The sequence below is a fragment of the Streptomyces sp. NPDC014882 genome (assembly GCF_043081325.1).
Lineage (GTDB): Bacteria > Actinomycetota > Actinomycetes > Streptomycetales > Streptomycetaceae > Streptomyces.
In genome coordinates, this window is record NZ_JBIBWL010000007.1 from 172,615 (window position 1) to 227,038 (window position 54,424).

Below are 54,424 nucleotides of genomic sequence, written 5' to 3' on the forward strand. Positions count from 1 at the left end.
ACGACGACGTAGAGGAAGGGCGGCTTCTCGTCCTGGGGTGCGGTCACGCGCGCACCCTACTGAAGGGGGGAGGACGGTCCGCGTCCGGCCCCGCGCGCCGTCGGCCCGGACAGGACGCGGTGCCGGGCCGCCACCGGCACCGCAACCACAACCGGTGCCGGCACCGGCACCGTTACGCCGTACTCCCTTCGGAGCAGGCCGTGTTCGTGCCGGAGGCCCCTTCGCCGCGTCCGCGTGCCGGCGACCGCCGCCCGCCGGGAGCGGCGCCCTGCCGGGCCGGGTGCCGGCCGGCCACCGGGGCGGCTGCCGACCGCGCTCGGGTCGGGCGCGGTCATGACCGTAGCGGCTCCGCGCGGCGTGTCCGGATCGTGCCGGCCCGTCGCCCGGCGGGGCCGCGGTGCGTCGCGCGGCGGATGAAACGTGCCGGTGCCAGTGTTGACGGTGGTCGCCGGGGCACCGGGTCACCGGGTCACCGGGTCACCGGGTCGATCGCACCGGCGACATGACGGGACGACATGACGAAGGGACGGATGCCATGCCTCTCGAGGGCGAGTACGAACCGAGCCCGACCCAGTGGGTGCGCGAGCAGGTGGAGCTGTACGAGAGCTCCGGCGGCACCGAGGGGACCACGCTCCTGGACACCGGGAGGCCCGTGATCATCCTGACGACCGTGGGCTCGAAGAGCGGGAAGATCCGCAAGACGCCCCTGATGCGGGTGGAGCACGAGGGGCGCTACGCCGTGGTCGCCTCGCTGGGCGGGGCCCCCAAGCACCCGGTCTGGTACTTCAACGTCAAGGCCGACCCGCGCGTGGAACTCCAGGACGGTCTGGTGAAGCAGGACATGACGGCCCGTGAGGTGACCGGCGAGGAGAAGGCTCGGTGGTGGGAACGCGCGGTCGCCGCTTTCCCGCAGTACGCGGAGTACCAGGAGAAGACGGACCGGGAGATCCCCGTGTTCGTCCTGGAGCGGGCCGACCGGCCGCACTGACCCGCCGGCCCGCACCTGGGCGCCGGCCGGCGGAACGGCCGGCGCCCGCCGGAGGGATCGCGCGGGGAAATCCGCCGGCGGAGGGCATGGACGCCCGCGTGCCGGGCAGTCGACGGTCAGGCCCCGCCGCGCTCCCCCGTCGCGGCGGGGCTTTCGTCGTGCTCGCGGCAGGCGCGGTCGGTCACGTCGAGGAAGATCTGGTCGGCCTCGGGGACGACACCGGCGAGGGAGCGCTTGATGCGCACCGCGACCTCCTCGACGTGCTCGCTGTCCATCCCCGGCACCAGGTCGACGCGGGCGGCCACCAGGGCCGAGTCCACGCCCGTGCGCATCGTGAACAGTCCCTCCACGCTGTCGATCTCCGGCTGCGCGTCCAGCAGGGCGCGGATCCGGCCGGCGGTCGCGGGGTCGGCGGCCTCGCCGATCAGCTGGTCGCGGGCCTCCCGGCCGAGGCCGTAGGCGACGCAGACGAGGAGCGCGCCGATCGCGAGCGAGGCGGACGCCTCCCACACCACCTGGCCGGTCACCATGTGCAGGGCCATGCCGGCCGCGGCCAGGAGGACGCCGAGCACGGCGGTGCCGTCCTCGGCGAGGACCGTGCGCAGGGCCGGGTCGCGCAGGTTCGCGGTGCCGCCCTGACGGCGCGCCTGGTGCAGGGCCCGCAGCAGCGAGGCCCCTTCCGCGAGGAAGGCCACGCCGAGCACCGCCAGGCCGGCCACGTAGCCGCTGAACTTCTCCTCGGTCTCCGCGTGCAGGGCCTCGACGCCCTGGAAGAAGGAGAAGCAGCCGCCCATGACGAAGATGCCCACGGCCGCGAGGAGCGACCAGAAGAAGCGTTCCTTGCCGTAGCCGAAGGGGTGCCGGCGGTCGGCGGGGCGGCGGCTGCGGCGCAGCGCGGCGAGCAGGAAGACCTCGTTGAGGCTGTCGGCGACGGAGTGCGCCGCCTCGGAGAGCAGCGCGGGCGAGCCCGCGAGCAGGCCCCCGACGAGTTTGGCGACCGCGATGACCAGGTTGGCCACGAGCGCCACCAGCACGGTGAGGCGGGTACTGCGGTCGGCGGCGGGTCCGGCGGTGCTTTTCCCGGTCGTCCCCCGGGCCGTCACGCCGTCCGGGGCCGCGTCCCGCGCGCCCGCGCGGTCGGGGGCCGCCGTCCGCGAGGTGGCGCCGTTCACGGTCGTGGCTTTCGATGAAGTTCCCGTCACTTCCGCCGGTTGCCCCGGCGGATCGGACTCATACCGTGCGGTCGGCGGAAAACGGGGAAGGCGGTGGACGACGCACGTACGCACCACGACCGGGAGGAACCATGGCGGGCCGGGCCGACGGCGACAGCGCCCACGGGCACCAGGCGTCCGAGCGGGCCGGGGGCCGCTTCGCCGACCGGGTCACCGCGGACGGCCGCGACGGCCGCGACGGGTGGCCGGTGGCGTCCGGCCGGCACCGCCCGGTCGTCGGCCGGCACCGCCCGTCGGTGGGCCGCGCCGTGCCCTCCCGGCGGCTGCCCGGGCCGGAGGACGCCCTGCCGGCGGACGGCGGGACGCCGCCGGGTCCGGCGCTGCCGGGCGGGGAGGTCCCGGCGCGGGGCCGGCCCCGACCGCCCGTACACCCCTTTTCCGTTCCTGCCCTTCGTCGTTTTCGTCCCTGAGCACCAGGAGGTACACGTGGGAAAGAAGCAGAAGCTCCCGCTCGTCTACCAGCCCGTCGGATTCGTCTTCGGCTGGGCCGGCGGCGCGCTGGCGGGGATGGCCTTCCGCAAGATCTGGAAGGTCGTCCGTCACGAGGACGACGCCCCGGACGCCCTGGACCGGGACCGCGGCTGGGGGGAGGTCCTCCTCGCCGCGGCGATCCAGGGGGCGATCTTCGCCGCGGTCCGCAGCGCGGCGGACCGTACGGGCGCGAAGGCCATCGAACGGTCGACCGGCGTGTGGCCGGCGAAGGACAAGGGCGGCCGGGACTGACGGGAGCGGCCGGCGCCGCCCCCGCGCGGGGGCGGCGCCGCCCTCAGTTCTGCTTGGGCGCGGTGGACGGCCGCAGGCGCAGGGTGAAGGAGTGCCCGGCCGGATCGGCGTACTGGCGCTCCTCGTGCGCGCCGGCGGCGCCCTTCGTCTCCACCGGGCGCCCGGTCAGGCCCACGATCCGGCGTTCCGCCTCGTCGAGGTCCTCCACCAGGAACTCGAGGTGGGCCTGGAGGGAGGCCTCGGGGCGGGGCCAGCTGGGCGGGGTCGCGTTGACGTCGCGCCGGAAACCCAGCCGGGTGCCGGCGGCGCCCGTGATCTCCACGAGGTTGGCGGACGCGTGGGTCACCTCGGCGTCCAGCAGGCCGGCGTAGAACTCGGCGAGTTTCTCGGGCTCGGCGCAGTCGAGCACCACGATGCCCGCTTTCACCAGTGACATGTCTCCTCCGCGAGGTCGGCAGGCGGGGCGGACCCGCGCCGCCCCCGAACCCTGCGGTTACCCCGGATTCAGTCGGGCACCAGCCACTCGCCGTCCCGCATCAGCTCCCGTCCCGCGGGGTCGTCGGTCTCCCGCCACGCCTGGATCCGGCGCGGCCGGACGTAGAAGTACAGGTGGGGCACGGCCAGTTCGCGCGGGTCGAAGCCGGTCTTGGCCGCGAAGATCTCGGCGTCCTCCTCCGGCAGGTCGGCGGGGTCCACCGCCAGGACGGAGCCGTCGACGAGCACGACGTCCCGGGTGGGGCCGATCCCGAGGCGGGCGACGCCGGTGGCGCGCAGGTTCCGCCCGGTGCGGCTCGCGGCCGGGGTGGCGATCAGCAGGGTCGCGCCGTCCCAGACGTAGGAGAGCGGGATCAGGTGGGGGGCCGCGCCGTCCTCGGCGGCGGTGGCGACCCAGGCGTCGACGTCGTGTTCCAGCCGGTGCAGGGTGTCGTGCCTGCGCTGCCGCGGGGAGCGTGCGGGTGCTGAGGTCATGATCCCAGTGTGGCCGCGGGCGGCTGTCCGCGCAGGGCGCCCCGCCCACCGGCTTTCCTGGACACTCGTCCAGCTATGATGGACACCTGTCCAAGAAATGGGGAATCCGATGGAAGCCGTCGCCGACGTTCTCGTGGGGCTGGTAGCCGCCCTGCACGTCTACATCCTGGTGCTGGAGATGTTCCTGTGGCAGGGGAGGCGGGGGCGCGCCTTCCACGGCTTCGACGCGGAGATGGCCCGGGCGACCGCCCCGCTGGCCGCCAACCAGGGCCTGTACAACGGGTTCCTGGCGGCAGGCCTGGTCTGGGGGCTGGTCGCCGGTGACCCGACCGGCTTCCGGGCGCAGGTGTTCTTCCTGTGCTGCGTGGTCGTCGCGGGTGTGTACGGCGCGGCCACGGCGAACCGCCGGATCCTGGTGGCGCAGGCGCTGCCCGGCGCCCTCGCCCTGGCCGCCGTGCTGATCGCGCGGTGACCCGCGGCGAGCCCGGGGACCCGCGGGCGGCCCGCACCCGGGCGAGGCTGCGCGCCGCGCTCCTCGACGAGTGCGCGGAGCGGCCGCTGGCGGAGGTCGGCGTCGCCGCGCTGGTGCGCCGCGCCGGCGTCGGCCGGGCCACCTTCTACGTCCACTACGAGGACCTCGAGGCCCTCGCCGTCGACGCCTGCGCGGACGTCGTGGGCGAGGCGGTGGAGGCGCTGCACGCCTGGCGGGGGCGGCCCGACCCGGTGCGCGCCCCCGCGGCGCTCGTGGAGTTCTTCGCCTCGCTGGCCCCCCACGCGGCCCTGTACCGGGCCCTGTTGACCCCGGGCGGCGGGGGCCCGCTGGGCCGGGTGCTGCACCGGGACCTGCGGGCGTACAGCCTGCGGGAGCGCGAGCGGGCGGGCGCGGCCGACGCGCCGCTCGTCGCCTCGGCCGTCGCCGCGACCTTCGCCGGGGTGCTCGCGGACTGGCTGCACGGCCTGCTGGACGCGGGGCCCGCCGAGATCGCCGACCAGGTGTGGCAGTTGCTGGTCGCCCTGCACGCGAGCCGCTGAGCCCTCACATGCAGGCCGGCGCGTCCGTCGCCGCGGGCCAGGCCTCGACGCCGTCGGGGGTGCGGACGTACGCCGTCCTGCGGTCGTCCGTCAGCCACAACTGCCCTTCTCCGTAGCGGTATCCCGTGTCGCGGGCGTCGGCGGGAAGCGTCGCGTCGGGGTCGTAGGGGGCGGTCGGCAGGTCGGTTCCAAGGACGCCGTCGGGGTCGCGGACGTACGTCGTGGCCGCCTGCCCGCGGCCGAGCGTCAGGAAGCGCGCGGACTGCCAGTCGCAGTGCTCCGGGCCGGGAGAGCTGTGGATGCGGGCGACGGGCTGCCGCTCGCCCCGGGCGTCCGTCCAGAACTCGTACCGCCGCGAGCCGACGAAGTCGGCGGGGAGTTCGACCGGGTCGCAGGAGGCGCTGGTCTCGGGGCCCCAGCCGGGCCGGTCCGGCTGGTCGTGGGCGACGACGACGGCCACCTTGGTGCGGCCGCCGACGTCGAGGGAGTACAGCACCCGGTCGCCCTCGCGGCGCTCCACGCGGTAGCCGGAGCCGGGCACTTCGGGGGCGAGAAGGGTGAAGAAGAGCCGCAGTCCGTCCTCCGGGGTGTCGCCCGCGTCGCCGCCGCTCCAGCCGTCGGGCCCGTTGCCCTCGAAGATCTCGCCCTCGCACTCCAGGGCCCGGCCCGCGGCGCCGGTGGCGGCGCGCAGGGCTTGCGGGGAGCTCCCGTCCACGTCGCGGGCGGGGACGTCGAGCGGGCCGCCGTAGGGGGCGGCCGGCGCGGCCCCCTCGACGACCAGGCCCTCGCCCCCCGCGCCGCATCCCACCACTGCCGCCACCAGCGCCACAACCGTCGCCGCCGTCAGCCCTCTTCTGCGCATGTCCGCTCCCGTCCCTCCGGCCGACCTCCGGCCGGCCTCGCGCTCCTGCGACGCGGCGGGGGCCCGGAACGTTCAGCGGGCCGCCTGGAACGTCCTGCGGTACGCCTGGGGCGAGACGCCGATCGCCGCGTGCAGGTGCCGGCGCAGCGAGGCGCCGGTGGCGAAGCCGACCCGGCCGGCGATCTGGTCCACGCCGAGGTCGCTGGACTCCAGCAGGTGCCGGGCGTGCGCCACGCGCTGCTGGATCAGCCAGCGGCCGGGGCTGAGGCCGACCTCGTCGTGGAAGCGGCGGGCGAAGGTGCGCAGGCTCATCCGGGCGTGTGCCGCGAGGTCGGCGAGGGTGAGGGGTTCGCCGAGGCGCCGCAGGGCCCAGGCGCGGGTGGCCGCCGTGCTCGCGGCGCCGGCCTCGGGCACCGGGCGCTCGATGTACTGGGCCTGCCCGCCGTCCCGGAAGGGCGGGACGACGCAGCGGCGGGCCACCGTGTTGGCGAGGTCGCTGCCGTGGTCCTTGCGGACGAGGTGGAGGCAGACGTCGACGCCCGAGGCGGCTCCGGCGGAGGTGAGCACCGGGCCGTCGTCGACGAACAGGACGTCCGGGTCCAGGTCGACGTGCGGGAACAGCCGGCGGAACTCGTCGGCGAGTCGCCAGTGGGTGGTGGCCCGGCGGCCGTCGAGGAGGCCGGCGGCGGCGAGCACGAAGGCGCCGGTGCAGATGGACAGGACGCGCGCGCCGGGAGGGATGCGGGCGAGGGCGGCGGCGACCCCGTCGGGGAGGTCGGCGCCGACCCGCGAGGGCGACACGGGGGCGACGACGACGGTGCCGGCGGTCTCGAGCACCTCGGGGCCGTGCTCGACGCCGATCGTGAAGTCCGCGTCGGTGCGCACCGGGCGGCCGTCGACCGTGCAGGTCAGGACCTCGTAACGGCCGTCCGCCGCGCCGAGGACGCGGCTCGGGATGCCGAGTTCGAAGGGGTAGACGCCGTCGAGGGCGAGGACGACCACGCGTTCCGGATGCCGCTGACTGCCGTGCATGGCACGATCGTATCGAAGAGTGGCAATCATGCCATGTACGGGGTGCGCGGCCCCTGGCAGGCTGGGGCCTCATGAGTACTGAGCGCACGATGCGCGTCATCACGCAGGACGTCCTCGGCGGACCCGAGGTCCTGAGGACGGAGACGGTGGAGCGGCCCGCACCGCGGCCCAACGAGGTACTGGTGCGGGTGCGCGCGGCCGGGGTGAACCCCACCGACTGGAAGCACCGCGACTCGGGCGGCTTCCTCGGCGAGCCGCCGTTCACGCTCGGCTGGGACCTCTCCGGCACGGTGGAGGAGGTCGGCATCGGCGTCGCCGCCTTCGCGCCCGGCGACGACGTGTTCGGCATGCTGCCCTATCCGTACGGCCACGGCTCGCACGCCGAGTACGCGATCGCCCCGGTGCGCGCCCTCTGGCACAAGCCCGCCTCCGTCGACCACGTGCAGGCGGCCGCGCTGCCGCTGGTGTCGCTGACCGCCCTCCAGGCGCTCGACGAGGTCGCCGGCCTCCGGGCGGGGCAGCGGGTGCTGGTCCACGCGGCGGCCGGCGGCGTCGGCCACGTGGCCGTGCAGATCGCCAAGGAGCGCGGCGCCCACGTCATCGGCACGGCGAGCGCGGCCAAGCACGACTTCCTGCGGGACCTGGGCGCCGACGAGGTGATCGACTACCGGGAGACGGACTTCACCGAGGCGGTGAAGGACGTCGACGTGGTGCTGGACACCATCGGCGGGAGCACCGCGACGGGGTCGCTGCGGGTGCTGCGGCCGGGCGGCGTCGTGGTGTCGATCCTGCCGGTGGGGTCGCCGGAGTTCTTCGACGAGGCCGAGGCGCTCGGCGTGCGCGCGGTGCGGATGCTCGTGGACGCCGACCGGGCCGGAATGCGCCGGATCGCCGAACTGGTCGAGGCGGGCAGCCTGCGGGCCACGATCGCCGGGACGTTCCCGCTGGCCGACGCCGCCGAGGCGCACCGGCTCGGCGACACCGGCCGGACCACCGGCAAGCTGGTCCTGACCGTCGACTGACGGTCCGTCACTCCCCGGCGGCGGACGCGGGCCCTTTCGTGGGCGCGCGTACGCCCGCCGTAGGGGTATTCTTCACCACTTCGTTCACGGCGCGAAAAAACCCGGTCGAGACACGCCCTTATTTCGAAGACATATGTCAATCGAACATGCTGGAATTCACTCGATCGGGGGTAGCTTGCTGGGTGGGGAACTGCCGTGCGCTCCCCCGCCGTTAGAGGCTCCCGACCGGTGGAGCTGTGTGGGAGGCGATGTCGTCGTGCAGCAGGAACCCGCCGCGGACACCCCGCATCTGCGCGTCCGCGAGGACCGGGGGTACACGGTGCTGGAGTTCCGCGGCGAGATCGACCTCGTCGCCGCGGCGGAGATCGGCTCCCGTCTGGACGGCGCCACGGCCGGCCCCGCGCCGCGCGTCGTGCTCGACCTGAGCGGGATCGAGTTCTTCGACTGCTCGGGGCTGCGCCTGCTCTACCGCGCCCGCGCCCGGGTCCGCGACCACGGCGGCGAGCTGCACCTCGTCTGCACCCACCCGCTGACGCTGCGCGTCCTGCGGGCCACCGGCCTGTCCCGGCTGCTGCCGCCCGCGGCCAGCCTGGAGTCGGCCCTGGAACGGCCGGGGGCCGCGTACGGCTCGTTATGACCCCGTCCGGGCCCCTCAGGCACGGTCCGCGTCGAAGAGGGCGCTGACCGACTCCCCGTTGTGAATACGCCGTACGGCCTCGGCGAGGGCCGGGGCGATGGACAGCACGCGCAGCTTGTCCGTGTGCTCCTCCGCGGCCACGGGCACGGTGTTGGTGCACACGATCTCCAGCACGTCCGGCTGCCCGCTGAGCCGTTTGAGGGCGCCGCCCGCGAAGAGTCCGTGCGTGCAGGCCACCCGGATCGACCGGGGCCCCGACTCCCTGAGCCGGTCCAGGAGTTCGAGGACGGTGCTGCCCTTGGCGATCTCGTCGTCCAGCACGATGACGTCCCGTCCGGCGACCTCGCCGATCACCGTGTTGATGCTGACCCGGTCGTCGGCGTACCGCTGTTTGGCGCCGGCCGCCACCTGCGCGCCGAGCATCCGGGCGAACGCGGCGGCCTCCTTGGCGTTGCCGAGGTCGGGTGAGACGACGGTCGTCCGGGTGAGGTCGTGGCGGCGGAAGTGGGCGGCGAGTTCCCGGCGGGCGTGCAGATGGTCGACGGGGACCGAGAAGAAGCCGTGCACCTGGGGGGAGTGCAGCGTCATGGTCAGGACGCGGTGCACCCCCGCCGCCGCCATCAGGTCGGCGACCAGCCGTCCGCCGAGCGAGATGCGGGGCGCGTCCTTCTTGTCGGAGCGGGCGTAGGAGTAGTGCGGCATGACGACGGTGATCCGGCCCGCGGACGCCCCGCGGGCCGCGTCGCACATCAGCAGCAGTTCCACCAGGTGCTCCTGCACGGGCCGGACCAGGGGCTGCACGAGGAAGACGTCGCGCTCCCGGCAGTTCGCCAGGAGCTGGACCTCCAGGCAGTCGTTGGCGAACCTGCTGAGCCGCGACGGGCTGAGGGGCACGCCGAGGTGGGCGCAGACCTCGGCGGCCAGGTCGGGGTGGGCACTGCCGCTGAACACGGAGATGTCACGCACTGGGGCTCCTCGGCTGAACCGGGTCCGGCGGGATCTCCCATGCTGGCCGATGTCACCCTCCCCGTCACCCTCACCGGTACGCCGTCCGGCCCGCTCCCCCGCCCGCGGCCGGCCCGGACGCCCGTGTCACAGCTCCTCAACAGGCGGGCCTGCCAAGGCGTTCGACGGGCATCAGGGGAGCAGGAAGGAGGGAGCGCCGACATGACGACTTCCATCAAGCGCCTCCCCGGACGCATGCCCGGCTGGGCCAAGGTGCTCACCGCCGTCGTGGTCGTGCTCGTCGTGATGTTCGCCGGGATCCGGTTCAGCCTGCTGCCGGGACTGCGCGACGTCTTCGGTACCGAGACCCACGACCGTTCGGGGCCCGCGCTGCTCAGATCCATCCAGGACATGAGCCGCTACGAGGCCGCCTCCGGCAACTTCCAGGTCGTCGTCGACCTGGAGAAGGACGCCAAGTACCTCCCCGACGCGCTCCGCGGCACCCGGACCCTGTACGTCGGGGCGGGCACCGTGGACGCCTACGTCGACCTCGGCGAGGTCGGCGACAAGGACGTGACGGTCGACGGCGACCGCACGTCGGCCACCCTGCGGCTGCCGCACGCACGGCTCGGCACACCGGCCCTCGACCCCGACCGCTCCTACGCCGTCTCCAAGCAGCGCGGCCTGCTGGACCGGCTCGGCGACCTCTTCTCGGACAACCCCAACGGCGAGCAGGCCGTGCAGAAGCTCGCGGTCCGGCACATCGGCGACGCGGCGAAGGACAGCGAGCTGACCGCGCGCGCCGAGAGCAACACCACCGGCATGCTCCAGGGCCTGCTGCGCTCCCTCGGCTTCAAGGAGGTGCGCGTGACCTACGGCTCGTGACCCACGGCTCGTGATCTACGGCTCGTGACCCACGGGGCGTGACCCACGGGGGCGGCCCACGGGGCGTGACCTGATGCGCCGACCGGCCCGCGGGGCGGCCTGGCGGGGCGGGAACGCCCGGGCCCGTACGGGGACCGGCGAGCCCCGTCGGCGGTGCGGCCCGCCGGAGCGGGGCGGCGGGGCTCCGGCCCCGCCGCGGTGCCGGGCGGCGGACCCACCCCGAGCCTCCTCGCGGCCGGCCGGGACGGGGGCACGCGGCCGGGACGAGCGACGCGCGCGAGCGGGGGCGGCGGAGGTGGGGAGCCCGCCGCGAGCCCTCGCATCCTCCGGATGTTCGGGGGTAACAGCCTTACCACGCTGGGAAGTTGAAGACTGGAGGACCGCATGGACCGTGCAGCCCTACGTCCGCGTGCCGCCGTGCTGCGCGCACGCACCGCGTTTCGTCCGCGCGCCCCGAAACCCGAACCGCCGGCGAAGACCGCGCCGCCCGCGACGACCGGGCCGGCCGAGCGCGGCAGGAAGGCGAAGTCCACCGGGCGGGCGAAGTCCGCGAGTACCGAGCAGGGCGAGCGCCGGCCGTTGCCGCTCCCCCTGCGGCTGCTGGCGATGCTGATCGCCTTCGCGTTCATGGTGGCGTTCGCCGTCGTGCTGGCCCGGCTCACCCTGCAGCCGTCCCCCGCCTCCGAGGCGCTCGTGCACGCGAACCTGCGGCCCGGCCAGTCGCTGAAGGCGTACCTGAACCAGCCGGAGCTGCGCGACGCGGTGAAGCAGATCGGCGGGAACCTGCTGCTCGGCGTGCCGTTCGGCGTGCTGGTGCCGGTCGTCGCGCCCCGGGCGCGCGGACTGGTGCGGGTCCTGCTGCTGACCGCGAGCGTGATGCTGCTGGTGGAGTTCGCCCAGGGCGCGCTGGTCACCGGGCGCGCCTTCGACGTCGACGACGTCATCCTCAACACGACGGGGGCGCTCATCGGGTACGTGCTGCTGGGCCGGCGGATGAGCCGGGCCGTGCACGCGCGGGAGCGCCGGGTGCGACGGCGCGGGGTGCCCGAGCAGGGGTGACGGCGCGGGTGCCGAGGCGGACGGCCGACGCGGGCGCGGGCGGCCGGAACATCCTCAGTGGTGCCGGAAACGGTACCGGGGTTTCCAGGTGTACCGGTCCCCGCCCACCCAGCGCACCACCTCCGGGTCGTCGAGGTCGTGGATGACGATGCCGTGCGAGGCGGCCGTCTCGAGGACGTCGGTGACGGCCCTGGCCTCACCGACCACCTCGCCGTCGATTTCCACGATGCGGAACGGTGACTCGCACGGCTGTACCCCGAGCACCGTGATCCGCGGTTGGGAGATGTAAGGGCTCATGCTTTCGGTCATGTCATAGAGCGTAAATCGCGATGGACCGGTATGAATCACCCAATTTCACCCGCGTTCCCTCCTCCCCGTCGGTCCGGCATCGCCGCCTCGGCGGCACCCCGGGTGGCGGCGGGCGTGGCGGGCGGCTGACGTGGTACCCGGTACGGGCCGCGCGAGGAGGCGGAACCGTTCCCCGCGCGCGTGACGCCCCGCACGACGAAAGGAACCCCGGATGGAACGCGCCGCCGTCTTCGACGTCGACGGCACCCTCGTCGACACCAATCACCTGCACGTCGTGACCTGGTGGGAGGCGTTCCGCCAGGCGGGCCACCGGGTGCCCATGCACGCCGTGCACCGGGCGATCGGGCTCGGTTCCGACGATCTGATCGCCCACGTGCTGGGCGAGGACCGCGACGAGGACCGGGACGCCGGGCTGAGCGCCGCCCACAAGGCCCTGTACGGCCAGTACTTCGACCGGCTGCCCCCGCTGCGGGACGCCGGGGCGCTGCTGCGGCGGCTGCACGAGGACGGCTGGAAGGTGGTGCTCGCCACCTCGGCGAGCGGTACGGAGCTGGCCGCGCTGCGGCGCGCCCTCGACGCCGACGAGGCGATCACCGCCACGGCGAGCGCGGACGACGTCGAGGAGGGCAAGCCCGCGCCCGAGCCCGTCGAGCACGCCCTGGAGCTGGCCGGGGTGCCCGCCGAGCGGGCCGTGTTCGTCGGCGACACCGTGTGGGACATGCGGGCGGGCACCCGGGCCGGGGTCCGCTGCGTCGGCGTGCTGTGCGGCGGCATCGCGCGCTCCGACCTGGAGGAGGCGGGCGCCCAGGTGGTCTACGACGGCCCGGCCCACCTGCTGGCGACCCTGGAGGACAGCCCGCTGGCATGAGCGTCCGCGGTGGAGCAGGGATGAGGGAGGCGTCCTGGGGGCGGCGTCTGACGGAGACGGTACGACGGGAGGCGAGTGGCGTCGGCCGGGCCGCGCGGGCGGCCTGCGGCGGGCCCGGCCGGGAACGGGACCTGGTCGTCCAGTCGTGGAAGGCGGCGGGGGCGGCCCTGCTGGCCTGGCTGGTGGCGGGCAGCTGGCTGGGCGACCCGATGGCACTCATGGCGCCCTGGGCGGCGCTGGTCCTGGTGCAGGCCACGGTGTACGGCTCGCTGCGGCAGGCCGCCCAGCAGTGGACGGCGATCTGCGCGGGCACGCTGTGCGCCTCGGCGGCGCAGGCCGTCACCGCGGACACCCTGGGCGCGCTCACCCTGTCGCTGCCGGTGCTGATGCTGCTGGCCAACTGGCCCCGGTTCGGCGACCAGGGCGTCTACGCGGCCACCACGGCGGTGTTCACGCTCGCCTCCGGCGCGGTGTCGGCGCCGGCGGTCGGACACCGGGTGGGGCAGGCCGCGCTCGGCGCGGTGATCGGGGTCGCCGTCAACGCGCTGGTGCTGCCGCCGGTCCATCTGCGGGACGTGCGGGAGAACCTGGCCGCGCTGGCCCGGGAGGCCGGCGCGGTGCTGGACGCGGTCGCGGGCGGGCTGCGGGACGGCGGGTGGGACACGGGGACGGCCGCCGAGTGGTCACGGGCGGCCGCCCGCCTGGAACGGCGGCGCGAGGGCCTGCGGTCGGCGCGCGGCTGGAGCCGGGAGAGCCTGCGGCTGACCTCCAAACCGCTGCGCGCGCTGCGCCGGCTCCCCCTGGACGTGCCGCCGGAGAGCGAGGACGCCCGCTGGGGCCGGGTCACCGACCACGTCGTGGCCCTCACCCGCACGCTGGCGGTGGCGGCCGACGGCGAACGCGCGCCCGCCCCGCCCGGGACGGCGGCCCTGCGGACGTACGCCCGGCTGCTGGAACTGCTCGGCGACGCCTGCCGGGCCGAGGCGGAGCGGGCCGCGACCACCGGAGCGGAGCGGGCCGCGACCACCGGGGCGGACGGCGCGGAGGAAACGGCCGGGCCGACCGGACCGGCTGTGCTGGAGGAACTGGACGAGCTGCGGCTCCGTCTGCAGGACGGTCTGCGCGACCAGGCCACGCGGGGCGCGGCGCACACGGCGGTCCTGGGGGCGCTGCTGCTCCAGGCGGAGAACCTCCGGGCCGAGGTCCTCCCGGCCGCCCGGGAGGCGGAGCGGAGCCGGTGACGCACGTCACCGGAGGGGCCGTGGGCGGCGGGAACACCCGACGGCGGTCCGCCGTTGAACAGAGCGTGGGTGCGGACGGAACAGTGTCCCCGGGCCTCACCTTTCGCCCACAGGGAAGATCGTTCGGCTGAAGCCCTGTGGAGCCTTTCGCCGAGAGGCGACCGCCGTCCGTGCCCACACCTCGATCGCCCCGGCCGTGATTCCCCCGTCACGGTCGGGGCTCTTCGCTGCCCGCTCCCTGTCCCGGTACCGGCCCCGGTCCCGTGCGGCCCCGGCATCGGCATCGGCCCCGTGCGACCCCCGCGGCCGTGCCCGGCTCCGGAAGGAGCGGGCGCCGTCCTCCCGGGCCGCTCCGGGCGTTCGCGTGCCCCGCGCGGAACGGGGGTACTCGTCGCGCTCGACCGACGGCAACGAGAGGAGTCGAAGGTGAGCAGCGGGTCGGGCAAGAGGGTCGTGGTCACCGGGGCGACCGGCAATGTCGGCACGAGCGTGGTGCGGCTGCTGGCGGAGGATCCCGAGGTGGAGTCGGTGGTGGGGCTGGCCCGGCGGCTGCCGGACTTCAGGCCACCGGGCACGCGGTGGTCGATGGTCGACCTGGGCACCGAGGAGACCAGTCTCACCGGGGTGTTCGAGGGCGCGGACGCGGTGGTGCACCTGGCGTGGGCGTTCCAGCCGACGCACGACCCCGCGGCGACGTGGCGGACCAACGTGCTGGGCAGCCTGCGGGTGTTCGAGGCGGTGGCGGCGGCGGACGTGCCGGTGCTGGTGCACGCCTCGTCGGTGGGCGCGTACTCACCGGGGCCCAAGGAGCGCGCGGTGGGCGAGTCGTGGCCCACGCACGGCTGGCCGGACGCCGCGTACTGCCGGGAGAAGGCGTATCTGGAGCGGGCCCTGGACACCTTCGAGCGCGATCATCCGGGCATCCGGGTGGTGCGGATGCGGCCGGCGTTCCTGTTCAAGCGGGAGGCCGCGAGCGAGCAGCGCCGCATCTTCGGCGGCCGGTTCCTGCCGGGGCCGCTCCTGCGTCCTGAGCTGCTGCCCTTCCTGCCGGACGTGCCGGGGCTGCGGATGCAGGCACTGCACACCGACGACGCCGCGGAGGCGTACCGGCTCGCCGTGCGCACGGACGTGGGCGGACCGTTCAACCTGGCGGCCGATCCGCCGCTGGACGCGGCGCTGCTCGCCGAGATGTTCGACGCCCGCCTCGTGCGGCTGCCCCGGCCGGCGGCCCGCGCGGCGATCGCCGCCGCGTGGGGCCTGCGGCTGCTGCCCGCCTCCCCGCACCTGTTCGACGCGGTCCTGCGGCTGCCCCTGATGGACTGCACCCGCGCGCGCGTCGAACTGGGCTGGCGTCCGCAGCGTACGGCGACGGAGGTGCTGGAGGAGTTCCTGCACGGAGTCCGCGCCGGCGCGGGCGCGCCGACGGAGCCGCTGCGGGGCCGCAAGGTGGGCTGACCGCCCGGCCGGTGCGACCGGCGGTCGGCGCCGCCCGGCCGCCTTCGGCGCCAGGAGACGGAGGCCGCCCGGTCGGCCGTGCGGAGGATCGTCGCACGGGACCGGGCGGCAGGGCTGGTGCGGACGCCGGCGGCAGGCGTCGTACGGGTGCCGGGGCGTCCGTCTCAGCCGGACGACTCGTCGGGGGTGGGGTGGTCGGGGTTGACGGTGGCCGGGCGGGGGGCGCCCTGACGTCCGGTGCCCGCCTCGTCCGTGTCGGGGACGTCCGCGTCGGGGTCGAGGCCGGGGTCGGCGCCGTCGCCCTCCCCGGGCTTCCCGGAGTTCTCGTCCGACCGGACGGGGGCGGCGTCCCAGCGGTCCTCGCCCCCGTCGGCCTGCTGGTCGGGCAGGTCGCGCGGGACGGGGGTGCCGTTCTCTCCGGGTCCTTCGAGGCGGTGATCGGCCACGACGTCCTCCCTTCGGGCTCGTGTCGTGCGGAGCGGGACGCGAGTACCTTCCGGACGACCGGCGAAACCTCAGTGCGGGGCGCGTTCCTCCAGTGCGGTGCGCCAGGCGGGCGCCGGTCCGCTCGGCAGGGGCTCGGGGCGCCGGCCGCCGCGGGAGAAGAAGTCGGCGAGCGGCAGGATCGCGGCGCCCACGGTCACCGCGTCGGGCCCGAGCCGGCCCAGTTCGACGGACACCTTCTCCGCCGGGTGGCGCAGCGCGTACGCCGTGGCGTGGCGGCGTACGGCGGGCAGGAAGCGGGTGCCGAGCTGGAGGCCGGCCCAGCCGCCGATGAGGATGCGCTCGGGCTGGAAGAGGTTGATCAGGTCGGAGAGTCCGGCGCCCAGGTACTCGGCGGTCTCCTCCAGCACGGCGAGCGCGACCGGGTCGGGTGCGGTGTCGTCGGCCGGGTAGGCGGCGGCGAGCATCGCGGTGAGCGCGGTCTCCTCGTCGGCGCCCCGCGGGGGCCTGCCGCCCTCCTCGCGCCAGCGGTCGAGCAGCGCCTCGGCGCCCGCGTACGCCTCCAGGCAGCCGAGCGCCCCGCAACGGCAGCGGCGGCCGCGCACCCGCACGGTCAGGTGCCCCCACTCGACGGCCCGGCCGTTCTCCACGTCGGGGGTGACCAGGCAGGCGCCGACGCCCGAGCCGAACAGGACGACGCAGGCGTTGCGGGCCCCGCGACCGCCGCCGAACCACATCTCGGCCTGGCCGAGGGTCCTGGCGCCGTTGTCGATGAAGTACGGGACGCTCCCGGGGAGCGGGGAGCCCGCCCGCAGCAGTTCCTCCAGCGGGACGGCGTCCCAGCCGATCGTCTGTCCGTGCACGACGGCGCCGTGCTCGGGGCCGCGCTCGACGATGCCGGGAACGCCGATGCCGACGCCGAGCAGGCGCTCGGGAGCGAGGTCCGCGGCGGCGAGCACCTCGGCCACGCCGTCGCGGACGTGCCCGACGATGCCCTCGACCTCGTACCGCCGCTGTTCCAGCGGTCTTTCGGCGCGTGCGAGTTCGGTGAGGGTGAGGTCGAACAGCTCGACGCGCACGCGGGTCTCGCCGACGTCCACGCCGATCATGTGGCCGCTGGCGGGCGCCACGCGCAGCAGGGTGCGGGGCCGGCCGCCGTCGGAGTCGACGCTGCCGGCCTCCTCCACGAGCCCGTCGGCGACCAGGTCGGCGACGACGTTGCTGACGGATCCGGAGCTGAGACCGGTGGCCGGACCCAGCTCGAAGCGGCTGAGGGGACCGTCGAAGTAGAGCCGCTGCAGGACGGCCGTGCGGTTGGCCCGCCTGAGATCGCGTACCGTACGCCCGCTGCGCCCCGCCATGTCGGCCCCCTTCGAACCCTGCCCGACCTGCAACATACCTGTGGGGACGGGGCCGGCGCGACATTCCCCCAACCCTTAGTTCATGTGGTGAGCTAAGAGACTGCCGTGTTCTCGATCCGGGACGATGCGCCCTGATGGAAAAACATTGGCTCCCTCTCGCGAAAGACCTTTACGCTTAGGCCATAACCTAGAGCCCCAAGGAAACGGCAGCCCGGTCCGGCGGTCGTCGCGGGCCGCGCGATTCAGGAGACTTCCGATGAGGACACTCACCGAGCACGACATCCGCAACTCCTTCGTGAACTGCTCCAAGGGGGAGGCCGGGCGGCTGGCGGTGCCGCGGGACCTCGACTCGCGGCCCTGGGACGACCTGGACTTCCTGGGATGGCGCGATCCCGGCGCTCCCGACCGCAGCTACCTGGTGACCGAACGGGACGGGCGTCCGGTGGGCGTGACCCTGCGGTTCCCGGCCTCGCGGCGCGGTTTCCTGCACCGCAGCATGTGCTCGCTGTGCCTGACCACCCACCCCGGCGGCGGGGTGTCGCTGATGACCGCCCGCAAGGCGGGCGCCGCGGGGCGCGAGGGCAACTCCGTGGGCCTCTACATGTGCACCGACCTGGCCTGTTCGCTCTACGTGCGCGGGAGGAAGGTCCCGGAGCCGGGGGGCCGGTTCGAGGAAAGCCTCACCCTGGAGGAGCAGATCGCGCGGACGGTCGGCAACCTGACGGCCTTCCTCGACAAGTTGTTCGACTGATCCGCTCGGCCACTCCCCTCGGCCGCTCCCCGGGCCGCCGGCCCCGTTCCGCACCGCCGTTCGAGGTGGGTGACGGAAGAGACGTTCGAGGCAGGTGAGGAACGGGAACTGGCCAAGGGATGCTTGATGTACGTGAACGCGCCGCACCGCTCGTGCGGTTCGTGCGGCGCCGCCGGGAACCCGCGGTCGTCCAGGCCCTGCGGTCCTCCGCGGCCGCGACGATCGCCTACGTCATCGCGCTGCACCTGAGTCCCGAGGCCGCCCCCCTCACCGCGCCGCTGACCGCGCTGCTGGTCGTCCAGGTCACCCTGTACGCCACGCTCACCAACGGGGTGCGGCGCGTCAACGCGGTGGTGGCGGGCGTGCTCGTCGCCATCGCGTTCAGCCTGCTCGTGGGGCTGACCTGGTGGAGTCTCGGGCTGCTGATCGTGGCCGCGCTGGCCGTCGGCCACCTGGTGCGGGTCGACGAGTACGTGCCCGAGGTGGCGATCAGCGCCATGCTGGTGCTGGGCGTGACCACGGTCGGGAACACCGCCTGGGCGCGGGTGCTGGAGACCTTGATCGGGGCCGTGGTCGGCCTGGGCATCAACCTGCTGCTGCCGCCCCCGGTGTGGGTGGAGGAGGCGGGCGAGTCCATCGAGGGCCTGGCCCGCCGGGTGCGGCAGCTGATGCTGCGGATCGGCGAGGAGGCCGCCGGCCGCATGCCCCCCGAGCAGGCCGCCGCCCGGCTGCACGAGGCGCGCCGCCTGGACCACGACATCATCGAGGTGGACGCCGCCCTGCGGCAGGCGGAGGACAGTCTGCGGCTCAATCCCCGGGTCCGGGAGGGCGTGCTGCACCGGGTGGTGCTGCGCACCGGCCTGGACACGCTGGAGATCTGCACGGTCGTCCTGCGGGTGCTCGCCCGCACGCTCACGGACCTCACGAAGGAGCGCGAGCCGGGGACGCTGTTCCCGGCGGAGACCGGCGCCACCCTGGAACGGCTGCTGTCGGAGATCGCGGACGCGGTGGTCAGCTTCGCGGTGCTGGTCACCACGGACGTCAGCGAGAACGCCGAGTCCGCCGAGGAGCGCCTCACCTCGCAGCTGCGGGAGGCCGCGGCCACCCGCGACAAGCTCGCCCAGCTGCTGCTGGAGCAGCTCCAGCACGACGCCCGGCAGTGGCAGCTGCACGGCGCGGTGCTGACCGAGGTCAACCGCATGATCGACGAACTCGACACCGAGCACCGCTCGCACCGCCTCCTGGAGGAGCTGGACCGTGCCACGCGGGAGCAGGACGGGCGGCTGCCCTGGCTGTCCCGGCTGCGTGAGCAGGTCCACCGGCGGCTGCGGGTTCCCGACCGGCTGCGGCGGAAGCGGCGGGGGGACTCGCGCCGTTCCAGGTGAGGACGCCTCCCGGCCGCTCCTCCCGGCCGCTTTTCCCGGCCGGTCTTCCTGTCCCGTCCTCCTGTCCGGTCCTCCTGTCCGCTCCTCCCGGCCGGCGAGGACGCCGTGGGACAGTGCACGGCGGGCGGGAGCCCGTGACCCGTGCGGCGTCCGTCAGCGGGCGATGACGCCGAGCAGCGCCCGCGCGCACACCTCGCGGACCTGCTCCCGCGACAGCGCGTCGTCGGGACCGCGCAGCCACTCCAGGCACACCGCCGTGGTGAACGCCAGCCAGCCGCGCACCGCGAGGCGCACGTCGGCGCGCTCCCCGAAGAGCGGCCCGAACTCGGGGTCGGCGGCGAGGGCCGCGAGGATCTGCCGCTCCTGGGCGGCCAGCGCCCGCCGGTAGACACGGCGCACGGCCCGGTCGCCGGCCGCGTCCGCCCGGTGGAAGGCGCGGTAGCCGTGCGCGTGGGTGCGGACGTACTCCAGGTAGGCGTCCAGGCCGGCGGTGAGCTGTTCGCGGACGGGGACGCCGGGCACCGCCGCCGTCATGCGCAGCATCCGTTCGCTCTCCCGCTCGACGACCGCCGCGAAGAAGTCCCGCTTGGCCGGGAAGTAGTGGTAGAGCAGCCCCCGCGAGACGCCCGCGATCTCGGCGACCCGCTCGATCCGCACCTCGTCGTACGGGCTCTCCGAGAACAGGCGCGCGCCCACCGACAGAAGCTGTTCGCGGCGCTCTCCGGTACTGAGGCGGCGCCGCGCGCGCTCCCCCTGGTTGGCGGCCATGCCGGCACTTTACTTGACGCCGGTTCAGCGGCGGGACGAGACTGGGCACGCTATTGAACCCACGTACAACACGCTCGACCTGCCGTTGTGTCAAGGGAGATCGCGTCATGGCGGAGACGACGTCCGGGACGGAGGCGGGGCCGGGGCCGGGGGCCGCGCTGCCGAAGGGGTTCCGCAGTGCCGAGCTGGGGTGGCCCGGGCTGCGGCGCATTCCGCATCCGCCGTACCGGCTGCCGCTGCTCGGGGACGTGCTCGGCGCGAGCCGGCGGACACCGGTGCAGGACTCCCTGAAGTACGCGCGCCGGCTCGGGCCGGTCTTCCGGCGGCGGGTCTTCGGCCGGGAGTTCGTGTTCGTCTGGGGTGCGCGGCTCGCTGCCGACCTGGCGGACGAGGCCCGGTTCGCCAAGCACGTGGGGCTCGGGGTCGCCAACCTGCGGCCGGTGGTCGGGGACGCCCTGTTCACGGCGTACAACCACGAGCCCAACTGGCGGTTGGCGCACGACGTGCTGGCGCCGGGGTTCAGCCGGGAGGCCATGGCGGCCTACCACCCGATGATGCTGGACGTGGCGGACCGGCTGACCGGTCAGTGGGACCGGGCGGCTGCCTCGGGGGACGCCGTGGACGTGCCCGCGGACATGACGAAGCTGACGCTGGAGACGATCGCGCGCACCGGGTTCGGGCACGACTTCGGCTCGTTCGAACGGTCCCGGCCGCATCCCTTCGTCACGGCGATGGTCGGCACGCTGAGCCACGCGCAGCGGCTCAACACCGTGCCGACGCCCCGGCTGCTGTGGCGGGCCGGCCGCCGCAACGAGGCCGACATCGCCTTCCTCGACCGCACGGTCGACGCGCTGGTGCGGGCCCGTCGGGCGGGACCCTCCGGTGACGGCGACCTCCTCGACCGGATGCTGGAGACGGCCCACCCGGAGACCGGGGAGCGGCTGTCCGCGGAGAACGTGCGGCGCCAGGTCGTCACCTTCCTGGTCGCCGGTCACGAGACCACCTCGGGCGCGCTCTCCTTCGCCCTGCACTACCTCTCCCGGCACCCGGAGGTCGCCGCCCGCGCCCGCGCCGAGGTGGACCGGGTGTGGGGGGACGCGCCGGTGCCGGGGTACGACCAGGTGGCCAGGCTGCGCCACGTGCGCCGGGTCCTCGACGAGTCGCTGCGGCTGTGGCCCACGGCGCCCGCGTTCGCCCGCGAGGCCCGCGAGGACACCGTCCTGGCCGGGGAGCATCCGATGCGGCGGGGCGCGTGGGCACTCGTGCTGACGGCGATGCTGCACCGCGACCCCGAGGTGTGGGGCGCCGACGCCGAGGAGTTCGACCCGGACCGCTTCGAGGCGGCGGCGGTGCGCGCGCGGGCCCCGCACGCCTTCAAGCCGTTCGGCACCGGGGCGCGGGCCTGCATCGGCCGGCAGTTCGCGCTGCACGAGGCCACGCTGGTGCTCGGCCTGCTGCTGCGCCGCTACGAGCTGGTGCCCGACCCCGGCTACCGGCTGCGGGTGGCCGAACGGCTGACCCTGATGCCGGAGGGCCTGCGGCTGCGGCTGGAGCGGCGCCCGCCGACGGCCTCGGCGGCGACGGGCGCGGCGACGGCGGCGGGCGCGGCGACAGGCGTGCGGAGAGCCGACGCGCCGGAGCCCGCCTCAGCGCCCCGCTGTCCAGTGCGCGGGCCGGTCGACTGACCCCGGCAGCCTGGTCCCGGCGCTCCCCCGGGCCGCGGTGAGCTGCGGCTGGGTCAGGAAGATCGCGTCGGTCAGGTCGGCGTCGGTGAGGTCGGCCCCGCGCAGGTCGGCCCCGATGAGGTCGGCGCCGCGCAGGTCGGCCCCGCGCAGGTCGGCCCCGATGAGCAGGGCCCCGCGCAGGTTGGCGGCGCGCAGGTCGGCGCCCCTGAGGCGGGCGCCCATCAGGTCGGCGCCCCGGTGTTCGCGCCGGCGGCCGGGCCGGCCCGCGCGGGCCAGTTCGCTGGCGCGCAGGAGCAGGGCGCCGACGGTCTCGCGGTGCGCGGGCACGTCCAGCGCGGCGAGTTCCTCCGGGGTGCCCAGGGTCAGTTCCTCGGTGCGTTCCAGCGCCCGGCGCAGCTCGGGGCGGAGCGGGCCGGCCGCGGGGAGGGCGAGGGCCTCGGTGAGGTACCGGAGCAGCTCGTGCAGGTGCCGGACCACCGGGAAGACCTCGGTCATGCGGCGGACGTGGTCGCGGGGTCCCGTACGCCAGTCCCGGCCGCCGAAGGTGATCTGGGAGACCTTCTGGCCGGCGCCGAAGCAGTCGTAGACCGTGCAGCCGCTGAAGCCCTGCTGCCGCAGCCGGGCGTGGATGCCGCAGCGGTGGTCCTCGCCCAGGTTGGGGCAGGGCGTGCCGGCGTCCTTGTCGAGCGCGAAGTCCGCGGAGCGGGCGAAGGGCAGCGCCACGCAGCACAGTCCGAAGCAGTTGCCGCAGTCGCCGCGCAGGTCTTCCCGGTCCACCGTCTGGTCTCGCATTCCGCCCACCCTACTGATCACGGGGAGGCGGCGCGGCCGGGGGTGTTCCGGGCCGCCCCGCCCCGGATGCCGGGGTGCCGGGGGTGACCGGCGGTGCGGGGAGGGGCGGCGGACGGCGGACGGCGGGCGGCGGGCGCACGGGGCTCCGCCGGCCCGGGCCGGACCTCGACCCGGGCCGGACCTGGTCGCCGGCCGGACCTCGTCGCGGGCCGGACCTCGTCGCGGGTCAGACCTCGTCGCGGGTCAGGGCCAGCAGCCGGTCCAGGACGCGGGGGCCGCCCGCGCGGACGCCGTCGTGCTCGAACTCGTCGGTGACCCAGGTGCGCAGACCGCGGACGGCGCGGGCGGTCCGCAGCGAGTGCGCGGTGTCGACGTAGAGGTCGTCGTGGTAGACCGCCGCGGCGACCGGGACCTCGTTGGCGGCGAGGCGGGCCGGGTCGTAGAGGGGGGTCCAGTCGGTGCGGGCGGCGAGGAGTTCGGCGGTCTCGCGCAGCGGGCGCAGCGCCGGGTCGCGGTCGAACGTCCAGGGGTGGACGGTCTCGCCGGTCAGCGGCAGGGGTCCGTCGCCCGCCAGTGCCTTCGCCGCGTCGAACTGCGGGAACTCGGCGCGCACCCGCTCGGCCGACCAGGCGGTGGGCCGCTCGTCCTGGCCGTAGATCGACTCGTGGACGAGGGCGTAGAGGGGGTGCGAGGCGTACGACAGGAGCCCTTGGACCTCCTCCTGGAAGGCGTCGGACAGGGCGGGGCCGGCCGGGGTGGGCACGAAGGCGTCCTCGAGGAGGAAGTGCAGCCGGTGGCTGCCCTCGCTGCCGCCGAGGAGGATGCCGAGGCTCTGGAAGGCCTCGACGCCGAGGCGGTAGCCGTTCGGGAGGGTCACCTCGTGCGCGAGCAGGTGCTCGGCGATCCGGCGGGCGCGGGCGACGTCCTGCGGGTAGCGGGCGTAGTGCGCGGCCGTCTTGCGTTCCATGCGCGGGTAGGCGGCCCGGTAGACGTCGTCGGCGTGGGCGTCCAGGGAGGGCAGCCCGCCGGTGATCAGGGCCGCGGCGAGCCCTTCGGGGGCGAGGGAGAGGTAGGTGAGCGTGCAGAAGCCGCCGAAGCTCTGGCCGAGGACGGTCCAGGGGGCGCCGCCGGTGACCTCGCGGCGCACCAGCTCGCAGTCGCGGACGATGGAGTCGGCGCGGAAGCGGGTCAGGTACGCGGCCTGCTCGGCGGGGCCGCCGCGCAGCGGGAGCGTCTGCCGGTTGGCGGGCGTGGAGCTGCCGGTGCCGCGCTGGTCGAGGAGGAGGACGCGGAACTCCTTCAGGGCGCGGTCGAGCCAGGCCTGCCGGCCGACGAACCGGTGGGCGCCGAAGCCGGGTCCGCCCTGGAGGTAGACCAGCCAGGGGAGGTCCTGCCCCGCCTTGTCGCTCGCGACGACCTCGCGGGCGTACAGCTCGATCGTCTCCCCGGCGGGGTCGGCGTGGTCGAGGGGGACGGTGAAGCGGCGGTCGGTGAGGACGACGCCGGGCTGACGGTAGCTGTCGGACAACGTGAGGCTCCCGTGGCGATCGAGGTGCGGGCCGCGTCCCAGTTCAGCACACGTCCCGGCGCCGGCGGAGGCCGGGGATCACGAACCGCTACTGAACGACGGGTCAAACCGCCGGAAGAAGAACCGTCACGACCGGGCACCACGACCGGGTACCACTGCCGGACACCACCACCGGGCATCACCGCTGAACGGCCGGTCAGCGCGACGACAGGCTGGAGCGGCGCACCACCAGCTCCGGCTGGAGCACGACCCGCCGGTGCTCGTGCGGACGGGGCCCGCCGCCGGGCCCCTCCTCGGTCTCCTCCAGGAGCATGCCGGCGGCCAGGGCGCCCATGGTGACGGCCGGCTGGCGGACGGACGTCAGGGGTACGGCCGCCGCGGCGGCGAACTCGATGTCGTCGTAGCCGACGATCGCGAGGTCGTCGGGGACGTTGACGCCGGCCGCGTACATGGCCTGCAGGACGCCGAGGGCGAGCAGGTCGTTGGCGCAGAACACGGCGGTCGGACGGTCGGTCAGACCGAGGAGACGGGCGCCCGCGTCCCGTCCGGCGGCCACGTCGAGCCGCTCGGTGGGCAGTTCGCGCAGGCACTCGGGGCCCAGGCCCGCCTCGGCGAGGGCGTTCAGGGCGCCGGTGCGGCGGTCGCGGATCTGGGTGAGGCCGGGCGGGCCGCTGACGTAGGCGACGGAGCGGTGCCCGGCGTCGACGAGGTGGCGTACGGCGAGCGCGCCGCCGGCCACGTCGTCGACGGAGACCGAGCACTCGGTGGTGCCCTCGGAGACCCGGTCGACCAGCACGAACGGGATGCCGTGCCGGCGGAACGCGGCGATGTTGCGGCCGGTGGCGTCGGCCGGGGTGAGCAGGACGCCCCGCACGCGCTGCTCGGCGAAGAGGGACAGGTACTCGGCCTCCTCGCCGGCGCTCTCGGCGCTGTTGCAGACCATCACGCCGAGGCCCGCCTGCCGGGCGGCCCGTTCGGCGCCGCGGGCGACGTCCACGAAGAAGGGGTTGCCCATGTCGAGGACGAGCAGCCCCATGATCCGGCTGCGGCCCGCGCGCAGTTGGCGGGCGGACTCGCTGCGGACGTAGCCGAGCCGGTCGATCGCGGAGAGCACGCGGGCACGGGTCTCCGTGGCCACGGTGTCCGGGCGGTTGATGACGTTGGACACCGTGCCGACCGAGACGCCGGCGGCGCGGGCGACGTCCTTGATTCCCACCGACTGGGCCATCGGGCAGAAACCTCCAGAGAGTCGGGGACGAGGGGCGGCGGGGAGGGCGGTGGGGGACCTTCACATTACCGCCATCCCCGCCGCGCACCGGACCGGTCGGGCGGGGGGCCGGAAGCCGGTGACGTGGAGCGCCGGGGGGAACGCGGGAGGGGTCAGGCCAGGTGGAAGACCTCGGTGAGCGGTTTCATGGCCTCGTCGGGCCGGGCGCCGTCCGACGACTCGAAGAACGGCGCCATCTCCGCCTGCCAGCGGGCGTTGACGTCGGTGGCCTCCATGCCGGCCCGGGCCGCGTCGAAGTCCTCGGTCTCCAGGTAGCCGACGAGCAGTCCGTCCTCGCGCAGGAAGAGCGAGTAGTTGTGCCAGCCGGTGGCCGAGAGCGCGTCGAGCATCTCCGGCCAGACGGCGGCGTGCCGCTCGCGGTACTCGTCGAGGCGGTCCGCCCGGACCTTCAGCAGGAAGCACACGCGTTGCATCAACACCCCTTGTGTGATCAGAAGTTGAACTGGTCGATGTTCTTGGCGTCGAAGACGGTCGGCTTGCCGAGGCTGATCACGCCGTCCTTGCCGATGGTGTGGCTGGTGCCGCCGGCGGTGAAGGTCTCGCCCTCCTTGCCGGTGATCTGGCCGGACACCAGGGCGACCGCCGTCTGCGCGGCGAGCGCGCCGAGCTTCGCCGGGTCCCACAGCTCGAAGGCCTCGACGGTGCCGTTCTTGACGTACTTGCGCATGTCGTTGGGGGTGCCGAGGCCGGTCAGCTTGACCTTGCCCTTGTACTTGGAGCCGGACAGGTACTGGGCGGCGGCCTTGATGCCGACGGTGGTCGGGGAGATGATCCCCTTCAGGTTCGGGTACTCCTGGAGCAGGCCCTGGGTCTGCTGGAAGGACTTCTGGGCGTCGTCGTCGCCGTAGGCGACCTTGACCAGCTTGATGTCCTTGTACTTGGGGTCCTCGAGTTCGTCCTTCATGAACTCGATCCAGGCGTTCTGGTTGGTCGCGGTCTGCGCGGCGGACAGGATCGCGATCTCGCCCTTGTAGCCGATCTGCTCGGCGAGCAGCTGGACCTCGGTGCGGCCCAGGTCCTCGCCACTGGCCTGCGAGACGAAGGCGTTGCGGCACTCGGGGTTGGTGTCGGAGTCGTAGGTGACGACCTTGATGTCGTTGCTCATGGCCTGCTTGAGCGCGGTGCACAGCGCCCCCGGGTCCTGCGCGGACACGGCGATCGCGTCGACCTGCTGCTGGGTGAGCGTGTTGACGTAGGACACCTGGCCGGAGGTGTCGGTGCCGCTGCTGGTGCCGACCTCCTTGTAGCTGGAACCCAGTTCCTTCAGGGCCGCCTCGCCGCCCTTGTCGGAGGTGGTGAAGTACGGGTTGTTGACCTGCTTGGGCAGGAAGCCGACGGTGAGGCCCTTCTTGGTGGCCGCGTTCGGGTCGGCCTTGCCGCCGGAGGCCGCGGCGCCGGTGCTCTCGTTCTTCACGTCCTCCTTGGTGGTGCCGCCGCAGGCGGTGGCGGCGAGCGCGAGGGAGGTGACGGCGGCGAGGGCCGCGCAGGCACGGCGGAGGGATGACTTGCGCATGGGAGAGGGTCCTTTGTGAGTACGGGAGGACGCGGGGGGGGGGCGGCTGGGGGGTCACGGGGCCGGGGCGGGTGCGCCGGCCGGTCACGGGGCCGGGGCGGGTGCGCCGGCCGGTCACGGGGCCGGGGCGGGTGCGCCGGCCGGTGGTGGTGCCGACGCGGCTCGCCGGCCGGCCCGCGCCACGGCGATCCGGCGGGCGACGCGGGGGCCGAGCACGGACAGGACGAGCAGGACGCCGGTGACGACGATCTGCGACTGGGCGGAGACGTCCTGCAGGCTCATCACGTTCTGCAGGGCGCCGAGCAGGAAGACACCGGCTATGGCTCCGCCCAGGGTTCCCTTGCCGCCGTCGAAGTCGATGCCGCCGAGCAGCACCGCGGCGACGACGGAGAGTTCGAGGCCGGTGGCGTTGTCGTAGCGGGCGCTGGCGTAGTGCAGGGCCCAGAAGACGCCGGTGAGGGAGGCCATCAGGCCGGTCACGGTGAACAGGATCAGCTTCTGCCGCCTGACCCGGATGCCGGCGAACCGGGCGGCCTCCTCGCCGGCGCCGGTCGCGAACAGCGACCGGCCGAACGGGGTGGCGTGCAGGGCGACCACGGCGATCGCGAGGAGCACCACGAAGGGCAGGAGTGCCTGCGGGACGAAGGTGTCGCCGATGCGTCCGGCCGCGAAGTCCAGGTACGGGGCGGGGAAGTCGGTGACCGCGTCGGAGCCGAGCACGATCTGCGCGATGCCCCGGTAGGCGGCCATGGTGCCGATGGTGACGGCGAGCGAGGGCAGTCCGAGGCGGGTCACCAGCAGCCCGTTGACCAGGCCGCAGACCACGCCGAGCAGCAGGCAGACCGGGATGATCGCCTCGATGGTCATGCCCTGGTTCCACAGGGCGCCCATCACCGCGCCGGACAGGCCGGCCGTGGAGGCGACGGACAGGTCGATCTCGCCGGAGACGACCAGCAGGGTCATCGGCAGGGCGATCAGCGCGATGGGGAGCGTGTTGCCGATCAGGAAGGACAGGTTGAGGGCGTTGCCGAAGCCGTCCACGAACGAGAAGGACAGCAGGAGCAGGACGATCAGGAGGGCGCCGACGACCGTGTCCCACCGGATGGCGCGGGCCAGCGACTCAGGCATGGCGGGCGTTCCTCTTCTTCAGGGCCGACGCCACCCGCAGCGCGACCACGCGGTCGACGGCGATGGCGAGCAGGAGCAGGATGCCGTTGATGGCGAGCACCCAGACGGAGCTGACGCCGAGGGCGGGCAGCACGCTGTTGACGGAGGTCAGCAGCAGGGCGCCGAGGGCGGCGCCGTAGACGCTGCCGGAGCCGCCGGTGAAGACCACGCCGCCGACGACGACCGCGCTGACGACGGTGAGTTCGTAGCCGTTGCCGGTGCCGGAGTCGACGTTGCCGAACCGGGCGAGGTACAGGGCTCCGGCGAGGCCGGCGAGGGCGCCGCAGAAGGTGTAGGCGACCAGGATCCGCTTCCTGACCGGGATGCCGGCGAGGCGGGCGGCCTCCGGGTTGGAGCCGAGCGCGTACAGCTCGCGGCCGCTGCCGAAGTGCTTGAGCCAGTAGGCGGTGGCGACCAGGACGACGAGGGCGATGACCGCCAGGTACGGCACGGCGGAGACGCCGCCGGAGCCGAAGTCGACGAAGGAGCCGGGCAGGTCGGCCGCGGTGATCTGCCGGGAGCCGACCCAGATGGAGTCGATGCCGCGGATGATGTACAGCGTGCCGAGGGTGACGACCAGGGCCGGCACCTGGCCGAGGCTGACCAGGAGGCCGTTCAGCAGGCCGAAGCCGATGCCGAGCAGGACCGCCAGCACGACCGCGACGAGCGGGTCGCCGCCGTCCTGGAGGTACACGCCGGCGGCGAAGGCGCTGATGCCGAGCGTGGAGCCGACGGACAGGTCGACGTTGCGGGTGATGACGACCAGGGACTGGCCGGTGGCGACCAGGACCAGGATGGTCGCGTTGAGCAGCAGGTCCTTGATGCCCTGTTCCGACAGGAACTCGCTGTTGCCGGCCTGGGTGACGGCGATCATCACCAGGAAGACCAGCAGGATGGCCAGTTCGCGCATCTTGAAGACGCGGTCCACCAGGCGGGCGCCGCCGGACCCGGCGACCTCGGCGGCGGGGGCTTCGGGAGTGGTCACCGTCATGCGGCTGCCCTCCCGGTGGCTGCGGCCATCACGGTTTCCTCGGTGGCGTCGGAGCGGGGGATCTCGGCGGTGAGGCGGCCCTCGTGCATCACCAGCACGCGGTCGGCCATGCCGAGGATCTCGGGCAGGTCGGAGGAGATCATCAGGACGGCGACCCCGTCGGCGGCCAGTTCGGACAGCAGCCGGTGCACCTCGGCCTTGGTGCCGACGTCGATGCCGCGGGTGGGCTCGTCGACGATGAGCACCTTCGGCCCGGTGGCCAGCCACTTCGCCAGCACGACCTTCTGCTGGTTGCCGCCGGAGAGCGTGTTGACGGTGTCGGCGATGCGGGCGTACTTCACCTGGAGCCGGACCGCCCAGTCGAGCGAGCGGCTGCGCTCGGCGCCGCGGTCCATCAGGCCGGCCTTCACGGTGGTGCGGAGTCCGGTCAGGCCGATGTTGCGCTCGATGGACATGTCCATCACCAGGCCCTGGGCGCGCCGGTCCTCGGGGACCAGGGCGAGGCCCGCGGCCATGGCGGTGGACGGGGCGCCGTTGGTGAGCGCGCGGCCGGCCACCTCCACCTCGCCGGCGTCCCAGCGGTCGATGCCGAAGACCGCGCGGGCGACCTCGGTGCGCCCGGCGCCGACCAGTCCGGCGAGGCCGACGATCTCGCCGCGCCGGACCTCGAAGGAGACGTCGGTGAAGACGCCCTCGCGGGTCAGCCGGCGCACGCTGAGGGCGACCTCGCCCGGGTCGACGTGCTGCTTCGGGTACAGCTCGTCGAGGTCGCGGCCGACCATCCGGCGCACGAGGTCGTCCTCGGTCATGCCGTCGAGGGGTTCGCTCGCGATCCAGGCGCCGTCCCGCAGGGTCGTCACCCTCTGGCAGATCGCGAAGATCTCCTCCAGCCGGTGCGAGATGAACAGCACGGCGGCGCCCTCCTCGCGCAGGGTGCGCACGACGCCGAAGAGGCGGGCGACCTCGCTGCCGGTGAGGGCGGCGGTCGGTTCGTCCATGATCAGGACACGGGCGTCGAAGGAGAGCGCCTTGGCGATCTCGACGATCTGCTGGTCGGCGATGGACAGGCCGCGCGCCGGGCGGTCCGGGTCCAGGTCGACGCCGAGGCGCCGCATCAGGGCCGCGGTGGCCTCGCGGGTGGCCTTGTGGTCGATGCGGCCGAGGCTCCGCCGGGGCCGGCGGCCCATGAAGATGTTCTCGGCGATCGAGAGGTCGGGGAAGAGCGTGGGCTCCTGGTAGATCACGGCGATGCCGGCGTCGCGGGCGTCGCCGGGGCCGTGGAAGACGACGGGCCCGCCGTCGAGCAGCACCTGGCCGGCGTCCGGCCGGTGCACTCCGGCGAGCGTCTTGATGAGGGTCGACTTGCCCGCGCCGTTCTCCCCGGCGAGGGCGTGGACCTCGCCGGGGAACAGCTCCAGGGAGACGCCCCGCAGGGCGCGTACGGCGCCGAAGGACTTGGAGACGTCCCTGAGCGCCAGCACCGGGGCTTGTCCCGTGTCGGACGGGTGGGTCATGGATGGCTCCTCGACGACGTCCGCCGACAGTCCCCGGGGGGGCCGCCACGACGTCGTGAAAGGTTTCAACTGGATGGCCGGGACGTTAGGCACGACGGACATGTCACGTCAATGGGTCCGCCTCGAAAAGTTTTCGATAAGCGAAGGTCACACAACGGTCACGGAGACCGGACCTGGGCGGAGGGGTTGACACACCCCCGACGGCCTCATAGCTTCCCGTTCTGAATCGTTTCATCCAGGCGCCTTTCAAGAAGCCTTTCCGGAAGCCGATCAGGATGTCTTTCCGGACCGATGTCACAGGAGCACTGAGTGACCGACCTCGCCGCGGTGAAGGCCGCGCTGAAGACCCAGGCCGTAGAGACGCCGTCGTGGGCGTACGGGAACTCGGGGACCCGCTTCAAGGTGTTCGCCCAGGAGGGCGTGCCCCGCGACCCGCGGGAGAAGCTCGACGACGCGGCGAAGGTGCACGAGTTCACCGGCGTCGCCCCGACCGTGGCCCTGCACATCCCCTGGGACAAGGTGGAGGACTACTCCGCACTTGCGAAACACGCCGAGGACCGGGGGGTGAGGCTGGGGACGATCAACTCCAACACCTTCCAGGACGACGCGTACCGGCTGGGCAGCGTCTGCCACCCGGAGGCCTCGGTCCGGCGCAAGGCCGTCGACCACCTCCTGGAGTGCGTCGACATCATGGACGCGACCGGCTCCGCCGATCTCAAGCTGTGGTTCGCCGACGGTACGAACTACCCCGGCCAGGACGACATCCGGGCCCGGCAGGACCGGCTGGCCGAGGCCCTGGCCGAGGTCTACGGGCGGCTCGGGGACGGGCAGCGGATGCTGCTGGAGTACAAGTTCTTCGAGCCCGCGTTCTACGCGACCGACGTGCCGGACTGGGGCACCGCGTACGCCCACTGCCTCAAGCTCGGCCCCAAGGCCCAGGTCGTCGTCGACACCGGGCACCACGCGCCGGGCACCAACATCGAGTTCATCGTGGCCACGCTGCTGCGCGAGGGCAAGCTCGGCGGGTTCGACTTCAACTCGCGGTTCTACGCCGACGACGACCTGATGGTGGGAGCGGCCGACCCGTTCCAGCTGTTCCGGATCATGTACGAGGTCGTCCGCGGCGGGGGCCTCGGTTCCGAGGTGGCGTTCATGCTCGACCAGTGCCACAACATCGAGGCGAAGATCCCGGCGATCATCCGGTCCGTGATGAACGTCCAGGAGGCCACGGCGAAGGCGCTGCTGGTCGACCGGTCGGCGCTGGCCGCCGCGCAGGCCGCCGGGGACGTCCTGGAGGCGAACGCGGTGCTGATGGACGCGTACAACACCGATGTGCGGCCGCTGCTGCGCGAGGTGCGGGAGGAGACGGGGCTGGACCCCGACCCCGTCGCCGCGTACCGCGCGAGCGGGTGGGCCGAGAAGATCGTCGCCGAGCGGGTCGGCGGGGAGCAGGCCGGCTGGGGCGCGTGAGCGTCCGCCGCGTCCCGGCCGTCGCGGGTGCGGGCCCTGCGGGGCCGGTCGCGCCCACGCGGCGGGGCCGCGCACCGGCACGGCCCCGCGCCCCCTTCGTCACCCCGTCTCCTGTGAACCCGTCTTCTGTGAAAAGGACTGGAAGTCATGGCACCGCATCCCGAAGCCGCCGCACTCCTCGCCCGGTCGCACCGGCTCGGCGCTGACCCCCGCAACACCAACTACGCCGGCGGGAACACCTCCGCCAAGGGCACCGGCACCGACCCCGTCACCGGCACCGACGTCGAGCTGATGTGGGTGAAGGGCTCCGGCGGCGACCTCGGCACCCTGACCGAGGCGGGACTGGCCGTGCTGCGGCTGGACCGGCTGCGGGGGCTCGCCGACGTCTACCCGGGCGTCGAGCGCGAGGACGAGATGGTCGCCGCGTTCGACTACTGCCTGCACGGCAAGGGCGGTGCCGCCCCGTCCATCGACACCGCGATGCACGGTCTGGTCGACGCGGCCCACGTGGACCACCTGCACCCCGACTCGGGCATCGCGCTCGCCTGCGCCGCCGACGGGGAGAAGCTGACCGCCGAGTGCTTCGGCGACACGGTCGTCTGGGTGCCGTGGCGGCGCCCCGGCTTCCAGCTCGGCCTGGACATCGCGGCGGTGAAGAAGGCCAACCCGCGGGCCGTCGGCTGTGTGCTCGGCGGCCACGGCATCACCGCGTGGGGCGACACCGCCGAGGAGTGCGAGCGCAACTCGCTCCACATCATCCGCACCGCCGAGGCCTTCCTCGAGGAGCGCGGCAGGGCGGAGCCCTTCGGCCCGGTGCTCGACGGCTACGGGCCGCTGCCCGAGGCGGAGCGCCGCGAGCGGGCCGCCGCCCTCGCGCCGTACGTCCGGGCGATCGCCTCCCAGGACCGCCCGCAGGTCGGTCACTTCACCGACTCCGAGGTCGTCCTCGACTTCACCGCCCGCGCCGGGCACCCCCGCCTCGCCGCCCTCGGCACCTCCTGCCCGGACCACTTCCTGCGCACCAAGGTCCGCCCGCTGGTCCTCGACCTGCCGCCCGCCGCGCCCCTCGACGAGGCGATCGCGCGGCTGAAGGAGCTGCACACCGCCTACCGCGAGGAGTACGCCGCCTACTACGCCCGGCACGCGCTGGCGGACTCCCCCGCCATGCGCGGCGCCGACCCGGCGATCGTGCTCGTGCCCGGGGTGGGCATGTTCTCCTTCGGCAAGGACAAGCAGACCGCCCGGGTGGCCGGCGAGTTCTACGTCAACGCGATCAACGTGATGCGCGGCGCCGAGTCGGTGTCGGCGTACGCGCCGATCGAGGAGTCGGAGAAGTTCCGCATCGAGTACTGGGCGCTGGAGGAGGCCAAGCTCCAGCGGATGCCGAAGCCGAAGGCGCTGGCCACGCGGGTGGCGCTGGTGACGGGCGCGGGCAGCGGGATCGGCAAGGCGATCGCGCACCGGCTGGTCGCCGAGGGCGCGTGCGTCGTGGTCGCCGACCTGGACGGGGACAACGCGGCCGCCGTCGCCGAGGAGCTGGGCGGGCCGGACAGGGCCGTCGCCGTGACCGTCGACGTCACCTCCGAGGAGCAGATCGCCGACGCCTTCCGGTCCGCGGCGCTCGCCTTCGGCGGGGTCGACCTGGTGGTCAACAACGCCGGCATCTCCGTCTCCAAGCCGCTGCTGGAGACCTCCGCGAAGGACTGGGACCTCCAGCACGACATCATGGCCCGCGGCTCCTTCCTCGTCTCGCGCGAGGCGGCCCGCGTGATGATCGCGCAGGAACTGGGCGGCGACATCGTCTACATCGCGTCGAAGAACGCCGTCTTCGCCGGTCCGAACAACATCGCCTACTCGGCGACCAAGGCCGACCAGGCCCACCAGGTGCGGCTGCTGGCCGCCGAGCTGGGCGAGCACGGGATCCGCGTCAACGGCGTCAACCCCGACGGCGTGGTGCGCGGCTCGGGCATCTTCGCGGGCGGCTGGGGCGCCCAGCGCGCGGCCGTCTACGGGGTGGCGGAGGAGAAGCTGGGCGAGTTCTACGCGCAGCGCACCATCCTCAAGCGGGAGGTGCTGCCCGAGCACGTGGCGAACGCCGTCTTCGCCCTCACCGGCGGCGAGCTCACCCACACCACCGGTCTGCACATCCCCGTCGACGCGGGTGTGGCGGCCGCCTTCCTCCGGTGACGGCCGTGAAGTCGTACGCCGCGGTCGACCTCGGCGCCTCCAGCGGGCGCGTGATGGCCGGCCGCGTCGGCCCGGACACGCTGGAGCTGACCGAGGCGCACCGCTTCCCCAACCGGCCCGTGCGCGTGCCGGAGGGCCTGCGCTGGGACGTCCTCGGGCTGTACGCCGGGGTGCTGGAGGGGCTGCGGGCCGCCGGTGCGGCGACGGGGGGCCGGCTCGACTCCGTCGGCATCGACAGCTGGGCCGTGGACTACGGCCTGCTCGACGCCGACGGGGCCCTGCTGGGCAACCCGGTGCACTACCGCGACGCCCGCACCGAGGGCGTCCCGGAGAAGGTGTGGGCGAGCGTCCCGGCCGCCGAGCTGTACGCGGCTACCGGACTGCAGTACGCGCCGTTCAACACGCTGTACCAGCTCACGGCGGCCCGCGGGAGCCGTCAACTGGCCTGTGCGAGCAGGCTGCTGATGATCCCCGACCTGCTGTCGTACTGGCTGACCGGCGAGCAGGGCACCGAGCTGACCAACGCCTCCACCACCCAGCTCGTCGATCCCCGGACCGGCGACTGGGCGTACGGCCTCGCCGCGCGGCTGGGCGTCGACCTCTCCCTGTTCGCACCGCTGCGGCGGCCCGGGGACGCGGCGGGCGCGCTGCGGGCGGAGGTGCTGGAGGAGACCGGGCTGACCGGGCCCGTGCCGGTGACGGCCGTCGGGTCGCACGACACGGCGTCCGCGGTGGCCGCCGTACCGGCGACGGGCGGGCGCTTCGCCTACATCTGCACCGGCACCTGGTCCCTGGCCGGCCTGGAGCTCGACGCGCCCGTGCTCACCGAGGACAGCCGCGCCGCCAACTTCACCAACGAGCTGGGGCTCGACGGCACGGTCCGCTACCTGCGCAACATCATGGGGCTGTGGCTGCTCCAGGAGTGCGTCCGGGCCTGGGGGGACCCGAACCTGAGCGGGCTGCTGCGGGACGCCGCCGGGGTGCCGGCGCTGCGGTCGGTGGTGGACGCGGGGGACGCCGCGTTCCTCGCCCCGGGCCGGATGCCGGAGCGGATCGCCGAGGCGTGCCGTGCCTCCGGGCAGCCGGTGCCGGGCACCCCCGCCGAGGTCACCCGCTGCATCCTGGACTCGCTCGCGCTCGCCCACCGGCGGGCGGTCGAGGACGCCCAGCGGCTGGCCGGCCATCCCGTCGACGTCGTGCACGTCGTGGGCGGCGGCACCCGCAACTCGCTGCTGTGCCAGCTCACCGCCGACGCCTGCGGGCTGCCGGTGGTGGCCGGTCCGACGGAGGCCGCCGCGCTCGGCAACGTCCTCGTCCAGGCCAGGGCGCACGGGCTGGTGGGCGACCGGCAGGACATGCGCGGGCTGCTCGCCAGGACCCAGCACCTGACGCGCTACGAACCGCGGGGCGGCACCGGCCGCTGGCGGGACGCGCAGGCCCGGCTCACCGCACGGTGAGCCGGGCCCCGCGCCCGGACCGGGCCCGCCGCACATGAGCCGGCACCCGGACCCGGCCCGCCGCGCGTGAACCGGAGTCCGGGCCCGGTCCGGCCGCCGGACTACCCTGCACCCACCCGACGAACGACCCCGAGGAGCCGCGATGCGTGTCGCACTGTTCCTGACCTGTGTCAACGACACGCTGTATCCCGACACCGGCCGCGCCGTGGTGAGACTGCTGACCAGACTGGGCGTCGAGGTCGACTTCCCGATGGCCCAGACCTGCTGCGGCCAGGCCCACTACAACACCGGCTACCGCCACGAGGCCGAGCCCCTCGCCCGCCGCTTCTCGGACGTCTTCGGGGAGTACGAGGCGATCGTGACGCCGTCGGGGTCGTGCGGGGCGATGGTGCGCGAGCTGTATCCGCGGATGGGTGAGCGGGCGCGGGCCGAGGGCCGCGGCGACACCCTCGCCGCGGCCCTGGCGCCGGTGGTGCCGAAGACGTACGAGCTGACCGAGTTCCTTGTCGACGTGCTCGGCGTGACGGACGTCGGGGCGTACTACCCGCACACCGTGACCTACCACCCGACCTGTCACGGGCTGCGCGGTCTCGGTCTCGGCGAGCGGCCCCGGCGGCTGCTGGAGGCGGTGAAGGGGCTGGAGCTGGTCGAACTGCCCGGCGCCGAGGAGTGCTGCGGCTTCGGCGGGACCTTCGCGCTGAAGAACGCCGACGTCTCCGCGGCGATGGGCACGGACAAGGTCCGCAACGCCGAGTCGACGGGCGCCGAGGTGCTGTGCGCGGCCGACAACTCGTGCCTGATGCACCTCGGCGGCACGATGACCCGGCTCCGCTCCGGTCTGCGGCCGGTGCACATCGCGGAGATCCTGGCGAGCACGGAGGAGGAACCGGCCGTATGAGCGGAACGTATCTCGGGATGCCGGCGTTCCCGGAGGCCGCCCGCGAGGCGGTCGGCGACACGACGCTGCGGGGCAACCTGCGGCACGCCACGCACACCATCCGCGCCAAGCGCGCGGCGGCGGTCGCCGAGGTGTCCGACTGGGCCGCGCTGCGGGAGGCCGGCAAGCGGATCAAGGACCACACGCTCCGTCACCTCGACCGCTACCTGGAGCAGTTGGAGGCGTCCGTCACGGCGGCGGGCGGCACCGTCCACTGGGCGGCCGACGCCGACGAGGCCAACCGGATCGTCACCCGGCTGGTCCAGGAGACCGGCGAGTCGGAGGTCGTGAAGGTCAAGTCCATGGCCACGCAGGAGATCGGGCTCAACGAGGCCCTGGAGGCCGCGGGCATCCGCGCCTACGAGACCGATCTCGCCGAGCTGATCGTGCAGTTGGGCAAGGACCGGCCCTCGCACATCCTCGTCCCCGCGATCCACCGCAACCGCGGCGAGATCCGTGACATCTTCGCCCGCGAGATGGGCGCGTGGGGGCGCCCGGCGCCCGAGGGGCTGACGGACACGCCGGCCGAACTCGCCGAGGCGGCCCGGCTGCACCTACGCGAGAAGTTCCTGCGGGCCAAGGTGGGCATCTCCGGCGCCAACTTCATGGTCGCCGAGACCGGCACCCTGGTGGTCGTCGAGTCCGAGGGCAACGGGCGGATGTGCCTCACCCTCCCCGAGACGCTGATCTCGGTGGTCGGCATCGAGAAGGTCGTGCCGTCGTGGCGCGACCTGGAGGTCTTCCTCCAGACCCTGCCCCGCTCCTCCACCGCCGAACGCATGAACCCCTACACCTCGACGTGGACGGGCACCACCGACGGCGACGGCCCGCGGGCCTTCCACCTGGTCCTCCTCGACAACGGGCGCACCGACACCCTCGCCGACGAGGTCGGCCGCCAGGCGCTGCGCTGCATCCGCTGCTCGGCCTGCCTCAACGTCTGCCCCGTCTACGAGCGGGCGGGCGGGCACGCCTACGGCTCGGTCTACCCGGGGCCCATCGGCGCCATCCTCAGCCCCCAACTACGCGGCACGCAGAGCGAGATCGACGCCTCGCTGCCGTACGCCTCCTCGCTGTGCGGCGCCTGCTACGAGGTCTGTCCGGTCGCCATCGACATCCCCGAGGTGCTGGTGCACCTGCGGGAACGGGTCGTGCAGGGCGGGCCGGTGACGCGGGCGGGCGACAAGGCGGTGCTCAAGCCGGCCAAGGGGCACGCCGCCGAGCGGGCGGCGATGCGGGCGGCCCGCTGGGCGTTCGGCCGCCCCGGCGCCCTGCGCGCCGGACAGCGGCTCGCCTCCCGCACCCGCCGGCTGCACCCTCGCTCGCTGCCGGGCCCCGGCAGGGCGTGGAGCGGCACCCGGGACCTCCCGGCCGTGCCGGCGGAGCCCTTCCGCGACTGGTGGCAGCGCACGCACGGCGGGAACGACGGCAAGGGGGCCTCGAAGTGAGCGGCGAAGTGAGCGGCAGGGAACGGATCCTGGGCCGGGTGCGGCGCGCACTGGCCGACGTGCCGCGCGGCGACTCCCCGCACAAGGGCTACGAGGACGCCGTCGCGCGGGACTACCTGCGCGAGCACGGCGAGCGGAGCGTCGCGGAGACGGTGGAGCTGCTCGCGGAGAACCTGGCGGACTACCGGGCGGTCGTGCACCGCACCGACGAGGAGGGGCTGCCCCTCCTCGTCATGCGGCTGCTCGCCGAGCGGGGACCGCGGTACGTGCTCGTGCCCCCGGGACTCCCCCCGGAGTGGATGTCGGCCGCCGATCCCACCCGGGTCCACGACCGTGCCGTGTCCACGCCTCGGGAACTGGACGGGGTCGAAAGCGTGGTGACCGGCTGCGCGCTCGCCGTGGCCGAGACCGGCACGATCGTCCTGGACGGCTCGCCCGACCAGGGCCGCCGCCGCATCACCCTCGTCCCCGACCACCACATCTGCGTCGTGCGCGTCCCCGACCAGGTGGTCGCCTCCGTCCCGCAGGCGCTCGAACGGCTGGACCCGGCACGCCCGTTGACGTGGATCTCCGGCCCCTCGGCGACCAGCGACATCGAACTCGACCGGGTGGAGGGCGTGCACGGCCCGCGCACCCTGGAGGTGATCCTGGTCGGTCAGGGTCTTTAGGGCGTGTTTCGAACCGGGCCGGGCCCCGCGAGCCCGGCCCGGCCCGAACGAGAGGCCCTGAGCGAGCGTCCTACAACTCCTTGCGCTCCAGCGGCTGTTGGGCAGGTCCCTGGACGACCTTGCCGTCCACGTCGAAGCGGGAGCCGTGGCAGGGGCACTCCCAGGCCCGCTCCGCGCGGTTGAACGCCACCAGGCAGCCCAGGTGGGTGCAGCGCGCGGAGACGGCGTGGAGCTGTCCGGCCTCGTCGCGGTGGACGGCGCAGCGCTCCCCGGCGACGCGCACGACCGCGCCGTCGCCGGGGGCGATCCCGTCGACCGTCGAGCCGGTCCCCGTCGGCAGCCGGTCCCCCACGAAGTGGCGGGCCACGTCGGCCTGCTGCTTGAGGAAGGTGCCGCCCTCGCGGACGACGGAGGCGATGCGGCGCGGGTCGTAGAGGCCGCTCCAGGGGCAGTCGCGTCCGGTGATCAGGTCGCCGATCAGCCGGCCCGCCATGATGCCGCCGCTCATGCCCCAGCCGCCGAAGCCGGTGGCCACGTAGACGTTCCGGCTGCCGGGGTGCAGGGGGCCGACCAGCGGGACGGAGTCGGTGGAGTCGTTGTCCTGGGTGGCCCAGCGATGGGTGAAGGCCAGGTCGCCGAAGTGCCCGGTGGCCCAGCCGGCGAGCCTGTCGAACCGTTCCTCGACGTCGCCGCCCGCGCCGGGGGTGAAGTGCTCGCCGGTCACGACGAGGAGCCGCCGGCCGTCGGGCAGCGGCGCGGTGCGCACGGAGCGGGTGTTGTCCTCGGGGGTGATGTACGTGCCCCGCGGCGCGCGGCCGGCGTCGACCGGCGCGGCCAGCACCAGTTCGCGGCGCGGGGAGAGCCGGGTGAACAGCAGCGCGCGGTCGAAGACCGGGTAGTGGGTGGCGACGACGACGGCGCGGGCGGTCACCTTCGTCACCGACCGCGGGGACTCCACGGTCAGCTCGCAGGGGTCGCCCTCCTTCAGGCCGGTGACGCGGCTGTGCTCGTGGAGGGTGCCGCCGAGGCGCCGGACGGCGTCGGCGACGGCCAGGAGGTACTTGCGGGGGTGGAACTGGGCCTGGTCGGCGACCCGGACGGCGCCCGCGACCGGGAACGGCAGTTCGGTCTCCGTCACGTACTCGGCGGGCAGCCCCGCCTCCCTCGCGGCCTCCGCCTCGGCTTTCAGCTGGTCCGTGCGGGCGGGGTCCCGCGCGTAGGTGTAGGAGGCGGTGTCCTCCCATTCGCAGTCGACGCCCAGTTCCTCGGCGACGGCCGCGGCGTGCCGGACGGCTTCCGACTGGGACCGGGCGTACAGCCGGGCTCCCTCGGGGCCGCGGGTGCGCCGCAGGTGGTCGTAGACGAGGGTGTGCTGGGCGCTCAGCTTGGCCGTGGTGTGGCCGGTGACGCCGGCCGCGATCCGGTCGGCCTCCAGGACGGCGACCGAGCGGCCGCGCCGGGCCAGTTCCAGGGCCGTGCTGAGCCCCGCGATGCCCGCGCCGACCACGGCCACGTCGACGGTGAGCGGCCCCTCGGGTGGGGGTGCCGGATCACCGGGCGGTGCGGTGTGCATCCAGTACGACCCGTGCATGTCCGCCTGCTGTTCCATGGGCCCCGAGTGCCCGCGCCGGGGCCGGTCACACGGCGTGCGGGCACGGGGGCGGGTGGCAGGAGGGCCGGGCGAGCGCGGGACCGCGTGACCGCATGACCACGTCACCGCGTGACCGGGTGACCGCACGGCCGGGTGACCGCACGGCCGGGTGACCAGGTGACCGCGCTCCGCCGGTGGCCGGGCGGGTCAGCAGTAGGTGATCGGGCAGCCGTGCCGCAGGGCGTACCGGGCGGCGCGCAGGTACAGCGCCGCGTAGAAGGCGGTGTCGAGGTCGTCGGCCCACGGGCCCGGTCGCGCGGCGGCGGTCGCGCGCGCCCCGTCCGCCGTGAACCACCGGCTCAGTTCGAGGTTGGCGCCGGTCTCCGGTATCGCGTCCAGGGGCAGGCCGAGGAGCGTGGCCAGCCGCTCGCCGACGGCGAGGGCCTGCGGAGCGCCGGCGACGACCGTCTCGTCGGTGTAGGCGGAGCCGAACGGCAGCACGACCGGATCCGTCAGGGACACGGGCACCAGGACGGTCCAGCCGTAGAAGGCGTCGCGCTCGGCCTCCGTCAGCCGGTCCCGGCAGAACGCGTCGAACCCCGCCATGGGCGGAGCGGCCTTCTCCTCGAACCGGCCGCCCCCGCCCCCGCGGCCGGCCGCCGGACCGGACCCCGGTGCGCGGGGCGGCAGTCCGCGTCGCCGCAGCTCGTCGCCGAGCGCCGCGGCGACGGCGCCGTACCCGCCCTCTTCCTCGCTGAACCATTCCCGCTCACCGATGCTCACCAGATAGACGCCCATGAGCGCACGGTAGCGGGCGGCACCGACGACGCGGGCCGGGCGCCGGGCCCCGCCGACCGCGCGGCGGGCCCCGCGGTCGCGGACCTGATGACAAGCGCGCTGAACAAGCGCTTAGATAGCTCCCGGAAACCTCGCCCGCTCCGCACCCGACCGCCGGAGGCCCCGTTGTTCACGTCCGTCGACGATGTCTCCGCCCGCCTCGCCGAGACCGGCTATCTGGCCTCGCCGTCCGTCGCCACCACCGTGTTCCTCGCCGACCGGCTCGGCAAGCCGCTCCTCGTGGAGGGGCCGGCCGGCGTCGGCAAGACGGAACTCGCCAAGGCCGTCGCCCAGGTGGCCGGCGCCCGGCTGGTGCGCCTGCAGTGCTACGAGGGGGTCGACGAGTCGCGGGCGCTGTACGAGTGGAACCACGCCAAGCAGTTGCTGCGCATCAGCGCGGGGCGCGGCGAGACGTGGGACGAGGCCCGCACGGACATCTTCAGCGAGGAGTTCCTCCTCCCCCGCCCGCTGCTCACCGCGATCCGCGGCGACGAGCCGACGGTGCTGCTGATCGACGAGACCGACAAGGCCGACGTGGAGGTGGAGGGCCTGCTCCTGGAGGTGCTCGGCGACTTCCAGGTCACCGTCCCCGAGCTGGGCACGATCACGGCGACCCGCCGCCCCTTCGTGGTGCTCACCTCGAACGCGAGCCGTGAGCTGTCGGAGGCGCTGCGCCGCCGCTGCCTGTTCCTGCACATCGGTTTCCCCGAGGAGGAACTGGAGCGGCGGATCGTCCGGCTGAAGGTGCCGGGCGTCGACGCGGCGCTGGCGGAGTCGGTCGTGCGGGTGGTGGGCGCGCTGCGCGCGATGGACCTGCGGAAGGCGCCCTCGGTCGCGGAGACGATCGACTGGGCGCGCACCCTGCTCGCACTGGGCGCCGGCGCGCTCGACGCGGACCTCGTGCGCGACACGCTCGGCGTGATCCTCAAGCACCAGGACGACGTCCTCAAGGCCGCCGCGAAGCTCGACCTGGACGCCGTGTGACCGGCGGCACGGAGGTGGCGGAGAGGCTGACGGGCCTGGTCGCGGCGCTGCGCGCGCACGGGCTGCGGGTCGGCACCGGCGAGACGGTGGACGCGGCGCGGGCGGCGGCCGTCCTGGGCTTCACCGACCGCGCGCTGCTGCGCGAGGGGCTGGCCGCGACGCTGCTGCACTCCGCGGACCAGCGGCGGGTGTTCGACGCGGTCTTCGACCTGTACTTCCCGTACGGCGTCGGCGTGTCCGGGTCCGGCGGATCCGGGCCCGTGCCGCCCGCCGGCCGGGACGACCTGCGGGACCGGCTCGCGGCCGCCCTCGCCGCCGACGACGCCGCCCTGACGGCCCGGTTGGCGATCGAGGCCGTCGACGGCTTGGGCGGGTACGGGAGTTCACCGGGGTCGGACGGCTGGTCGGCGCACCAGACCCTGGAACGGCTGCGCCCGCAGACGCTGCTGGCCCGGGTCCGGGACGAGGTGCGGCGGCGGGGCGGGGACGCCGGGTTCACCGACCGGCTGCTGGAGGACGAGGTCCGGCGGCGGATCGAGGCCTTCCGGGCGCTGGTCGCCGTGGAGGCGCGGCGCCGGGTGGCCGAGCGGCGGGGCCGGGACGAGATCGCCCGGCGGGCGGTGGCCCCGACCGCGGACCGGGTCGACTTCCTGTACGCGGGCCGCGACCGGCTGGCGGAACTGCGGCGCACCGTGCACCCGTTGGCGCGCAAGCTGGCCACCCGGCTGGCGGCGCGCCGGCGCCGGGCCGCGCGCGGCTCGATCGATCTGCGGCGCACGCTGCGCGGCTCGCTGTCGACGGGCGGGGTGCCGATGCGTCCGGTGCTGCGCCGCCGGCGCCCGGCCCGGCCCGAACTGGTGCTGCTGTGCGACGTGTCGGGCTCGGTGTCGGGCTTCTCCGACTTCACGATGCTGCTGGTGCAGGCGCTGCACGACCAGTTCGCCAAGGTGCGGGTGTTCGCCTTCGTCAACCGCGTCGACGAGGTCACCGGCCTGCTCCGGCACGGCGCGGCCGACCCGGAGGGCCTGGGCGCCCGCATCCGCGCGGAGGCGACGCTGACCGGCTGGCACGGCGGCAGCGACTACGGCGTCGCCCTGGGCGAGTTCGCCGAGCGGTACGGCGCGGCGGTCGGGCCCCGCACGACGGTCTTCGTGCTCGGCGACGCCCGCACGAACATGAGCGACCCCAACCTGCCCGCCGTACGGCGGATCGTGGCGCGGGCGCGCCGGGTGCACTGGCTGAATCCGGAGCCGCGGACGCAGTGGGGCACGGGGGACTCGGCCGCTCCGGACTACGCCGAACTGGTCGCGATGCACGAGTGCCGCACCGCACGCCAGCTCGGCGCGCTGATCGGCCGTATCCTCCCGGTCTGACTCCCGGTCTGACTCCCGGCCCGGCCGCCGGCTTGGCTGCCGGCCCGGCTCCCCGTCCGTCCGGCTCCCGGACCGGCTCCCGGACCGACCGGGCCGGTCTCAGTCGGCCTTCGCGTACTCCTGGGCCATCTGCCCGGCGAAGTCGTACGCCACCACCTGCTCGTCGCCGACCACCCAGGCGTCGTGGCCGGGCGAGCAGACGAACACGTCGCCGGGGCCCACCTCGCTCTCGGCGCCGTCGTCCATGCGGATGCGCATGCGGCCCTGGACGACGTAGCCGTTGTGGTGCACCTGGCAGCTCTCGGTTCCGGCGATCGGGGCAACCGCCTCGGACCAGCGCCAGCCGGGCTCGAAGGTCGCCACGGCGAAGTCCAGGCCCGTCATGTGGACGGCTTCGAGGTGCCCCCGCGGGAAATCGCGTCGCTCGTCCGGCTTGTCGAGCGTCTTCACTTCCAGCATGACGCTCCTCCCTTCCGGCCGCGGCCGACCGCGGCCGGGGCCGGTCTCCCCGGCGGCACCGGACGTCACCGGTGGGGGCCGGTCCCCACCCGTTCATCCTCCGCCCGCAACCCGAAGGCCGCCATTCGGGTGAACGCGGCGTCCACGGGCGACTGCCGGACGGTCGCCGAGCCCCTCCCGGTGATCCCGGGACGTCCCGGTGGGGTGTCCTCGTGGGTCTCCTTCGTGGGCCGTCCTCAGAACCCCTCCGGCGGGCCGCCCTCAGGCCTCCTCCCGCGGGCCGCCTCCGCAGAGCCGCGCGAAGCGTTCGGCGTCGATGTTGCCGCCCGAGACGATCACTCCGACCCGCTCCGGCAGGGCGCCGGTCCGGCCGGAGAGCAGGGCGGCCAGCCCGGTGGCACCGCTCGGCTCGACCACGATCCTCAGGCGTTCGAAGGCGAACCGCATGGCCGCGCGGATCTCGTCGTCGGAGACCAGCGCGATCTCGTCGACGAGTCGCCGGTTCACCGAGAAGGTGAGTTCACCGGGCGTGTGCAGGGCCTGGCCGTCGGCGATGGTGCGCGGCACCGGGATCTCGACGCGCCGCCCCGCCGCCAGCGACCGCCTGGTGTCGTCGCCGGCCTCCGGCTCGACGCCGACGATCCGGATCCCCCCGTACAGCGCCTTGGCCGCCGTGGCGCTGCCCGCGACGAGCCCGCCGCCGCCGACCGGCGCCAGCAGCGCTCCCAGCTCCCCCACCTCCTCGAGGAGTTCGAGGGCCGCCGTGCCCTGTCCCGCCATGACGTGCGGGTGCTCGTAGGGCGGGATGACGGTCAGGCCCCGCTCGGCGGCCAGGGCCTCGGCGACGGCCACCCGGTCGTCGCCGTAGCGGTCGTAGGTCACGATCTCGGCGCCGTACCCCCGGGTCGCCTCGCGCTTGGAGCGCGGGGCGTCGTCGGGCATGACGATCACCGCGGTGGTGCCCAGCTCCCGGGCGGCGAGGGCGACGGCCTGGGCGTGGTTGCCGGAGGAGTAGGCGGCGATGCCGCGCGCGAGCTGCGCGGGGGTGAGCCGGGAGGCGGCGTTGTAGGCGCCGCGGAACTTGAAGGCGCCGACCCGCTGGAAGTTCTCGCACTTCAGCAGGACTTCGGAGCCGACGAGCGCGTCGAGGGTGCGGGAGCGCAGGACGGGGGTGCGGTGGGCGACGCCCTTCAGGCGGGCGGCCGCGTCACGGACGTCGTCCAGGGTGATGGGCGGGGATGCGGTCGTCACGGGCGGGCTCCCTCGGAGGTGGGGTGCGGTCCGGGCCCGGCGTCCGCCCGGGCCCGGGACAGGTAGCTGTAGGCGGAGGCGCGGGAGATGCCGAGGCGGGCGGCGGCCTGTTCGACCGCCCCGCGCACGGCGAACACGCCGCGCTCGTCGAGGGCGCGGAAGAGCGCCAGGCGCCGGGTCCTCTCCAGGCCGGCCCAGGTCCGGTCGCGCGGCAGGTGGGTGTCGAGGAGGGCGTCGACGACGGAGTCGATGTCGTCGCCGAAGGTGGTCAGGGGCGGGTCCGCGGGCGGGCCGGCGGCCCCGGCCAGGGCGGCGAGGAGGGTCTGGACGCGGCCGACCTCGGTGACGTCCACGTTGACGCACAGGGCGCCGAACACCGTGCCGGCGGAGTCGCGCAGCACCATCGTCGAGGACTTCACCGTCCGGCCGCCGGCGGTACGGGTGACGTAGTTCAGTTCGTCGTCTGCGTCGTCGCCGCGGGCGAGGACACGCAGGCCGATCTCGCTCATCGCGCCGCCGACGGCCCGCCCGGTCACCTCCCCCGCGACGGCGACCACCGAGTTCTCCGGGCGCCGGTAGTCGTGCAGCACCACCTCGCACACCGGCCCGAAGGTGGCGGCGACGCCGTGCACGACGGGCACGAGGGCGCGCAGGACCGCGTCCCGTTCGCCGTCGCGGGCCCCTGCGGCCCGGATGTCGTCGTCGGCCATGCGGTTCCCCCTCCGTGTGCCGGTGCCGCACCTCCATTAGACCACGAATCCACGAGCTGGACGAAAAATCCAGGATCCGTCCGGGTCCGCCAGAGCTTCGCGGGAAGCGGGAGGATCAAGGGGTGGCATCGTCAATTGCCGTGTCCCTAGGATGGGTTGCCGACCGCGCCAGCCCTCGGCGCGGGCCCGTACTGGGGGATGAGATGCAGCCTGGCAAGCAGTTGTCCACGTCGATCGATGCCGCGGTTCCGACGGCCGCGCGCATGTACGACCACTATCTGGGCGGCAAGGACAACTACGCGGCGGACCGCGCGGCGTGCGAGGAGCTCGACAAGGTCGTCCCCAGCACGCGCGCCCTCGCCCTGAACAACCGGCGTTTCCTGCAGCGGGTCGTACGGACCCTGACGCAGGAGTACGGAATACGGCAGTACCTCGACCACGGCTCAGGTCTGCCCACGCAGAACAACGTGCACCAGGTCGCGCAGAGCGTCGACCCGACGGCACACGTCGTCTATGTCGACAACGACCCGATGGTGCTCGTCCACGGCCGGGCCCTGCTGGAGCAGGACGAGCGCACCACGGTCATACACGCCGACATGCGCGAGACCGAGGCGATCTTCACCCACCCCGACACCGAGCGTCTGATCGACTTCTCGGAGCCGGTGGCCGTGCTGTTCAACTCGGTGTTCCACTGCATCCCGGACAGCGGGACCGACGGGCCGCCGGCGGTGGTCCGGCGGGTGGCCGAACGCCTCGCGCCGGGCAGCTTCCTGGTGATGTGCCAACTGGTCAGCGAGGACCCGGAGGTCCGCGCCTTCGTCACGGACTTCATGGACCAGGCCACGCAGGGCCACTGGGGCCGGGTGCGCACGGAGGAGGACGTGGAGGCGCTGTTCGAGGGTCTGGAGATCCTCGACCCCGGCCTGGTGGAGGTCTCCACCTGGAGGCCGGACACCGAGGTGGCCCCCCGTCAGCTCACCCAGGAGTGGATCGAGTTCGGCGGCGTCGCCCGGCTGCCCTGAGCGGCACCGCCGCCCCTCGGTCCCCGCTCCCGGGTGCCCGGGGCCGGGGACCGAGGGGCGGCGGCCGGCAGCCGGCGGGTCAGGGCGTCCGGTAACGGGTCTCCGCCGTCTCGCGCAGGAGCGCGAGGGACTCCCGCGGGTTGAGCGCCTCGTCGGCCAGCCGGTCCAGCGTGACCCGGTACTCCTCCGTCTCGTCCTGGTCCTCCAGGAAGGTGGCGCTCCTGATCTGCTCGAGGTAGACGACGTCGGGCAGGTCGGAGCCGCCGAACCGCAGGTAGGTCACCGGGATCGCCGGCGCGGACGCGTGGGTGACGTCCAGCGGCACGACCTGCACGGTCACATGGGGCAGCGAGGCCATCCGCACCAGGTGGTCGAGCTGCTCCCGCATCACCTCGCGGCCGCCGAGCACCCGCAGGAGCACCGACTCGTCGACGACGGCCCACAGCTGCGGGGCGTCCGGCCGCTCCAGGAGCTGGGCGCGGCGCATGCGCAGCTCCACCCGGCGCTCCACCTCACGGACGGGCGCCATCGGCAGGCCGCGCTCGACGACGGCCCGGGTGTACGCAGGGGTCTGCAACAGCCCCGGCACGTACTGGATCTCGAAGGTACGGATGGCGGTGGCCGCCTCCTGGAGTCCCACCAGGCGGTCGAACCACTCGGGCATCAGCCGCTTGTCGTACCGCTGCCACCAGCCCGGCTCTCCCGCCCGCCGCAGCAACTGGAGCAGGACGGAGGCCTCGTAGGCATCCGTCCCGTACAGGTCCAGGAGCGCGCGGACGTCGGCCTCCGCAGGAGGACGGCGCCCCTTGCCCGCCTCTATCCGCGACAGCTTCGCCGGGCTGAACCCGAGCTCCCGCGCGGCCTGGTCCTGGGACAGCCCGGCAGCCTCGCGGATACCGGCGAGCTGCACGCCGACCAGCATTTTCAGCAAGGTCGGGGCGGGCTCGGTCCGGTTCAGATACGGTTCGAGGCGGGAGACGCGGGGTGACTCGGCAGACATCCTGGCTCCCCGTTCCAGCTTGCGTTGACGTACGGACGACGGGCTCCATTGTCGCATCCGAAGGCCACCGACCGCACGCCGCAAGGGAATTGGATCCGTCCGCGCCGTTCCGGAACCGGTGGCCGCGGGCCCTCACAGCAGGTGGTCGAACTCCCCGTCCTTCGCACCGGCCACGAACGCCGCCACCTCGGCCGGCGTGTAGACCAGAGCCGGCCCCTCCGGGTCGCGGGAGTTGCGCATCGCGACCCCTCCTCCGTCCAGGACGGCCACCTCGACGCAGTTGCCCTCGGCGTTGCTGTGGCTGCTCTTGATCCAGCGGGCGCCCAGCACGCTCGCCCGTATCCCGTTCGGCACTGCTCCGTTCGGCACTGACGACACAGCACTCTCCTCGCCAAGTACGCGCAATTTCCCGTGAAATTGCACGAGGACATCGTCAGCGTGGATAATAGCCCTGTCGTCAACAGCACTTCCCCCGCCCTGTACTGACGTTGCCTCAGGGAGATGCCGTGCCATCACCTGCGCAGTTCCGGAATCACGAGTCCGTCGTCCGCGACTCGCCCAGAACGGCCGTGCTGCACCTCTCCGGCTGCCGGGAGGGGTTCGCCGCGGCGCGGGACTTCACCCACCGCACCCTGGGCGGCTGGTCCCTGGAGCACTGTGCCGACGACGCCCTCACCGTCGTCACCGAACTCGCGGCCAACGCCGTCCTGCACGCCCTGCCGGACCCCGCGAAGGACACCGCGGGCGTGCGGCTCCGGCTCTCGCTGCGCCGCTCCCACCTGGTGTGCGCCGTCACCGACCCGAGCGACGACCTGCCCGTCTACCCGCGCGCCGGGGACTCCCTGCTGGAGCACGGCCGGGGACTGCACATCATCGAGGCCCTCTCGGAGCACTGGGGCTGGACGCGCCGCTGTCCCGTGGGCAAGACCGTCTGGGCCATGCTCCCGACCCGCGTCCACCTCTGACATGACCGCCATCAAGGGATCCACTCTCCTCGAGGACCTGGAAGAGGTCCCCTGGCCCGAGATGGCCGACTCGACCGGGTCCGCCGAAGCCATCCCGGTCCTGCTGGCCACCGTCGCCCGCGGCGACGCCGACACCGCCGGGCCCGCGCTCGACCAGCTGCGCCGGCGCATCTGCCAGTACGGCTTCGTGGTGGGGCAGGCGACGGCCGCCACCGTGCCCTTCCTCTGGGAACTCGTCCGGCTCCCGCAGGTCAGCTGCCGGGTCGAGATACTGCACCTGCTCAGGAGCATCGCCGAGGCCCGGCAGTGGGAGACCACCGCCGCCGCCTACCCCAAGCTGCTGCGCCACCGCGAGAGGTACGTGGAATGGGAACGCGACGCGCGCCACGCCGTCCACGCCCGGCGCGGCGTCCTGCGTCACCTGCTCGACGAACCGGACCACGACGTCGTGCGCGCCGGCAGGGAGCTCGCCGCAGCCCTGGCCGCCCGGTGAGGCGTTAGGTTGTGAGCCATGAGCAACCTTGACCGTGCGCCCGTGCCCAGCGTGTGCGGCGGACGCGGATTCGTCGTCGCCGAGCCCGTGCGGGAGCTGCTGAGCCCCCGGCACGTCCGGCTCGGGGAGTCGACCGAGGTACGGCGGCTGCTGCCGAACCTCGGCCGGCGCATGATCGGCGCCTGGGCGTTCGTCGACCACTACGGCCCCGACGACATCGCCGACGAGCCGGGCATGCAGGTCCCGCCGCACCCGCACATCGGTCTCCAGACCGTCAGCTGGCTGCACGAGGGCGAGGTGCTGCACCGCGACTCCACCGGCAGCCTCCAGACGATCCGCCCCCGCGAACTGGGCCTGATGACGTCGGGGCGGGCGATCAGCCACTCCGAGGAGAGCCCCAGGGCGCACGCCCCCACTCTGCACGGCGCCCAGCTCTGGGTCGCGCTGCCCGACGCCCACCGGCACACCGACCCGCACTTCGAGCACCACGCCACGCTGCCCACGGTCACGGCCCCCGGCCTCACCGCGACCGTGATCCTGGGCGACCTCGACGGCGCGACCTCGCCCGGCACCGCGTACACCCCGATCGTCGGCGCCGACCTGGCGCTCGCCCGCGGCGCCGACGTCCGGCTGCCGCTCGTCCCCGACTTCGAGTACGGCGTCCTGGCGATGTCCGGCGAGGTGCGCGTGGACGGTGTCCCCGTGCTGCCGGGCTCCATGCTCTACCTGGGCTGCGGCCGCCGCGAACTGCCTCTGCGCGCCGAGTCCGACGCCGCAGTGATGCTGCTCGGCGGCGAGCCCTTCGACGAAGAGCTGATCATGTGGTGGAACTTCGTCGCCCGCACCCAGGCCGAGATCGAACAGGCCCGTGAGGACTGGACGAAGGGGGCGCGCTTCGGCGAGGTGAAGGGCTACGACGGCGCTCCGCTGCCCGCACCCGAGCTGCCGCCGGTGCCGCTGAAACCCCGCGGGAGGGTGCGCTGACCCGGAGGAACACCGGAGCCCGCGGTCCGAGGCGCCCGGACCCGGCCGAACCGGCCGCAGGGCGGACGGTCTCCTGATTGCGGTCGCGCACCCGACCGGGCGGCGGCACACCGGGGGCGGTGCGGCACGGACTCCGAAGCGGACACGCCGTGCCGGCGTCACCGCCGGTGTGCCACGGCCAGTTCGATGAGGTACCGCTTGGTGACCCGGCCGCCGTACCGGCCGTCGATCAGGCCCGCGACGCACCCCAGCAGCCCGTTCCTGGCGGCTTCCGGGAGAGCCCGGTGGCCGGAGTAGGTCCGCAGCAGCTCCAGGTACTCCGACGTGGTGTACGTGAGGTCCCGTTCGTAGCGGCAGGAGACCGTGGGGCCGAACCCACCGCTGCGCGCGACCTCCCGCGCGTGGTCCGAGCCGTCGACGTCGGCGGCTTCCGGCGGCCGTGTCCCGGGCGGCGTGTCCGGATCGAAGCGCTCGTAGCAGCGCTGGACGTCGACGAAGAACTCCTCGGTGCCGCCCCTCACGTGCTGGGTCCGCACCACGGCGAGCGCCCCGCCCGGACGCAGCGCCTCGGCGGCCTTGGCCGTCCTCACCACGGGGTCGATCCAGTGGAACGCGGTCGCCGCGAGGACCACGTCGAACGGCTCCTCCGGCAGCGGCCAGCTCTCGAAGTCCGCCGTGACGACCTCCGCCCCCACGGCCCCGTCCAGGTTGCGGCGGGCGACCGCCGCCATGGCCGGCCCGGCTTCGACGGCCGTGATCCGGCAGCCCCGCCCGGCGAGCGGCACCGTCGCCTGACCGGTCCCGCAACCGATCTCCAGCACCCGGCTGCCGGGGCGCACGCCGGTGAGCTCCGCGAGGTCGTCGTACAGCTCCGGCGGATAGCCGGGCCTGGCCCGGTCGTACAGCTCCGCGTCCTCGTCGAACGTCCGGCCCAGACGCACCCGCCGGGATTCCTCGGGCCGGTCGTCGCGGCCGGCGTGCGTGATGTGGTCGGGCATGTGGAGCAGGTTAGACGAGAAGGCCCGAAATCCCCGGGTGCGTGCGACGGGGTCCGGTCGGCCGGTTCGTGACGACCGCCCCGGAGGCCCCCCGGGGTCTCGCGGCGGGTCTCGGTCCCGCGGCCCGCCGTCAGGCCGGCGGTCTCCCCTGGGGACGGGCGGCTTGGAGGTCGGCGAGGAGTTCGGCCTGCCCGGCCAGCACCCCGGACAGGATGGTCCGCGCGACCCGGAGCAGCTCGGCGATGTACGGGCTGGTCAGCGAGTAGTACACGGTCGAGCCCTCCTTGCGGGTCACGACCAGGTTCGCCCGGCGCAACACGGCGAGCTGCTGCGACAGGTGGGCCGGCTCGATGCCCACCTCGGGCAGCATCTCCGCCACGGCGTGCTCGCGTTCGCTCAGCAGCTCCAGGACGCGGATGCGCGCCGGGTGGCCCAGGGTCTTGAAGAACTCGGCCTTCAGTTGGTACAGCGGCGTACTCATCGTGCCGTCCTCTTCCCGACGTTCCCGACGTTCCCTACGTTCCCGGCCTTCGCGGAGTTCGCAGCGTTCGCGGCGTTCGCGGCGGAGCAGCACGGTCGTACCGGCCGGTCCGCGACGCATCGCATCACATCCACTCACCCACCCCACCCCACCGCCCGTCCGCCCGCCGCGCCGTGCAGGGCGGTGACGACCTCGGCAATTGCCAAGATTAGCAACTCGGTACGGGGCGCCACGGGGCCGTGGACCGGTCCCCGTCGTCCGGCCCGGTGGAGCCGTCCGGCCCGGTCAGAGGGGGAGGCTGATCCAGATGCTCTTGCCCCGGCCGTCGGCGTCGGTGCGCACGACCGCGGTGCCGCCGAGACCGAGGGCCAGTTCCATGACGATGGCCAGCCCGCCCGTCCCACCGGCGACCGCGCCGTACAGCAGGGGCTGGTAGGGATGACGGTCGTGCACGGCGAAGGCCAGGGTGTCCTCGCCGGCCGCGTAGACGACCGTCAGCTGCGGGGAGAGCTCCGCGGCGTGCCGGACGCTGTTGGTCACCAGTTCGCCGAGGATCAGCAGGGCCGGGTCGACGGTGGGGTGACGCGGGCTTATGCCCCACTCGGTCAGGGCCCGCTGGGCCGTCTCCCGGGCGGTGCGGACCGCGGACGGCACGGTGGGCAGCGTGAGCACGTGCCGGTGGGGCAGGGCTGCGAGCCGGGTGAACGTCACGGCTGCTCCGCGGGGGTCGTGGGGGACGCCGGTACCGTCGTGGGGCGCCGACGCGGGCGCGACGGGGCGTCGTACGGGACGCCGGTCCTCTCGGCGGAAACGCACCGGAGCGCAGCGGGCCGGGCGGGGGCGGACCGTCCCGGCGGGCTGCCTTCCGGCGGCCGGGGGGACGCGGCGCCGCGGGCCTCGGCCGTTCGCGGCGGGGCGGGCGGAGTGCTCATCCTGCGCTCTTCTCCGATTCCTCGGCGCGCGGCCGGACCCGCCGACCGTGCGGGACCGGGCCGCGCGGGACCGGGCCTTGCGAGACCGGACCCTGCGCGGCCGGACTGTGCGCGGCCGGACCCTGCCCGGCCGGTATGAGGCCGGCGCGTTCCAGGTAGGCGTGGGCGGCCCGGATCGCCTCCGGGGTGTCGGCGTACTCGCGGCCCTCCAGGCGCAGCAGCTCCAGCGCGCCGACCGAGTCCAGGACCTGCCGCTGGCCGGCGCGGATCCCGGAGGTCATGACGACGATGCCGCGCCGGTGGAGCTTCTCCACCGCGTCCTTGAGGACGAGGGCGCCGGTGGCGTCGACGGTGGTCACCCGGGACATGCGCAGGATGACGACGCGCACGTCGGCGACCTCCGCCAGTTCCAGCAGGAAGCGGTGGGCGGCGGCGAAGAACAGCGGTCCGTCGATGCGGTAGGCCACGATGTGCTCCGCGAGCAGCCGGTGCTCCTCGGCACTGTGGTCGCCCCGGTCGAGGGGAACCTCCTCCAGGCGGGCCTGGTTGGCCACCGCGCGCAGGGCGAGGACGCCCGCGACGGCCAGGCCGATGATCACGGCGTACACGAGGTCGAGCGCGAGGGTCGCCACGGCGGTGAGCACCAGGATCAGCGCGTCGGAGCGGGTGGCCCGCGCCATCGCCCGCAGCGAGCCGACCTCGACCATGCGGACCGCGGTGGCCAGGAGCACGCCCGCGAGCGCGGCGAGCGGGATCGCGGAGACGAGGGGCGCGGCGGCGAACACGATGACGGCGAGGATCACCGCGTGGGTGAGGGCGGCGAGCCGGGACCCGGCGCCGGCGCGGACGTTGACCGCGGTGCGGGCGATGGCCCCGGTGGCGGGCACACCGCCGAACAGCGGGGCGGCCATGTTGGCCAGGCCCTGGCCGAACAGCTCGCGGTCGGGATCGTGGCGCTGCCCGACCGTCATGCCGTCGGCGACCGAGGCCGACAGCAGCGACTCCAGGGCGGCCAGGGCCGCGACGGCGACGGCCGGGGCGAGCAGGGAGCCGAGGGCGCCCGGGTCGAGGAAGGACAGGGAGGGGGCGGGCAGGCCGGACGGCAGGTCGCCGATCGGCTTCGCCGCGTCCAGGCCGGCCACCCGGGCCACGACGGTGGCCGCGATCACGGCGAGGATGGAGAAGGGGACCGTGGGCCGCAGGCGGGCACCGACCAGCATGACGGCGGCGACCGCCAGGGCGAGGGCGGCGGCGGTCCAGTTCGGGGCCCCGGCGAACTCCACCACGGCGCGCCAGGTGACCACGAGGACGCGGTCGCCCTCCGGTTCGGGCACGCCGAGCGCGTTCGGCACCTGCTGCAGGCCGATCACGCAGGCGATGCCGAGGGTGAAGCCCTCGACGACGGGGGCGGGCACGTACCGCATGTACTTGCCGGCCCTGAGCAGGGCGAGGGCGACCAGCATCGCGCCGGCCATGAGCCCGACGGTCAGCACCCCGGCGGGGCCGTGGGCGGCGACGATCGGCACGAGCACCACGGTCATCGCGCCCGTGGGACCGGACACCTGCAGGTTGGAGCCGCCGAAGACGGCGGCGAGCGCGCCGGCGACGACCGCGGTCGCCAGGCCCGCCTCGGCGCCGAGTCCGGAGGAGACGCCGAAGCCGAGGGCGAGGGGCAGGGCGACGATCGCCACGGTCAGGCCCGCGAGCAGGTCCCGGCGCGGATCGCGGCGCAGT

At 74.2% G+C, this 54,424-nt stretch carries 56 protein-coding genes (2 of these 56 running past the window's edge); 26 read left to right on the forward strand and 30 right to left on the reverse strand.

Translation table 11 applies throughout. From position 1 onward, the window contains the following. Positions 1-47: the beginning of a flavoprotein gene (locus ACF09K_RS18510; RefSeq protein WP_392244792.1), read on the reverse strand. It extends 481 nt beyond the left edge of the window; 47 of the gene's 528 nt are visible here — the first part of the coding sequence; its start codon is at positions 45-47; its stop codon lies off the left edge, out of view. A 488-nt stretch (positions 48-535) separates the two neighbouring features. Between ACF09K_RS18510 and ACF09K_RS18515 the strand changes: the two genes are divergently transcribed. Continuing rightward, entirely contained in the window at positions 536-988 is a 453-nt protein-coding gene (locus tag ACF09K_RS18515) for a nitroreductase family deazaflavin-dependent oxidoreductase (protein ID WP_392244793.1), read from the forward strand. A gap of 116 nt (positions 989-1,104) precedes the next feature. Here ACF09K_RS18515 and ACF09K_RS18520 read toward each other — a convergent pair whose 3' ends face one another. Further along, complete coding sequence (locus ACF09K_RS18520; protein ID WP_392245097.1) at positions 1,105-2,091, reverse strand: cation diffusion facilitator family transporter; 987 nt, start codon at positions 2,089-2,091, stop codon at positions 1,105-1,107. A gap of 555 nt (positions 2,092-2,646) precedes the next feature. On the opposite strand from ACF09K_RS18520, the gene ACF09K_RS18525 reads away from it, so the two are divergent. Next, complete coding sequence (locus tag ACF09K_RS18525) at positions 2,647-2,943, forward strand: DUF4235 domain-containing protein (protein WP_392244795.1); 297 nt, start codon at positions 2,647-2,649, stop codon at positions 2,941-2,943. Between the two features lie 43 nt (positions 2,944-2,986). Here ACF09K_RS18525 and ACF09K_RS18530 read toward each other — a convergent pair whose 3' ends face one another. Both ACF09K_RS18530 and ACF09K_RS18535 read right to left on the reverse strand, forming a co-directional pair. Beyond that, positions 2,987-3,379, reverse strand: coding sequence for a VOC family protein (locus ACF09K_RS18530; protein WP_392244797.1), 393 nt, complete (start codon positions 3,377-3,379; stop codon positions 2,987-2,989). 68 nt (positions 3,380-3,447) lie between these two features. After that, entirely contained in the window at positions 3,448-3,912 is a 465-nt protein-coding gene (locus tag ACF09K_RS18535; protein ID WP_392244799.1) for a pyridoxamine 5'-phosphate oxidase family protein, read from the reverse strand. Positions 3,913-4,021: 109 nt separating this feature from the next. Here ACF09K_RS18535 and ACF09K_RS18540 point away from each other — a divergent pair, with 109 nt between their 5' ends. Then, complete coding sequence (locus ACF09K_RS18540) at positions 4,022-4,384, forward strand: DUF1304 domain-containing protein (protein ID WP_392244801.1); 363 nt, start codon at positions 4,022-4,024, stop codon at positions 4,382-4,384. Next, positions 4,381-4,944, forward strand: a complete 564-nt coding sequence (locus ACF09K_RS18545; RefSeq protein ID WP_392244803.1) for a TetR/AcrR family transcriptional regulator — start codon at positions 4,381-4,383, stop codon at positions 4,942-4,944. Before ACF09K_RS18540 ends, ACF09K_RS18545 begins: the two co-directional genes overlap by 4 nt. 4 nt (positions 4,945-4,948) lie before the next feature. On the opposite strand, the gene ACF09K_RS18550 is transcribed toward ACF09K_RS18545, so the two are convergent. Next, positions 4,949-5,806 carry a hypothetical protein gene (locus ACF09K_RS18550; RefSeq protein WP_392244805.1) on the reverse strand — a complete coding sequence of 286 codons (858 nt, stop codon included), beginning with the start codon at positions 5,804-5,806 and terminating at the stop codon, positions 4,949-4,951. Between the two features lie 72 nt (positions 5,807-5,878). Next, entirely contained in the window at positions 5,879-6,838 is a 960-nt protein-coding gene (locus ACF09K_RS18555) for a GlxA family transcriptional regulator (protein ID WP_392244807.1), read from the reverse strand. A 71-nt stretch (positions 6,839-6,909) separates the two neighbouring features. On the opposite strand from ACF09K_RS18555, the gene ACF09K_RS18560 reads away from it, so the two are divergent. Both ACF09K_RS18560 and ACF09K_RS18565 read left to right on the forward strand, forming a co-directional pair. After that, a complete protein-coding gene (locus ACF09K_RS18560; RefSeq protein ID WP_392244809.1) occupies positions 6,910-7,860 on the forward strand; it encodes an NADP-dependent oxidoreductase in 951 nt (316 codons plus the stop codon). A gap of 256 nt (positions 7,861-8,116) precedes the next feature. Next, entirely contained in the window at positions 8,117-8,497 is a 381-nt protein-coding gene (locus ACF09K_RS18565) for an anti-sigma factor antagonist (RefSeq protein WP_392244811.1), read from the forward strand. 15 nt (positions 8,498-8,512) lie between these two features. On the opposite strand, the gene ACF09K_RS18570 is transcribed toward ACF09K_RS18565, so the two are convergent. After that, the gene (locus tag ACF09K_RS18570; protein ID WP_392244813.1) at positions 8,513-9,463 is read right to left on the reverse strand and encodes a ribose-phosphate diphosphokinase; all 951 of its coding nucleotides are present in this window, start codon (positions 9,461-9,463) and stop codon (positions 8,513-8,515) included. Positions 9,464-9,664: 201 nt separating this feature from the next. Here ACF09K_RS18570 and ACF09K_RS18575 point away from each other — a divergent pair, with 201 nt between their 5' ends. Together ACF09K_RS18575 and ACF09K_RS18580 are read left to right on the forward strand one after the other, a co-directional pair. Further along, entirely contained in the window at positions 9,665-10,327 is a 663-nt protein-coding gene (locus tag ACF09K_RS18575; RefSeq protein ID WP_392244815.1) for a DUF4230 domain-containing protein, read from the forward strand. 384 nt (positions 10,328-10,711) lie between these two features. Next, positions 10,712-11,386 (forward strand): VanZ family protein, encoded by a 675-nt coding sequence (locus tag ACF09K_RS18580; RefSeq protein ID WP_392244817.1) that lies wholly within the window; start codon positions 10,712-10,714, stop codon positions 11,384-11,386. A gap of 54 nt (positions 11,387-11,440) precedes the next feature. On the opposite strand, the gene ACF09K_RS18585 is transcribed toward ACF09K_RS18580, so the two are convergent. Continuing rightward, a complete protein-coding gene (locus tag ACF09K_RS18585) occupies positions 11,441-11,695 on the reverse strand; it encodes a hypothetical protein (RefSeq protein WP_392244819.1) in 255 nt (84 codons plus the stop codon). A 211-nt stretch (positions 11,696-11,906) separates the two neighbouring features. On the opposite strand from ACF09K_RS18585, the gene ACF09K_RS18590 reads away from it, so the two are divergent. The 3 genes from ACF09K_RS18590 (at position 11,907) to ACF09K_RS18600 (ending at position 15,259) form a co-directional block, all read left to right on the forward strand. Further along, a complete protein-coding gene (locus ACF09K_RS18590) occupies positions 11,907-12,563 on the forward strand; it encodes an HAD family hydrolase (protein ID WP_392244821.1) in 657 nt (218 codons plus the stop codon). 20 nt (positions 12,564-12,583) lie between these two features. Beyond that, on the forward strand, positions 12,584-13,804 hold the full coding sequence (locus tag ACF09K_RS18595) for an aromatic acid exporter family protein (RefSeq protein WP_392244822.1): 1,221 nt from the start codon (positions 12,584-12,586) through the stop codon (positions 13,802-13,804). 426 nt (positions 13,805-14,230) lie between these two features. Then, positions 14,231-15,259, forward strand: coding sequence for an SDR family oxidoreductase (locus ACF09K_RS18600; RefSeq protein WP_392244824.1), 1,029 nt, complete (start codon positions 14,231-14,233; stop codon positions 15,257-15,259). 164 nt (positions 15,260-15,423) lie between these two features. Here the strand turns inward: ACF09K_RS18600 and ACF09K_RS18605 are convergent, their stop codons facing one another. Further along, complete coding sequence (locus ACF09K_RS18605) at positions 15,424-15,705, reverse strand: hypothetical protein (RefSeq protein ID WP_392244826.1); 282 nt, start codon at positions 15,703-15,705, stop codon at positions 15,424-15,426. Positions 15,706-15,774: 69 nt separating this feature from the next. After that, the gene (locus ACF09K_RS18610; RefSeq protein ID WP_392244828.1) at positions 15,775-17,064 is read right to left on the reverse strand and encodes an ROK family protein; all 1,290 of its coding nucleotides are present in this window, start codon (positions 17,062-17,064) and stop codon (positions 15,775-15,777) included. A 256-nt stretch (positions 17,065-17,320) separates the two neighbouring features. Between ACF09K_RS18610 and ACF09K_RS18615 the strand changes: the two genes are divergently transcribed. Next, positions 17,321-17,815 (forward strand): FBP domain-containing protein, encoded by a 495-nt coding sequence (locus ACF09K_RS18615; RefSeq protein ID WP_392244830.1) that lies wholly within the window; start codon positions 17,321-17,323, stop codon positions 17,813-17,815. A 119-nt stretch (positions 17,816-17,934) separates the two neighbouring features. Next, entirely contained in the window at positions 17,935-19,200 is a 1,266-nt protein-coding gene (locus tag ACF09K_RS18620) for an aromatic acid exporter family protein (protein ID WP_392244832.1), read from the forward strand. Between the two features lie 153 nt (positions 19,201-19,353). On the opposite strand, the gene ACF09K_RS18625 is transcribed toward ACF09K_RS18620, so the two are convergent. Beyond that, positions 19,354-19,968 (reverse strand): TetR/AcrR family transcriptional regulator, encoded by a 615-nt coding sequence (locus ACF09K_RS18625; protein ID WP_392244834.1) that lies wholly within the window; start codon positions 19,966-19,968, stop codon positions 19,354-19,356. A 107-nt stretch (positions 19,969-20,075) separates the two neighbouring features. Between ACF09K_RS18625 and ACF09K_RS18630 the strand changes: the two genes are divergently transcribed. Next, positions 20,076-21,653, forward strand: coding sequence for a cytochrome P450 (locus tag ACF09K_RS18630; RefSeq protein WP_392244836.1), 1,578 nt, complete (start codon positions 20,076-20,078; stop codon positions 21,651-21,653). On the opposite strand, the gene ACF09K_RS18635 is transcribed toward ACF09K_RS18630, so the two are convergent. The 8 genes from ACF09K_RS18635 to ACF09K_RS18670 form a co-directional block, all read right to left on the reverse strand. Continuing rightward, on the reverse strand, positions 21,615-22,445 hold the full coding sequence (locus tag ACF09K_RS18635) for a pentapeptide repeat-containing protein (RefSeq protein ID WP_392244838.1): 831 nt from the start codon (positions 22,443-22,445) through the stop codon (positions 21,615-21,617). The two genes, ACF09K_RS18630 and ACF09K_RS18635, sit on opposite strands and share 39 nt — an antisense overlap. A gap of 226 nt (positions 22,446-22,671) precedes the next feature. Next, on the reverse strand, positions 22,672-23,973 hold the full coding sequence (locus tag ACF09K_RS18640) for an alpha/beta fold hydrolase (protein ID WP_392244840.1): 1,302 nt from the start codon (positions 23,971-23,973) through the stop codon (positions 22,672-22,674). A 196-nt stretch (positions 23,974-24,169) separates the two neighbouring features. Continuing rightward, positions 24,170-25,201 carry a LacI family DNA-binding transcriptional regulator gene (locus tag ACF09K_RS18645; RefSeq protein WP_392244842.1) on the reverse strand — a complete coding sequence of 344 codons (1,032 nt, stop codon included), beginning with the start codon at positions 25,199-25,201 and terminating at the stop codon, positions 24,170-24,172. A gap of 152 nt (positions 25,202-25,353) precedes the next feature. Beyond that, entirely contained in the window at positions 25,354-25,674 is a 321-nt protein-coding gene (locus ACF09K_RS18650) for an L-rhamnose mutarotase (RefSeq protein ID WP_392244844.1), read from the reverse strand. 17 nt (positions 25,675-25,691) lie between these two features. Then, entirely contained in the window at positions 25,692-26,774 is a 1,083-nt protein-coding gene (gene rhaS / locus ACF09K_RS18655) for a rhamnose ABC transporter substrate-binding protein (RefSeq protein WP_392244846.1), read from the reverse strand. A gap of 114 nt (positions 26,775-26,888) precedes the next feature. Beyond that, positions 26,889-27,902 carry an ABC transporter permease gene (locus ACF09K_RS18660; protein WP_392244848.1) on the reverse strand — a complete coding sequence of 338 codons (1,014 nt, stop codon included), beginning with the start codon at positions 27,900-27,902 and terminating at the stop codon, positions 26,889-26,891. Then, positions 27,895-28,932: an ABC transporter permease gene (locus ACF09K_RS18665; protein ID WP_392244850.1), complete on the reverse strand. Its 1,038-nt coding sequence runs from the start codon at positions 28,930-28,932 to the stop codon at positions 27,895-27,897. Before ACF09K_RS18665 ends, ACF09K_RS18660 begins: the two co-directional genes overlap by 8 nt. Next, entirely contained in the window at positions 28,929-30,446 is a 1,518-nt protein-coding gene (locus ACF09K_RS18670) for a sugar ABC transporter ATP-binding protein (protein ID WP_392244852.1), read from the reverse strand. The genes ACF09K_RS18665 and ACF09K_RS18670 overlap by 4 nt, the downstream gene beginning before the upstream one ends. A 309-nt stretch (positions 30,447-30,755) precedes the next feature. Here ACF09K_RS18670 and rhaI point away from each other — a divergent pair, with 309 nt between their 5' ends. From rhaI to ACF09K_RS18700, 6 genes are all read left to right on the forward strand, one after another. After that, entirely contained in the window at positions 30,756-31,916 is a 1,161-nt protein-coding gene (rhaI, locus tag ACF09K_RS18675) for an L-rhamnose isomerase (RefSeq protein WP_392244854.1), read from the forward strand. A gap of 147 nt (positions 31,917-32,063) precedes the next feature. Then, a complete protein-coding gene (locus ACF09K_RS18680; protein ID WP_392244856.1) occupies positions 32,064-34,103 on the forward strand; it encodes a bifunctional aldolase/short-chain dehydrogenase in 2,040 nt (679 codons plus the stop codon). Positions 34,104-34,108: 5 nt separating this feature from the next. Beyond that, on the forward strand, positions 34,109-35,560 hold the full coding sequence (locus tag ACF09K_RS18685; RefSeq protein WP_392244858.1) for a rhamnulokinase family protein: 1,452 nt from the start codon (positions 34,109-34,111) through the stop codon (positions 35,558-35,560). Positions 35,561-35,702: 142 nt separating this feature from the next. Next, entirely contained in the window at positions 35,703-36,458 is a 756-nt protein-coding gene (locus tag ACF09K_RS18690) for a (Fe-S)-binding protein (RefSeq protein ID WP_392244860.1), read from the forward strand. Further along, entirely contained in the window at positions 36,455-37,942 is a 1,488-nt protein-coding gene (locus ACF09K_RS18695) for a LutB/LldF family L-lactate oxidation iron-sulfur protein (protein WP_392244861.1), read from the forward strand. The genes ACF09K_RS18690 and ACF09K_RS18695 overlap by 4 nt, the downstream gene beginning before the upstream one ends. A gap of 8 nt (positions 37,943-37,950) precedes the next feature. Then, positions 37,951-38,610: a lactate utilization protein C gene (locus ACF09K_RS18700; RefSeq protein ID WP_392245098.1), complete on the forward strand. Its 660-nt coding sequence runs from the start codon at positions 37,951-37,953 to the stop codon at positions 38,608-38,610. Between the two features lie 70 nt (positions 38,611-38,680). On the opposite strand, the gene ACF09K_RS18705 is transcribed toward ACF09K_RS18700, so the two are convergent. Both ACF09K_RS18705 and ACF09K_RS18710 read right to left on the reverse strand, forming a co-directional pair. Beyond that, a complete protein-coding gene (locus ACF09K_RS18705; protein WP_392244862.1) occupies positions 38,681-40,219 on the reverse strand; it encodes an FAD-dependent oxidoreductase in 1,539 nt (512 codons plus the stop codon). Between the two features lie 189 nt (positions 40,220-40,408). Next, positions 40,409-40,999 carry a hypothetical protein gene (locus tag ACF09K_RS18710; protein WP_392244864.1) on the reverse strand — a complete coding sequence of 197 codons (591 nt, stop codon included), beginning with the start codon at positions 40,997-40,999 and terminating at the stop codon, positions 40,409-40,411. A gap of 165 nt (positions 41,000-41,164) precedes the next feature. Between ACF09K_RS18710 and ACF09K_RS18715 the strand changes: the two genes are divergently transcribed. Further along, positions 41,165-42,022, forward strand: a complete 858-nt coding sequence (locus ACF09K_RS18715) for an AAA family ATPase (protein ID WP_392244865.1) — start codon at positions 41,165-41,167, stop codon at positions 42,020-42,022. Then, positions 42,019-43,395: a VWA domain-containing protein gene (locus ACF09K_RS18720; protein WP_392244867.1), complete on the forward strand. Its 1,377-nt coding sequence runs from the start codon at positions 42,019-42,021 to the stop codon at positions 43,393-43,395. The genes ACF09K_RS18715 and ACF09K_RS18720 overlap by 4 nt, the downstream gene beginning before the upstream one ends. A 99-nt stretch (positions 43,396-43,494) precedes the next feature. Here the strand turns inward: ACF09K_RS18720 and ACF09K_RS18725 are convergent, their stop codons facing one another. The 3 genes from ACF09K_RS18725 to ACF09K_RS18735 all read right to left on the reverse strand — a co-directional run bounded on the left by ACF09K_RS18725 (position 43,495) and on the right by ACF09K_RS18735 (position 45,815). Then, a complete protein-coding gene (locus ACF09K_RS18725; RefSeq protein WP_392244868.1) occupies positions 43,495-43,854 on the reverse strand; it encodes a cupin domain-containing protein in 360 nt (119 codons plus the stop codon). A gap of 261 nt (positions 43,855-44,115) precedes the next feature. After that, a complete protein-coding gene (locus ACF09K_RS18730; protein WP_392244869.1) occupies positions 44,116-45,105 on the reverse strand; it encodes a pyridoxal-phosphate dependent enzyme in 990 nt (329 codons plus the stop codon). Beyond that, complete coding sequence (locus ACF09K_RS18735) at positions 45,102-45,815, reverse strand: transcriptional regulator (protein WP_392244871.1); 714 nt, start codon at positions 45,813-45,815, stop codon at positions 45,102-45,104. The genes ACF09K_RS18730 and ACF09K_RS18735 overlap by 4 nt, the downstream gene beginning before the upstream one ends. Before the next feature lie 203 nt (positions 45,816-46,018). On the opposite strand from ACF09K_RS18735, the gene ACF09K_RS18740 reads away from it, so the two are divergent. Further along, positions 46,019-46,837 (forward strand): SAM-dependent methyltransferase, encoded by an 819-nt coding sequence (locus ACF09K_RS18740; RefSeq protein ID WP_392244873.1) that lies wholly within the window; start codon positions 46,019-46,021, stop codon positions 46,835-46,837. A 79-nt stretch (positions 46,838-46,916) separates the two neighbouring features. Here the strand turns inward: ACF09K_RS18740 and ACF09K_RS18745 are convergent, their stop codons facing one another. Further along, positions 46,917-47,837: a helix-turn-helix domain-containing protein gene (locus ACF09K_RS18745; RefSeq protein WP_392244874.1), complete on the reverse strand. Its 921-nt coding sequence runs from the start codon at positions 47,835-47,837 to the stop codon at positions 46,917-46,919. Positions 47,838-47,969: 132 nt separating this feature from the next. Further along, a complete protein-coding gene (locus ACF09K_RS18750; RefSeq protein WP_392245100.1) occupies positions 47,970-48,191 on the reverse strand; it encodes a DUF397 domain-containing protein in 222 nt (73 codons plus the stop codon). A 152-nt stretch (positions 48,192-48,343) separates the two neighbouring features. Here ACF09K_RS18750 and ACF09K_RS18755 point away from each other — a divergent pair, with 152 nt between their 5' ends. The 3 genes from ACF09K_RS18755 to ACF09K_RS18765 are packed head-to-tail and all read left to right on the forward strand — an operon-like array spanning position 48,344 to position 50,279. Further along, on the forward strand, positions 48,344-48,802 hold the full coding sequence (locus tag ACF09K_RS18755; RefSeq protein ID WP_392244875.1) for an ATP-binding protein: 459 nt from the start codon (positions 48,344-48,346) through the stop codon (positions 48,800-48,802). A 1-nt stretch (position 48,803) separates the two neighbouring features. Beyond that, positions 48,804-49,295: a hypothetical protein gene (locus ACF09K_RS18760; protein ID WP_392244876.1), complete on the forward strand. Its 492-nt coding sequence runs from the start codon at positions 48,804-48,806 to the stop codon at positions 49,293-49,295. Positions 49,296-49,313: 18 nt separating this feature from the next. Beyond that, positions 49,314-50,279: a pirin family protein gene (locus tag ACF09K_RS18765; RefSeq protein WP_392244877.1), complete on the forward strand. Its 966-nt coding sequence runs from the start codon at positions 49,314-49,316 to the stop codon at positions 50,277-50,279. Positions 50,280-50,437: 158 nt separating this feature from the next. On the opposite strand, the gene ACF09K_RS18770 is transcribed toward ACF09K_RS18765, so the two are convergent. The 4 genes from ACF09K_RS18770 to ACF09K_RS18785 form a co-directional block, all read right to left on the reverse strand. Next, on the reverse strand, positions 50,438-51,277 hold the full coding sequence (locus ACF09K_RS18770) for a class I SAM-dependent methyltransferase (RefSeq protein ID WP_392244879.1): 840 nt from the start codon (positions 51,275-51,277) through the stop codon (positions 50,438-50,440). A 130-nt stretch (positions 51,278-51,407) separates the two neighbouring features. Further along, entirely contained in the window at positions 51,408-51,758 is a 351-nt protein-coding gene (locus ACF09K_RS18775) for an ArsR/SmtB family transcription factor (protein WP_392244880.1), read from the reverse strand. Positions 51,759-52,043: 285 nt separating this feature from the next. Continuing rightward, positions 52,044-52,469 carry an ATP-binding protein gene (locus ACF09K_RS18780; RefSeq protein WP_392244882.1) on the reverse strand — a complete coding sequence of 142 codons (426 nt, stop codon included), beginning with the start codon at positions 52,467-52,469 and terminating at the stop codon, positions 52,044-52,046. A 217-nt stretch (positions 52,470-52,686) separates the two neighbouring features. Then, positions 52,687-54,424: the 3' portion of a SulP family inorganic anion transporter gene (locus tag ACF09K_RS18785; RefSeq protein ID WP_392244884.1), read on the reverse strand. Its footprint extends 71 nt past the window's final position; 1,738 of the gene's 1,809 nt are visible here — the last part of the coding sequence; the start codon falls outside the window, past its right edge; it ends in the stop codon at positions 52,687-52,689.

Excerpts from the sequence above, each read along its gene's own strand:
- ACF09K_RS18515 (WP_392244793.1), top strand. The coding sequence starts at position 536 with ATGCCTCTCGAGGGCGAGTACGAACCGAGCCCGACCCAGTGGGTGCGC.
- ACF09K_RS18530 (WP_392244797.1), bottom strand. The coding sequence starts at position 3,379 with ATGTCACTGGTGAAAGCGGGCATCGTGGTGCTCGACTGCGCCGAGCCC.
- ACF09K_RS18535 (WP_392244799.1), bottom strand. The coding sequence starts at position 3,912 with ATGACCTCAGCACCCGCACGCTCCCCGCGGCAGCGCAGGCACGACACC.
- ACF09K_RS18540 (WP_392244801.1), top strand. The coding sequence starts at position 4,022 with ATGGAAGCCGTCGCCGACGTTCTCGTGGGGCTGGTAGCCGCCCTGCAC.
- ACF09K_RS18550 (WP_392244805.1), bottom strand. The coding sequence starts at position 5,806 with ATGCGCAGAAGAGGGCTGACGGCGGCGACGGTTGTGGCGCTGGTGGCG.
- ACF09K_RS18555 (WP_392244807.1), bottom strand. The coding sequence starts at position 6,838 with ATGCACGGCAGTCAGCGGCATCCGGAACGCGTGGTCGTCCTCGCCCTC.
- ACF09K_RS18560 (WP_392244809.1), top strand. The coding sequence starts at position 6,910 with ATGAGTACTGAGCGCACGATGCGCGTCATCACGCAGGACGTCCTCGGC.
- ACF09K_RS18575 (WP_392244815.1), top strand. The coding sequence starts at position 9,665 with ATGACGACTTCCATCAAGCGCCTCCCCGGACGCATGCCCGGCTGGGCC.
- ACF09K_RS18580 (WP_392244817.1), top strand. The coding sequence starts at position 10,712 with ATGGACCGTGCAGCCCTACGTCCGCGTGCCGCCGTGCTGCGCGCACGC.
- ACF09K_RS18585 (WP_392244819.1), bottom strand. The coding sequence starts at position 11,695 with ATGACCGAAAGCATGAGCCCTTACATCTCCCAACCGCGGATCACGGTG.
- ACF09K_RS18590 (WP_392244821.1), top strand. The coding sequence starts at position 11,907 with ATGGAACGCGCCGCCGTCTTCGACGTCGACGGCACCCTCGTCGACACC.
- ACF09K_RS18595 (WP_392244822.1), top strand. The coding sequence starts at position 12,584 with ATGAGGGAGGCGTCCTGGGGGCGGCGTCTGACGGAGACGGTACGACGG.
- ACF09K_RS18610 (WP_392244828.1), bottom strand. The coding sequence starts at position 17,064 with ATGGCGGGGCGCAGCGGGCGTACGGTACGCGATCTCAGGCGGGCCAAC.
- ACF09K_RS18615 (WP_392244830.1), top strand. The coding sequence starts at position 17,321 with ATGAGGACACTCACCGAGCACGACATCCGCAACTCCTTCGTGAACTGC.
- ACF09K_RS18620 (WP_392244832.1), top strand. The coding sequence starts at position 17,935 with ATGCTTGATGTACGTGAACGCGCCGCACCGCTCGTGCGGTTCGTGCGG.
- ACF09K_RS18625 (WP_392244834.1), bottom strand. The coding sequence starts at position 19,968 with ATGGCCGCCAACCAGGGGGAGCGCGCGCGGCGCCGCCTCAGTACCGGA.
- ACF09K_RS18630 (WP_392244836.1), top strand. The coding sequence starts at position 20,076 with ATGGCGGAGACGACGTCCGGGACGGAGGCGGGGCCGGGGCCGGGGGCC.
- ACF09K_RS18635 (WP_392244838.1), bottom strand. The coding sequence starts at position 22,445 with ATGCGAGACCAGACGGTGGACCGGGAAGACCTGCGCGGCGACTGCGGC.
- ACF09K_RS18645 (WP_392244842.1), bottom strand. The coding sequence starts at position 25,201 with ATGGCCCAGTCGGTGGGAATCAAGGACGTCGCCCGCGCCGCCGGCGTC.
- ACF09K_RS18650 (WP_392244844.1), bottom strand. The coding sequence starts at position 25,674 with ATGCAACGCGTGTGCTTCCTGCTGAAGGTCCGGGCGGACCGCCTCGAC.
- rhaS (WP_392244846.1), bottom strand. The coding sequence starts at position 26,774 with ATGCGCAAGTCATCCCTCCGCCGTGCCTGCGCGGCCCTCGCCGCCGTC.
- ACF09K_RS18660 (WP_392244848.1), bottom strand. The coding sequence starts at position 27,902 with ATGCCTGAGTCGCTGGCCCGCGCCATCCGGTGGGACACGGTCGTCGGC.
- ACF09K_RS18665 (WP_392244850.1), bottom strand. The coding sequence starts at position 28,932 with ATGACGGTGACCACTCCCGAAGCCCCCGCCGCCGAGGTCGCCGGGTCC.
- ACF09K_RS18670 (WP_392244852.1), bottom strand. The coding sequence starts at position 30,446 with ATGACCCACCCGTCCGACACGGGACAAGCCCCGGTGCTGGCGCTCAGG.
- ACF09K_RS18680 (WP_392244856.1), top strand. The coding sequence starts at position 32,064 with ATGGCACCGCATCCCGAAGCCGCCGCACTCCTCGCCCGGTCGCACCGG.
- ACF09K_RS18690 (WP_392244860.1), top strand. The coding sequence starts at position 35,703 with ATGCGTGTCGCACTGTTCCTGACCTGTGTCAACGACACGCTGTATCCC.
- ACF09K_RS18695 (WP_392244861.1), top strand. The coding sequence starts at position 36,455 with ATGAGCGGAACGTATCTCGGGATGCCGGCGTTCCCGGAGGCCGCCCGC.
- ACF09K_RS18705 (WP_392244862.1), bottom strand. The coding sequence starts at position 40,219 with ATGGAACAGCAGGCGGACATGCACGGGTCGTACTGGATGCACACCGCA.
- ACF09K_RS18710 (WP_392244864.1), bottom strand. The coding sequence starts at position 40,999 with ATGGGCGTCTATCTGGTGAGCATCGGTGAGCGGGAATGGTTCAGCGAG.
- ACF09K_RS18725 (WP_392244868.1), bottom strand. The coding sequence starts at position 43,854 with ATGCTGGAAGTGAAGACGCTCGACAAGCCGGACGAGCGACGCGATTTC.
- ACF09K_RS18735 (WP_392244871.1), bottom strand. The coding sequence starts at position 45,815 with ATGGCCGACGACGACATCCGGGCCGCAGGGGCCCGCGACGGCGAACGG.
- ACF09K_RS18740 (WP_392244873.1), top strand. The coding sequence starts at position 46,019 with ATGCAGCCTGGCAAGCAGTTGTCCACGTCGATCGATGCCGCGGTTCCG.
- ACF09K_RS18745 (WP_392244874.1), bottom strand. The coding sequence starts at position 47,837 with ATGTCTGCCGAGTCACCCCGCGTCTCCCGCCTCGAACCGTATCTGAAC.
- ACF09K_RS18760 (WP_392244876.1), top strand. The coding sequence starts at position 48,804 with ATGACCGCCATCAAGGGATCCACTCTCCTCGAGGACCTGGAAGAGGTC.
- ACF09K_RS18765 (WP_392244877.1), top strand. The coding sequence starts at position 49,314 with ATGAGCAACCTTGACCGTGCGCCCGTGCCCAGCGTGTGCGGCGGACGC.
- ACF09K_RS18770 (WP_392244879.1), bottom strand. The coding sequence starts at position 51,277 with ATGCCCGACCACATCACGCACGCCGGCCGCGACGACCGGCCCGAGGAA.
- ACF09K_RS18775 (WP_392244880.1), bottom strand. The coding sequence starts at position 51,758 with ATGAGTACGCCGCTGTACCAACTGAAGGCCGAGTTCTTCAAGACCCTG.